The sequence below is a fragment of the Fructobacillus tropaeoli genome, assembly GCF_016860625.1.
Taxonomy (GTDB): domain Bacteria; phylum Bacillota; class Bacilli; order Lactobacillales; family Lactobacillaceae; genus Fructobacillus; species Fructobacillus tropaeoli.
Genome location: NZ_BOJU01000002.1, coordinates 172531 through 230201 on the forward strand (window position 1 = coordinate 172531; position 57671 = coordinate 230201).

General features: G+C 46.4%; 44 protein-coding genes and 1 riboswitch (1 of these 45 running past the window's edge). Of the genes, 4 read left to right on the forward strand and 40 right to left on the reverse strand.

The features are described 5' to 3' along the window. From dnaK to parE, 18 genes are all read right to left on the reverse strand, one after another. Window positions 1-1774 carry the 5' portion of a molecular chaperone DnaK gene (dnaK, locus tag FT12353_RS02890; RefSeq protein WP_203618256.1) on the reverse strand. It extends 74 nt beyond the left edge of the window, so only the first 1774 of its 1848 coding nucleotides appear in the window; its start codon is at window positions 1772-1774; its stop codon lies off the left edge, out of view. Window positions 1775-1873: 99 nt separating this feature from the next. Beyond that, a complete protein-coding gene (gene grpE / locus FT12353_RS02895; RefSeq protein ID WP_203618258.1) occupies window positions 1874-2479 on the reverse strand; it encodes a nucleotide exchange factor GrpE in 606 nt (201 codons plus the stop codon). Window positions 2480-2497: 18 nt separating this feature from the next. Further along, entirely contained in the window at window positions 2498-3529 is a 1032-nt protein-coding gene (gene hrcA, locus FT12353_RS02900) for a heat-inducible transcriptional repressor HrcA (protein ID WP_203618260.1), read from the reverse strand. Between the two features lie 191 nt (window positions 3530-3720). Beyond that, on the reverse strand, window positions 3721-4677 hold the full coding sequence (gene ribF / locus FT12353_RS02905) for a riboflavin biosynthesis protein RibF (protein ID WP_203618262.1): 957 nt from the start codon (window positions 4675-4677) through the stop codon (window positions 3721-3723). Between the two features lie 47 nt (window positions 4678-4724). Beyond that, window positions 4725-5654 (reverse strand): tRNA pseudouridine(55) synthase TruB, encoded by a 930-nt coding sequence (gene truB, locus FT12353_RS02910; protein ID WP_373299312.1) that lies wholly within the window; start codon window positions 5652-5654, stop codon window positions 4725-4727. 109 nt (window positions 5655-5763) lie between these two features. Beyond that, window positions 5764-6951, reverse strand: a complete 1188-nt coding sequence (locus FT12353_RS02915; protein WP_203618273.1) for an aminotransferase class I/II-fold pyridoxal phosphate-dependent enzyme — start codon at window positions 6949-6951, stop codon at window positions 5764-5766. 279 nt (window positions 6952-7230) lie between these two features. After that, on the reverse strand, window positions 7231-8454 hold the full coding sequence (locus FT12353_RS02920; protein WP_203618281.1) for an aminotransferase class I/II-fold pyridoxal phosphate-dependent enzyme: 1224 nt from the start codon (window positions 8452-8454) through the stop codon (window positions 7231-7233). A gap of 314 nt (window positions 8455-8768) precedes the next feature. Then, window positions 8769-9122: a 30S ribosome-binding factor RbfA gene (rbfA, locus tag FT12353_RS02925; RefSeq protein WP_047974837.1), complete on the reverse strand. Its 354-nt coding sequence runs from the start codon at window positions 9120-9122 to the stop codon at window positions 8769-8771. 22 nt (window positions 9123-9144) lie between these two features. After that, window positions 9145-11610: a translation initiation factor IF-2 gene (gene infB / locus FT12353_RS02930; RefSeq protein ID WP_203618283.1), complete on the reverse strand. Its 2466-nt coding sequence runs from the start codon at window positions 11608-11610 to the stop codon at window positions 9145-9147. Further along, entirely contained in the window at window positions 11610-11930 is a 321-nt protein-coding gene (locus tag FT12353_RS02935) for a L7Ae/L30e/S12e/Gadd45 family ribosomal protein (protein ID WP_059393120.1), read from the reverse strand. Before FT12353_RS02935 ends, infB begins: the two co-directional genes overlap by 1 nt. Further along, window positions 11920-12219 carry an RNase P modulator RnpM gene (rnpM, locus tag FT12353_RS02940; protein WP_203618284.1) on the reverse strand — a complete coding sequence of 100 codons (300 nt, stop codon included), beginning with the start codon at window positions 12217-12219 and terminating at the stop codon, window positions 11920-11922. Before rnpM ends, FT12353_RS02935 begins: the two co-directional genes overlap by 11 nt. A gap of 20 nt (window positions 12220-12239) precedes the next feature. After that, window positions 12240-13412: a transcription termination factor NusA gene (gene nusA, locus FT12353_RS02945; protein WP_203618286.1), complete on the reverse strand. Its 1173-nt coding sequence runs from the start codon at window positions 13410-13412 to the stop codon at window positions 12240-12242. Between the two features lie 24 nt (window positions 13413-13436). Further along, window positions 13437-13913, reverse strand: a complete 477-nt coding sequence (gene rimP, locus FT12353_RS02950) for a ribosome maturation factor RimP (RefSeq protein ID WP_203618288.1) — start codon at window positions 13911-13913, stop codon at window positions 13437-13439. Between the two features lie 176 nt (window positions 13914-14089). Further along, window positions 14090-14359 carry a 30S ribosomal protein S14 gene (rpsN, locus tag FT12353_RS02955; protein ID WP_047974832.1) on the reverse strand — a complete coding sequence of 90 codons (270 nt, stop codon included), beginning with the start codon at window positions 14357-14359 and terminating at the stop codon, window positions 14090-14092. Beyond that, window positions 14359-14508, reverse strand: coding sequence for a 50S ribosomal protein L33 (gene rpmG, locus FT12353_RS02960; RefSeq protein ID WP_002815032.1), 150 nt, complete (start codon window positions 14506-14508; stop codon window positions 14359-14361). The genes rpsN and rpmG overlap by 1 nt, the downstream gene beginning before the upstream one ends. Window positions 14509-14636: 128 nt before the next feature. After that, window positions 14637-15542 carry a manganese-dependent inorganic pyrophosphatase gene (locus tag FT12353_RS02965; protein WP_168778437.1) on the reverse strand — a complete coding sequence of 302 codons (906 nt, stop codon included), beginning with the start codon at window positions 15540-15542 and terminating at the stop codon, window positions 14637-14639. A gap of 76 nt (window positions 15543-15618) precedes the next feature. Next, window positions 15619-18051, reverse strand: a complete 2433-nt coding sequence (gene parC / locus FT12353_RS02970; RefSeq protein ID WP_203618290.1) for a DNA topoisomerase IV subunit A — start codon at window positions 18049-18051, stop codon at window positions 15619-15621. Window positions 18052-18082: 31 nt separating this feature from the next. Then, window positions 18083-20200 (reverse strand): DNA topoisomerase IV subunit B, encoded by a 2118-nt coding sequence (gene parE, locus FT12353_RS02975; RefSeq protein ID WP_275403533.1) that lies wholly within the window; start codon window positions 20198-20200, stop codon window positions 18083-18085. 275 nt (window positions 20201-20475) lie between these two features. Here parE and plsY point away from each other — a divergent pair, with 275 nt between their 5' ends. Next, window positions 20476-21090 (forward strand): glycerol-3-phosphate 1-O-acyltransferase PlsY, encoded by a 615-nt coding sequence (gene plsY, locus FT12353_RS02980; RefSeq protein WP_059393125.1) that lies wholly within the window; start codon window positions 20476-20478, stop codon window positions 21088-21090. 167 nt (window positions 21091-21257) lie between these two features. Here plsY and FT12353_RS02985 read toward each other — a convergent pair whose 3' ends face one another. After that, window positions 21258-23504, reverse strand: a complete 2247-nt coding sequence (locus FT12353_RS02985) for a RelA/SpoT family protein (protein WP_203618292.1) — start codon at window positions 23502-23504, stop codon at window positions 21258-21260. A 406-nt stretch (window positions 23505-23910) separates the two neighbouring features. Between FT12353_RS02985 and FT12353_RS02990 the strand changes: the two genes are divergently transcribed. Then, a complete protein-coding gene (locus FT12353_RS02990) occupies window positions 23911-25137 on the forward strand; it encodes an MFS transporter (protein ID WP_203618294.1) in 1227 nt (408 codons plus the stop codon). A 67-nt stretch (window positions 25138-25204) separates the two neighbouring features. Here the strand turns inward: FT12353_RS02990 and FT12353_RS02995 are convergent, their stop codons facing one another. The 6 genes from FT12353_RS02995 to FT12353_RS03020 form a co-directional block, all read right to left on the reverse strand. Further along, window positions 25205-25495 carry a DUF7671 family protein gene (locus FT12353_RS02995; protein WP_168778441.1) on the reverse strand — a complete coding sequence of 97 codons (291 nt, stop codon included), beginning with the start codon at window positions 25493-25495 and terminating at the stop codon, window positions 25205-25207. Then, on the reverse strand, window positions 25482-28016 hold the full coding sequence (locus FT12353_RS03000) for an ATP-binding protein (protein ID WP_203618296.1): 2535 nt from the start codon (window positions 28014-28016) through the stop codon (window positions 25482-25484). The genes FT12353_RS02995 and FT12353_RS03000 overlap by 14 nt, the downstream gene beginning before the upstream one ends. Beyond that, window positions 27997-29076, reverse strand: a complete 1080-nt coding sequence (locus tag FT12353_RS03005) for a carbamoyl phosphate synthase small subunit (protein ID WP_047974824.1) — start codon at window positions 29074-29076, stop codon at window positions 27997-27999. The genes FT12353_RS03000 and FT12353_RS03005 overlap by 20 nt, the downstream gene beginning before the upstream one ends. A gap of 87 nt (window positions 29077-29163) precedes the next feature. Continuing rightward, on the reverse strand, window positions 29164-29691 hold the full coding sequence (pyrR, locus tag FT12353_RS03010) for a bifunctional pyr operon transcriptional regulator/uracil phosphoribosyltransferase PyrR (RefSeq protein ID WP_047974823.1): 528 nt from the start codon (window positions 29689-29691) through the stop codon (window positions 29164-29166). Between the two features lie 52 nt (window positions 29692-29743). Then, on the reverse strand, window positions 29744-30670 hold the full coding sequence (locus FT12353_RS03015; RefSeq protein ID WP_168778444.1) for an RluA family pseudouridine synthase: 927 nt from the start codon (window positions 30668-30670) through the stop codon (window positions 29744-29746). After that, window positions 30671-31048 (reverse strand): EbsA family protein, encoded by a 378-nt coding sequence (locus tag FT12353_RS03020; RefSeq protein ID WP_203618304.1) that lies wholly within the window; start codon window positions 31046-31048, stop codon window positions 30671-30673. A gap of 103 nt (window positions 31049-31151) precedes the next feature. Between FT12353_RS03020 and FT12353_RS03025 the strand changes: the two genes are divergently transcribed. Then, a complete protein-coding gene (locus FT12353_RS03025; RefSeq protein WP_168778446.1) occupies window positions 31152-31541 on the forward strand; it encodes an RNase H family protein in 390 nt (129 codons plus the stop codon). A gap of 85 nt (window positions 31542-31626) precedes the next feature. Here FT12353_RS03025 and FT12353_RS03030 read toward each other — a convergent pair whose 3' ends face one another. The 3 genes from FT12353_RS03030 to FT12353_RS03040 all read right to left on the reverse strand — a co-directional run bounded on the left by FT12353_RS03030 (window position 31627) and on the right by FT12353_RS03040 (window position 43003). Then, window positions 31627-32151: a GNAT family N-acetyltransferase gene (locus FT12353_RS03030; RefSeq protein WP_239061165.1), complete on the reverse strand. Its 525-nt coding sequence runs from the start codon at window positions 32149-32151 to the stop codon at window positions 31627-31629. 416 nt (window positions 32152-32567) lie between these two features. Next, the gene (locus FT12353_RS03035; RefSeq protein WP_203618315.1) at window positions 32568-41588 is read right to left on the reverse strand and encodes a DUF1542 domain-containing protein; all 9021 of its coding nucleotides are present in this window, start codon (window positions 41586-41588) and stop codon (window positions 32568-32570) included. Between the two features lie 275 nt (window positions 41589-41863). Beyond that, a complete protein-coding gene (locus tag FT12353_RS03040) occupies window positions 41864-43003 on the reverse strand; it encodes a THUMP domain-containing class I SAM-dependent RNA methyltransferase (protein WP_203618558.1) in 1140 nt (379 codons plus the stop codon). A 26-nt stretch (window positions 43004-43029) separates the two neighbouring features. On the opposite strand from FT12353_RS03040, the gene FT12353_RS03045 reads away from it, so the two are divergent. Beyond that, on the forward strand, window positions 43030-43326 hold the full coding sequence (locus tag FT12353_RS03045; protein WP_059393150.1) for a hypothetical protein: 297 nt from the start codon (window positions 43030-43032) through the stop codon (window positions 43324-43326). A 42-nt stretch (window positions 43327-43368) separates the two neighbouring features. Here the strand turns inward: FT12353_RS03045 and FT12353_RS03050 are convergent, their stop codons facing one another. The 12 genes from FT12353_RS03050 to FT12353_RS03105 form a co-directional block, all read right to left on the reverse strand. Next, window positions 43369-44070 (reverse strand): DnaD domain-containing protein, encoded by a 702-nt coding sequence (locus FT12353_RS03050; protein ID WP_203618322.1) that lies wholly within the window; start codon window positions 44068-44070, stop codon window positions 43369-43371. A 63-nt stretch (window positions 44071-44133) separates the two neighbouring features. Next, entirely contained in the window at window positions 44134-45444 is a 1311-nt protein-coding gene (gene asnS / locus FT12353_RS03055) for an asparagine--tRNA ligase (RefSeq protein ID WP_203618324.1), read from the reverse strand. A 91-nt stretch (window positions 45445-45535) separates the two neighbouring features. Next, window positions 45536-46723 (reverse strand): pyridoxal phosphate-dependent aminotransferase, encoded by a 1188-nt coding sequence (locus tag FT12353_RS03060; RefSeq protein WP_203618326.1) that lies wholly within the window; start codon window positions 46721-46723, stop codon window positions 45536-45538. A gap of 10 nt (window positions 46724-46733) precedes the next feature. After that, window positions 46734-47261 carry a hypothetical protein gene (locus FT12353_RS03065; RefSeq protein ID WP_203618328.1) on the reverse strand — a complete coding sequence of 176 codons (528 nt, stop codon included), beginning with the start codon at window positions 47259-47261 and terminating at the stop codon, window positions 46734-46736. Window positions 47262-47357: 96 nt separating this feature from the next. Then, complete coding sequence (locus tag FT12353_RS03070) at window positions 47358-48566, reverse strand: aminotransferase class I/II-fold pyridoxal phosphate-dependent enzyme (RefSeq protein WP_203618336.1); 1209 nt, start codon at window positions 48564-48566, stop codon at window positions 47358-47360. Window positions 48567-48643: 77 nt separating this feature from the next. After that, entirely contained in the window at window positions 48644-49408 is a 765-nt protein-coding gene (gene dapB, locus FT12353_RS03075) for a 4-hydroxy-tetrahydrodipicolinate reductase (protein ID WP_203618338.1), read from the reverse strand. After that, window positions 49405-50286, reverse strand: coding sequence for a 4-hydroxy-tetrahydrodipicolinate synthase (gene dapA, locus FT12353_RS03080; RefSeq protein WP_203618347.1), 882 nt, complete (start codon window positions 50284-50286; stop codon window positions 49405-49407). Before dapA ends, dapB begins: the two co-directional genes overlap by 4 nt. Before the next feature lie 99 nt (window positions 50287-50385). Beyond that, window positions 50386-51537 (reverse strand): N-acetyldiaminopimelate deacetylase, encoded by a 1152-nt coding sequence (locus FT12353_RS03085; RefSeq protein ID WP_203618349.1) that lies wholly within the window; start codon window positions 51535-51537, stop codon window positions 50386-50388. Between the two features lie 88 nt (window positions 51538-51625). Further along, entirely contained in the window at window positions 51626-52336 is a 711-nt protein-coding gene (gene dapD / locus FT12353_RS03090) for a 2,3,4,5-tetrahydropyridine-2,6-dicarboxylate N-acetyltransferase (protein ID WP_203618351.1), read from the reverse strand. Window positions 52337-52444: 108 nt separating this feature from the next. Then, the gene (gene lysA, locus FT12353_RS03095) at window positions 52445-53746 is read right to left on the reverse strand and encodes a diaminopimelate decarboxylase (RefSeq protein WP_203618353.1); all 1302 of its coding nucleotides are present in this window, start codon (window positions 53744-53746) and stop codon (window positions 52445-52447) included. 52 nt (window positions 53747-53798) lie between these two features. Further along, window positions 53799-54911, reverse strand: coding sequence for an alanine racemase (gene alr / locus FT12353_RS03100; protein ID WP_203618355.1), 1113 nt, complete (start codon window positions 54909-54911; stop codon window positions 53799-53801). An 88-nt stretch (window positions 54912-54999) separates the two neighbouring features. After that, window positions 55000-55152, reverse strand: a riboswitch (Lysine riboswitch). A 109-nt stretch (window positions 55153-55261) separates the two neighbouring features. Beyond that, window positions 55262-57670, reverse strand: a complete 2409-nt coding sequence (locus FT12353_RS03105) for an exonuclease domain-containing protein (RefSeq protein WP_203618357.1) — start codon at window positions 57668-57670, stop codon at window positions 55262-55264. Window position 57671 lies beyond the last annotated feature (1 nt).

Here is a 57671-nt window from a genome sequence, read left to right on the forward strand (position 1 = left end):
CACCGCCCTGTGCTTCTTGGGCTTGTTGTGCTTGCTGGTACAACTTTGTTGCCAATTCAGTAGCTACCTTTTGCAAGTCGTCTGTCTTAGCCTTCAAATCAGTCAAGTCAGCGTCTTCGGCAGCAGCATCTTCCTTAGCCTTCTTCAAAGCATCCAAGGCATCTTGTGTTGGCTTCTTGTCATCATCTGACAACTTGTCGCCAACTTCTTCCAACGTCTTTTCAGTCTGGAAAATCAATTGGTCGGCGTTGTTGCGCGTTTCAACTGCTTCCTTCTTCTTGTTGTCGGCTTCTTCGTTTGCCTTGGCGTCGTTCATCATCTTTTCGATTTCTTCGTCAGACAAACCACCGGCAGCTTGGATGGTAATCTTTTGTTCCTTTTGCGTTCCCAAATCCTTAGCAGAAACGTTCACGATACCGTTACGGTCGATATCAAACGTCACTTCGATTTGTGGGACACCACGCTTTGCAGCAGGGATGTCAGACAATTGGAAACGACCTAAGGTCTTGTTATCAGCGGCCATTGAACGTTCACCTTGCAAAACGTGAATGTCAACGGCTGGCTGGTTGTCTTCTGCAGTTGAGAAGACTTGTGACTTTGAAGTTGGGATTGTCGTGTTACGATCAATCAACTTCGTGAAGACGCCACCCATGGTTTCGATACCAAGTGACAAAGGCGTAACATCCAACAAGACAACGTCCTTCACATCCCCAGTAATCACACCACCTTGAACAGCGGCACCCAAGGCAACGGCTTCATCAGGGTTGATTGAGTGGTTTGGTTCCTTACCAGTCATCTTCTTCACTGATTCTTGGACAGCAGGGATACGAGTTGAACCACCGTTCAAGATTACTTCATCAATGTCGTTAAATGACAAGCCAGCATCCTTCAAGGCGTTCATCACAGGTGCTTCGGCCTTCTTGACCAAATCAGCTGTCAATTCGTTGAACTTTGCGCGAGTCAAAGAAGTTTGCAAGTGCAAAGGTCCTTGGTCGCCAGAAGCGATAAATGGCAAGTCGATTTGTGCTTCAGTAGCTGAAGACAAAGTCTTCTTAGCAGTTTCAGCGGCATCCTTCAAACGTTGCAAGGCCAACTTGTCTTGCTTCAAGTCGATGCCGTTTTCCTTCTTAAATTCATCAGCCAAGTAGTCGATAATCTTAGCATCAAAGTCATCACCACCAAGGTGAGTATCACCGTTTGTTGACAAAACTTCGAAGACACCGTCGCCTAATTCAAGGACAGAAACATCAAATGTTCCTCCACCAAGGTCATAGACCAAGATCTTTTCATCCTTATCCAACTTGTCCATTCCATAAGCCAATGAAGCGGCCGTTGGTTCGTTGATGATACGTTCTACTTCCAAACCAGCAATCTTACCGGCATCCTTGGTAGCTTGACGTTGAGCATCGTTAAAGTATGCAGGAACCGTAATTACGGCCTTGTCAACCTTTTCACCCAAGTAGTCTTCTGCATAGCCCTTGATGTACTGCAAAATCATGGCTGAAATTTCTTGTGGTGTGTAGTCCTTACCATCAACGGTTACCTTGTAACCTTCTTCGCCCATGTGAGACTTAATTGATGAAATCGTGTCTGGGTTTGTGATTGCTTGGCGCTTTGCAACGTCACCAACCTGGGTCTCCCCATTCTTAAATGACACAACTGAAGGTGTCGTCCGACCACCATCAGGGTTTGTAATAATCTTTGGCTTGCCACCTTCCAAAACGGCAACAGCTGAGTTAGTAGTTCCTAAATCAATTCCGATAATCTTTGACATAGTATATCGACCCTTCCTATTTTTTAAATCATATTCTTAAGCTTTTTAAGGTGTGGTGCCAAAAGGCTGAGTCACCAGATATTTGCTGTTTGACAAATATTATTGTCCAACCGCGACCATCGCTGGACGAATGACGCGATCTTGAAGGACATAGCCCTTTTGCAAGACCGTTGCCACTTGGTCGGCCTTGATTTCGCCTTCTGCCGGCACGGATTGAACACCCTGCATGGTATTGGGATCAAAATCATCACCAACTTGGCCGACCTCTTGAATACCATTGGTTGTCAACGCCTGCTTCAAAGTCTTCAACGTGATTTCAACACCCTTGTGGATTTGTGCCACCTGGTCGTCATCCCCCACTTCAACGGCAAGAGCGCGCTCCAAGTTATCAACCACCGGTAAGATGGCTTCGGCTAATTTCTGGCCGTCATACTTGCGAATATTTTGAATTTCACGAGCATTACGACTTTGGATGTTTTGAATTTCAGCCTGAGCACGAAGTAATTCGTCATCCTTCTTCTCAAGGGCTGCTTGCAAATCAGCTAGTGGATCCACTGCTGGTTCCTCCACTGATTCTGCTTGCGTCTCTTCTGATTTGTCCTTAGCTTCTTCTTGAGTTTGGTCTGCATCAGCAAATTCCTTTGCCTCTGTTTCTTCCTCAATATCAGCTTGCTTCAAATCTTTTTCATCTTCAGACTTCGCCACGGGCGTTCCTCCTTTTGGTTAAACATATTCGAGTAATTTTGTATCTAGTGCTTTGGCAAAGGTTGATAATAATCGGGCAACCTTAGCATATGGCATCCGAATGGGACCCACTAATGCGATCACACCGCCATCATCGCCACCGACCGAAAACAGTGCGGCCAGAATGGCGTAATCCTGCAAAAGCGACGTTGGCAACTCCTGACCCAAGCGAATCGTCACCGACTGTTTTTGTGTCACAGCCAATTGGCGCACCGCCTCAGGCGAGTCAAACAACTCCAAGACCGACCGGGCTTCCTTCAGGTTTAAGTAGGCGTCGTCGGCCACCTCTAAGAGGTTGAGCCGGCCACCAATGTGGACCTGCTCTTCAACCGATCGAGCCAACACTTCACCGAAGAGCTGCAGGAAAGCTGCCGGGCTTTCAACATTGCGTGAAAGCGTGACGGGCAACTCTTCTGAATTCATCAGTGAAAGAACCTCTTGAACCGGTCTGCCAACCATCTGTGCATTGATATAGGCCACCATGTCCGTTAAGGACGAGACGGTCATTTCTTTTGGTAGGCGGAAAGTTTGTGAGGTTACCTTCCCATCAGACGTTGCTAAGACGGCCAAAACCTGTTGCCGTTCCAATTGAATTAATTGAAAGGACGAGATTTTTAGGTTAACGGCCTTTGGTTTTAACACCAATGCCGTTAACCCCGTCATGTCTGCTAATTGCCGGGCCGTTTGGCCAAGCAAATCATCCAATTCATGGAAGTTACCACGAATCCGTTGGGCAATCAGCGCAACATCTTGGTCAGAAACCTGGTCGGCCACCATTAAGTGGTCAAGGTAGTAGCGGTAACCAGCTTTTGAAGGAATTCGACCGGCGGAGGTGTGGAGCTTTTTAATCAGCTCGGCTTCCTCCAAGAAACTCATCTCATTGCGAATCGTTGCCGGTGAAAATTCCAAATTTAACTGGTCATGTAAGGTCTTTGACCCGACCGCTCGGGCGGTCTGGGTATATTCATAAATAATCGCCGCCAAAATTAATTGCTGTCGATCAGTTAGCATCAACCCAAACCCCCTTTAATTTTGTTTAGCACTCAAAACTCTTAACTGCTAACAACTATATTATACAAAAGATTCAGAAAAATGCAAACTATTTTTAGCACTCTTTACAAACGAGTGCTAATTTCATGAAAACCCCCATCTATCAACCTTATCAGCGATTATGTCATGGCAAAGAAAAAAGCAGATTAAAATTAATCTGCTTTTTCTTGAAAGTATTCACGTGTATTTTGTTGGTCAATCAGCAACTGGTCAACCAAGGCTTCTGCGGAGTCGAACTTCACTTCATTGCGTAACTTCGCGTACCACTGAACCTTTACCGGTTCGCCATAAACTTCATCGGCGAAATCAAAAAGGTTGATTTCAACCGTCACCGGTCGGTTCGCTTCAAAAGTCACATTGCGACCAATCGAGGCCATGCCATCAACCCAGCGGCCATCAACATAGGCGCTCACAGCGTAAACGCCGATACCAGGCAGGAATTCAACTTCCGGCGTCCAGATATTAATCGTTGGGAAGCCCAGCGTTCGGCCACGAGCATCCCCATGGACAATCAGCCCAGTAGTTTCGTGAACGCGACCAAGACTTTCCGTTACGGCGACCAAATCACCTGCTGCTAGGTCCTGGCGAATCTGCCTTGAGGCCACCTTGGCAGCTGATTTACCGAGGGTCTTCTTAGCAACCGTCAGGACATCAAAGCGACCAGCAGCATATTCAGGCAGGTGAGCCATGTCAGCTTGGTACTCCTTCTTGCCGTAGCGGTGGTCAAAGCCCGCAACAACGGTATGAACCTGGAGAGGCAAAAGGATTTCCTTAATAAATTCTTCCGGATGCAAGGCCGAAAGGTGTGACGTCAATTGAAGGCAGTACACCCGATCAACGCCCAGCTTCCCTAAGAGCTGAACCTTCTGGTCCAGGGGTGTTAAATCATGCCAGGGCTGGGGCAGTTTTTTAAATACTAGGCCCGGGTAAGGGCTATAAGTCAAAACGGCCAGTGGCAAGCCATTTTCGTGTGCCACCCGCGCCGCTTCCTGGATCACCTTTTGGTGGCCCAGGTGAACCCCGTCAAAAAAGCCCATTGCTAGCACTTGTTTGCTAGTCAACTGGGGCAATTCTTTTAATGGATAATGCAAAGATATTAATTCAGTCATGGGCATATTATAGCAGAGTTTTTACCAATTCAATCACTTAGCTTGTTTCAATTTTGGGCAAAGAAATACCGCGACCGCCAAAGTTGCTGGTCGGTATCAAAGGCGTAGACCGCCAACAACTGGTCTTGGCCATACACCTGATAGTAACCGGCTTCATTTTGTGGCCAGGTGCTAACTGGAATTTTTTGCCCGTTCTTGACCGCAAAAACCTCGTCTTGGGTCAACACCTTCTTCGGCCAAGTCAACACGGACTCAATGGCATGCACGTGCGTTAAAATTTCAGGATAATCCATCGCCAACAAGTCATCGAGTGGGACGGCTTGGTCGATGGTAAAGCCAGAGCCGGCTGTGCGTTTCAAGGCCGTCATCGTCGCAGGCAGTCCTAATTTTTGACCGAGGTCATAGGCCAGGGTTCGAATATAGGTTCCCTTGGAAACTTGGGCCAAGAAGTCCATTTGCTGGTAAGGTTGCCCTTCAACCCAGGTTAATGGACTAGTCTGGTCGAAACGATAAATAGTCGCCTCTCGCTTGGGGAGTTCAACCTCTTCCCCCGCTCGCGCATATTCATAGAGGCGCTTGCCGTTGACCTTGACGGCCGAATAGATTGGTGGAATCTGGATAATGTCACCGGTCAAATCAGCTCGAGCTGCGTCGAGCTGACCCTGGTCAATAGCTGCTGTCAAAGGTTGTTCTTCAACAACCGCCCCATCAGCATCCTGACTTTCCGTTGCATAGCCAAAGGTCACCGTCCCCGTGTAGGTTTTTGGCCGACTCTGCAAGAGGTCAATTAACTTGGTCGCCTTCCCCAAGGCGACGACCAAAACGCCCTCCACGTTTGGATCTAAAGTCCCTGCGTGGCCAATCTTCTTCTGTCCGGTTACCCGCCGTAGTCGTGCAACCACACCAAAGGAAGTCATTTCCTTGGGCTTATTTACGACCAGCAGGCCGGATAGTTCGGGGTGCTTTTCTGTTGCCATCATTGGCCTCCATCTGTGCAATTAAAAAAACCGACCAAAATGCGACATGATTTCAGCCCCCAAATTTCAAGGTTGATAGTCAAAAGCGTCTTTTTGGTCGGTTCTTATTTTACCGATTTGCACGGGCCTTTTCAATGTAGTCCCGCAATTTTGCAAAGCCGATTTCTAATTGGTCTTGAGCAGTTGCATAAGAAATTCGGATATAAGCGTTCGCCTCTTTAAAGTGGGAGAAAGCTGCTCCAGGAATAACTGCAACCTTACCCTCTTCTGCTAATTTTTCAGCAAAAGTCCAGCCATCCGTGCCAAAATCAGCCGGAATCTTGGCAAAGAGGTAAAAGGCCCCTTCAGGATCAACAACGTCAAAGCCAAGGTCTTCTAAGGCCTGCTTAGCAAAGTCACGTCGGTCTTGGTAACTTTCCTTCATGTAGTCCAACTCTGCTCGCGTCATCTGCAAGGCCGTCTCTGCCCCGTCTTCGATAAAGGTTGGTACAGAGTAAGTCAAAGAGCCGTGCACCTTTTGAATATACTGCATCACACTGGCTGGGCCCAAGATAAAGCCGAGGCGGTAACCCGTCATGGCATGAGACTTTGAAAGACCGTTAACAACCAGTGTCTGTTCTGGCAACAGCTTCCCAATTGAATAATGGTCATGGGCATAGGTCAATTCAGAATAAATTTCATCTGAAATTACCCAAATTTGGTGTTTCTTAAAGCAAGCAGCCAACTCTTTCAACTCTTCCTTTGAGTAAGTCACCCCTGTTGGGTTATTTGGATAGTTCAAGAGAATGGCACGAACCGGTACCGTCGCTTGAGCCAGTGCTTCGTCAACGAGAGCCGGGGTCAACTTAAATTTATTCTTCGCCGTATCGATTGGTACCGCAACGCCGTCGGCCAAGCTCAGCGAGGCAAAGTAAGAACCATAAGCAGGTTCTGGAATCAAAAGTCCCTCGCCCTTCGCAATCAAGGTCTTAAAGATTGACTGCATGGCTTCCGTCACACCAACGGTCACAACAACGTTATCAATGCTTGAATAATCAAGGTCGTAACGATCCTTCATATAACCCAAAATTGCCTTGCGGACACCTGGTTCCCCCTGAGAGTTTCCATAATGGGAACGGTTATTATTAATGGCGGCAATCGTCGCCTCCTTGACAACGGCTGGCGTATCAAAGCCCGGCTCCCCAAAGGTCAAAAAGGTTAAGTCCTCAATTCCTGAGACTTGTCGTTGAAAGCCCAACAACTTATCGGGGGCGATTGAAACAACCGCCTGGTTAACTGGTAAAAGTGGTTCTGTCATTTTCCTGGTTCCTTTCGTCTTGCTGGTGAAAGCAGCCATTCTCATGGCATCCATCGCACATTCCAGTCTACACGAAAATGAACTTTTTTGAAAGGATTTATGGCATTTTTATGAGATTTATCCTCATTTATCTTTTACAAATCAGCGCAATAAAAGGAACCCGCTCAATGACATGTCCCAATTTTAGGGCTCATCTCGCAATGGGTTCCTTTTGTTGTGCTTTGTCATGGTCGTTGCAGCCATCCACGGCAAAGCTGATTTTTGAATGAAAGCCAAGGACTAGTCAGCCAGGGCCGTCATATCTTCTGACAGTGCCTCAGCAGTCTCTTGGGCTGCACGTTGTTCGTCTACGTATGTTTTCAAGCGCTTCAGGCCTTCTTGCAATTGCGCCATATCGGCTGCGTAAGAAATCCGGATAAACTTCTTTGCTTCATCGAAGAAGGAGAAGCCGGCTCCAGGAATCACCGACACCTTGGCCTGATGAGCCAAGTCTGTAGCAAATGCCCAGCCATCTTCGCCCAAATCAGCTGGTAATTTGGCAAAAAGGTAAAAGGCACCCTTTGGCGAGACCAGTTCAAAGCCCAAATCTTCCAAAAACTTCTTAGCGTAATCACGGCGCTTTTGGTACTCAACCCTCATGAAGGCTAAGTCTTCCTTTGGAATCTGCAAAGCAGCGACCGCCCCGTCTTGGATAAAGGTTGGCACGGCAAAGACCAAGGGACCATGCACCTTTTGGATTTGCTGAATCAATGCGGTTGGTCCAAGGATAAAGCCGAGGCGGTAACCCGTCATGGCGTGTGATTTTGACAAACCATTAACCACCACCGTTTGATCAGGCAAGAGCTTACCCATTGAATAGTGGTCACCCTCATAAGTCAATTCAGAATAAATTTCGTCTGAAATCACCCAGAGATCATGTCGCTTGAAAGCTTCTGCTAACTCTTCAAGCTCTTCTTTCGTGTAAGTAACACCAGTTGGGTTATTGGGATAGTTAAAGAGAATGGCATGCACGTCTTCTGTCGTTTCGGCCATCGTCTCGTCAATCAAGGCGGGCGTCAGCTTATAAGCGGTCTTTCCCGTATCAATTGGAACAGCCGTGCCTCCGGCCAAACTTAAAGCCGAGAAATAAGAGCCATAGGCTGGGTCTGGGATTAAGAGGCCCTGACCAGGTGCGAGCAAGGTTTTGAAGATTGATTGCATTGCCTCCGTAACCCCAACGGTCACAATCACGTTATCAATACTTGGATAGTGGAGGTCATAACGGTCGGCCATATAGTCTAAGATGGCTGAGCGGAGCTTTGGTTCCCCCTGAGAATCACCATAGTGGGACCGATCTTCCTCGATTGCTTGAATCGTCGCTTTTTTCACCGGCGCGGGCGTCGCAAAACCAGGTTCTCCAAAGGTCAATGAGACCAGCCCTTCAATATTGGCAACGGAGTGTTGGAAGTCTAACAGCTTGTCGGGTGTCAAGCTGACAACTGCATTGTTTAATGGTTTTGGCATGATGAAATCCTTTCGACTGATTCGTTCTGTAAGTGGACCAACAACGGCCCTTCTTCTTAGTTTCTTAGTCTACACAAAGTGCTTGGCTTTTCATAGGTGATAAACATGAAACTATTGTAAGTTATCGTGATTTTTAATCACTTTACTACTATCTATCATAACAAAAAGGGATAAAAGGAAAATAAAAGCGCCGCTATTCGATTGCAATCAACATTATGGCGGTGACTGGATGCCCGGTTGCAGCTGATTTTTCAAGGGAAACAAAAAGGGACCTGCTCATCGCAAGTCCCTTTTTCAGTCAAGTTGCCTTGACCTTAATCCTTCTTGTGCAAACCGCGGATCAATTCTTCAATATGGTCACCATACTGAATTGAATTATCCAAGACGAAATGCAATTCCGGAATCTTATAAACAGTTAACCGTGCTCCTAATTCACGACGAATCAAGCCTGAAGCGGCTTCTAAGCCGGCTTGAGCCTTCTTTCGGTCAGAAGCATAGTCTGACAAAATCGAGTAGTAAATCGTAGCGATTTGCAGGTCACCAGAAACTTCCACAGAAGTCACCGTAACGTCCTGAACTCGCGGATCATTCACTCGCTTTAAAATCAGGTCAGTCACGTCTTTTTGAATTTCCTGGGCCAAACGCCCAGCGCGTTGTGCATTTGCCATCAAGACCTCCCATCAGTAAAGCTTACTTAGGCTTTACTTCTTCCATGATGTAAGCTTCGACTGCATCACCTGGTTGAATATCGTTGAACTTGTTAACGGTGAAACCAAATTCGTAGCCGAACTTCACTTCGTTAACCGCATCCTTACCACGTTGCAAGGAAGCTAATTGACCATCATAAATGACCGTACCATTGCGGATAATACGAACCTTTGAATCCTTGGTAATCTTACCTTCTTCAACGCTGGCACCAGCAATGGTTCCAACCTTAGAGAACTTGAAGAGTTCCTTAACAACGATTTGGCCAATAACCTTTTCTTCATAGACAGGTTCAAGTTGACCCTTCATTGCGGCTGTCACATCATCAATCGCGTCATAGATGACTGAGTAGAAACGCATGTCAATCTTGTCGTTATTAGCTTGTGACTTGGCAAACGGTGTTGGGCGAACGTTAAAGCCTAAGATAATGGCACCAGAAGCTTCCGCCAAAGAAACATCTGATTCGTTAATGGCACCAACAGCAGAGTGAACAACATCTACTCGAACGCCATCAACTTCAATCTTCTTCAATGAACCAGTCAAGGCTTCAACAGAACCCTGAACATCGGCCTTAACAATAACTGGCACTGTCTTCATGGCCTTTTCAGCCATCGTGTTGAACAACGTATCCAATGTGACAACAGAACCGGCGTTACGAACTTCTTCACGAGCACGCTTTGCACGTTCTTCACCAGCCGCACGAGCAGTCTTTTCGTCTGCCATGACGATAAAGCGGTCACCAGCCAAAGGCACTTCGTTCAAACCAGTGATTTGAACAGGTGTAGCTGGCTTAGCTGCATCGATGTCTTGTCCCTTTTCGTTGGTCATCGTCCGGACACGACCATAAGTGTTTCCAACAACGATTGGGTCACCAACATGGAGCGTTCCCTGTTGAATCAAAACAGTTGAGACAGGACCACGGCCCTTATCCAAACGAGCTTCGATAACAGAACCACGAGCAGGTTGTGTTGGGTCAGCCTTCAATTCCAAAACATCAGCTTCCAACAAAATCATTTCCAGCAATTGGTCAACATTTTGACCAAACTTAGCTGAAATTTGAACGAAGATCGTGTCACCACCATACTCTTCAGGAACCAAATCATAGGCCATCAACTCGTTCATGACTTGTTCAGGGTTAGCCCCTTCCTTATCAATCTTGTTAACAGCAACGATGACTGGCGTACCAGCGGCCTTAGCATGGTTAATTGCTTCGATTGTCTGTGGTTGCACACCATCATCGGCAGCAACAACCAAAACCGTGATATCCGTCACGTTGGCACCACGGGCACGCATTTCCGTAAAGGCCGCGTGACCAGGAGTATCCAAGAAAGTAATCAACTTATCGTTCAAACGTGCTTGGTAGGCACCGATATGCTGTGTGATTCCACCAGCTTCGCCAGCAGTCACGTTCGTCTTACGCAAGTAATCCAACAGCGTCGTCTTACCGTGGTCGACGTGTCCCATGATAGTCACAACAGGGGCACGTGGTTCCAAGGCCTCTTCGTTAATCGTTTCATCATCGAAGAAGCGGTCGATATCGGCCACATCTTCTTCTTCTTTTTGCTTTGCTTCAATACCATAATCAGCTGCCAAAACCTCAATGGTATCTTCATCCAATGATTGGTTTTGGTTGGTCACAACACCAAGTAAGAACAACTTCTTAATGATTTCAGTGGCATCACGGTGCAAAAGCTTAGCCAAGTCCTGCACGTTCATGCCGACCTTGTATTCCAAAACTTCTGGCAATGGCTGTTCCTTACGAACTGTCACTGGCTTCTTTGGTGCTTGCTTAGCAGCAATACGACGAGCCTTCTTTGAGCCATGTGGCTTGTCGTTACGGCGTGGTGTTTGCTGACCAGTACCGTTGGTATTGCGCTTGCGAGTGTTATTCCGAGCAGAATTGTTGCCTGAAGCAAGTGAACCACCAAAGCGACCTTGACCAGAATTAGCTTCTGCCTTAGCACCTGAAGCAGCTGGCTTAGCAGCGGCGGCTGCAGGCTTCTTTGCTTCAGCCGGCTTCTTAGCGGCTGGCTTCTTCTTTGCCTGCTGCTTTGCTTCTTGAGCCTTCTTGTTTTCAGAAACGTATTCCTTCAAACTGTCATCTTTTTGAGCAGAATAGTTAATCTGCCCTTCCCGTGGCTTTGTTGACCATGACTTCTTTTCGCGAATCATTGGCCGACCGGCATTGTTACTCCGGTTGTTGTTATTGTTGCGACGGTTACCGCCTTGACCCTGTTGGCCGTTACCTGGGCGGTTGTTATTGTTGTTGCGGCGGTTTTGTTGACCACCTTCTTGTGTCTTTGGACGAGGCCGGTTTGCATTTTGTGGCTTGGCTTCATCTGATAATTTAGCGGCGTGCCGGCGTTGTGAAGCAGGCAATTCTTTTCTTTCTGGTACTGCCTGTTTGCGGGTCGGCCGGTTGGAACCTGAAAACTTTTTTTCTTCTGCCATTAATTCCGCTCCTTTTCTTCGAGTAATTGTTTAATTTTTTTCGCAAAGCCATTATTGGTGATGGCCATAATCGACCGATTTAAACCAATTGCTTGACTTAATTCATCCTTAGTAAAATCTTCAACCAAGGTCACCTGATAAAAGCTGGTTTTGTCCCGAAATTTCTTTTGCTGGCTGGCACCACCATCTTTTGGGAAAAAGGCAACTTTCGCCTTTTGGCCTTGAATAGCAGTTAGCGTGTCGTTGGTCCCGTAAACGAGGCTCTTAGACATGCGTGCCAAACCAAGTAAGTGTAAGATTTGTTCTTCTTCACTTTTCATTTTCAAACAACTCTTTTCGGGCTTGCTGATGGTCAACATAAGCAAAGAGTTCTTCATAAAAAGCCGGATCAATTGGCATTGAAAAGGCCTTTTCAAAGACGCGCTTTTCCTTTGCTTCCTTGGCAATCTCACGGTTTAAGGAAATATAGGCACCGCGACCGTTTTGTTTACCAGAGGGATCTAAGAAGACCTCCCCTTCCTTATTTTTAACGACCCGGACCAGGTCCTTTTTGGCAAACATTTCGCCAGTCACGATATCTTTTCTTAAGGGAACCTTCCGTGTTTTCATGAAAGAACCTCCTCTAATACTTAGTCTTCTTGGTCTGTTGCTGCTTGATTGTCGTCTGCTGGTTCAACAGGTGCCTGAGTTTCCTCAACCACTGCCTGATCACCACCATCAGCCGCTTCGTTTGCTTCTGCCTTTTCAACTGCTAAGTCGCGGGCTTCGCTTTCGGCCTTGATATCAATCTTAAAACCAGTCAAACGGGCTGCTAAACGGGCGTTTTGTCCCTTCTTACCAATTGCCAATGACAATTGGTCGTCCGGTACAATCACAGTGACAGATTGCTCATTGTTGGCATCAAAAATCACGTCCGTTACTTCGGCTGGGTTCAATGCATTGGCGATATACTGGGCTTCATCTTCCACCCATTCCACGATATCCATATGCTCGCCACCCAATTCCGTCACAACGGCTTGAACACGGGCACCACGTTGCCCAACTAAGGCACCAACGGGGTCCAAATCAGCATCGTGCGTGTAAACCGCAATCTTTGATCGGTCACCAGCTTCACGGGCAATGGAAACAATTTCCACTGTACCATCATAAACTTCTGGCACTTCTTGTTCAAACAAACGCTTGACCAAATCAGGAGCTGTCCGGGAAACAAAGATTTGTGGTCCTTTCAAGGAATTGTCAACCTTGTTCACCAAAACCTTGATGCGATCGCGCATGCGGTAGGTCTCATTTGGCATTTGGTCGCCCTGTGTCATGACGGCTTCCTGCTTGCCTGGCAACATCACGTACAAGAAACGGCTGTCCTGACGTTCAACCTCACCAGTGATGATTTCATCTTGGTAATCTTGATACTTGTCATAAATTGCTTGACGAGTTGCTTCGCGCATCTTCTGCACAATCACCTGCTTAGCTGCCTGCGCAGCCATCCGACCGAAGTCCTTTGGTGTGACATCGAAACGAATTTCGTCACCCGGTTCATAGGCCTTGTTAATTTCCAAGGCTTCCGTCAAAGGAATTTCAGTATCGGGGTCAACCAAGTCATCATCCAAGACAACCAGCTTGACCTGCTTAATGGTCATTTGACCCTTTTTATCATCAAAAGTTGCTTCAACATTTTGAGCCGCGTTGTACTGCTTCTTATAAGCGGCCTTCAAAGCATTTTCCAAAGCTTCTACAACAACTTCGCGGTCGATTCCACGTTCTTGCTCTAAGGCATCTAAGGCTTGTACTAATTCTTTACTCATTTGCTTTCTCCACTTTCAATTAGTTTAAAATTGAACGGCCACAATGGCTTTGGCAATTTCATCAAAGGTAACATCCAACTTCTCTTGATCACTTTGCAGTGACAAACCATTTTCATTTAAATCAGTGATTTGACCGGTCCATTGCTTTTGACCATCCTTGGCCGCAAATAAAGCAACGGTCACTGCCAAATCGTCCTCCTTCGCCCAGGCAAAGTGCCAAGGTTCGGCCAGGCTACGATCCATCCCAGGAGAAGCAATGTCTAACATATACTCACCTGGAACCGGATCAACTGCTGCATCATCCAAGGCCTCATTGACCAACTGAGTAAACTCAGTAATCTGCGCCATGGAAATGTTTTGGTGGTCTGGTAAATCAACTAACACTTCGACTGTTTTTTGTCCACCAACCTTCTTGATGTTTAAATCCCAGAGCAAAAGCCCCTGTTTTTCAATGATTGGATTTAAAATCTCAAGCAAGGCTTGATTCTTTGCCTGTGCCATCCAAACTCCTTTTTGGTTTTCTGCCATAAAAAATGAGCCGGTCAAATCCCCCTGACCCGCTCATTTACAACCTCTATGTAAATTAACTTACTTTTATCATAGCTGATTTTACTAGAAAAAGCAAGGCAGGCACAAAAAAACCACAGCAAGGCTGTGGTTTAAAGGGTATTAAATTCTTACCAAGAAGCCTTACGAACACCAGGAATCTGGCCCTTGTGTGCTAATTGACGGAAGTTCAAACGTGACATACCAAATTCACGCATGTAACCGTGTGGGCGACCATCGATTTGGTCACGGTTGTGAAGACGAACAGGTGATGAATCCTTTGGCAAAGCTGCCAATCCGATGTAATCACCAGCAGCCTTCAAAGCGGCACGCTTGTCAGCGTACTTTGCTACCAAAGCTTCACGTTGCTTTGCCTTTGCAATCTTTGATTTCTTAGCCATTACTTGATCTCCTTGAATGTTACCACTTTACGAAGTTTTGGTGAGTACTTCTTCAACTCCAAACGGTCAGGCGTATTACGACGGTTCTTTGACGTCAAGTAAATACGCTCTCCAGTTTCATCATTGCCTAATACGACATGAATACGCATATTCCCTGCTCCTCGAATGTTAGATTTTTTTATAAAAATTATTTGCTTGTCAATACAAAATAATATTATACATAGATTTTAGACGGCTGTAAAGCCCATTTCTCAGATTTATCGAAATAATTCTGAGCTTAGAATTGACCCTGCAATGGTGGGACCACTTGCTTTTTCCGGGAAACAACCCCTGGCAAGTCAATCACATCATTTTCAAGCTTGGCACCAAAGGCAGCTTCGATTGCTTCTGGGGCATCGCCAATATAAAGACCCTTTGAGTTTGAGTTCAAAATGTCTGTAATCACAAACAAGAAGTCCTCATAACCAGCGGCCTTGATTGCCTTTTCCAAGCCTTCCTTACGAGCCAAAACATCATCAATATCAACCGTGTTGACCTGACCAATCCGGAATTCGTGTGAACCCATGGTAAAGGACTTAGCATCCCCTTCCAACAATTCTTCATCCGTCCGCGTTGACAAATCAGTTCCGGCCTTCAACATGGCCAAACCATAGCCATCCAAGTCTTCGATACCAGCAATTTTAGCTAGTTCAGGCAAGGCCTTACGGTCAACATCCGTTGTCGTTGGGCTCTTCAACAACAAAGTATCTGAAATCAAACCAGAAGCCAACATTCCTGCGACCTTAGCAGGAATTGTCAAACCAGCTTGCAAGTATTCATAGTACAAAATTGTTGAGACAGAACCCCATGGCTTCGCCGTGATATACAAAGGGGTTGCATTTTCAAAAGCAAACTTGTGGTGATCGTAGATGCCATAAACTTGGACATCAGCCAAATTATCAACTGACTGTGCGGCTTCGTTGTGGTCAACCAAAACAACTTCTGCTGTTTCGGCCTTGTCAATAATTGGCAAGGCTTCTAAGCCAAAGTGATCCAACGCAAATTGCGTTTCGGCGTTTGGCTTTCCTTGCGCAACGGCTTGGGTTTCCAAACCTTGTTGTGCCAACAAATCAGCGGCACCCATTGCAGAAGCAACGGTGTCAGTATCTGGGTTCTTGTGTCCAAAAACTTGAATCTTTGCCATGTCTTTTCACTCCTCTAGTGCCAATTTTTTGGCAACTGTCAATACTTAGATTGTAACCCGAATGGGTCTACTTTGCCTAGTCATTTTCCGTTAAATTCAACGGGAAAATGGCCGTTGCTTGCCCATCGCTCTTCACATCCAATAGTGCCTGGCCGTTGCTTGTCCGGCTTGCTAATGAATGATCGGCCAACTGGATATCAAAGTCCTTTAAGTGGTCCGTTTCAATCCGCAAAGCACCCTGATTAGGGTCAACGGCTGTCGCGGCAGCAATTTCATAGGAAACGGTCTTGCGTGGACTAAGGACTTGCAAGCCCTTATTAGCTCGGTGACCAAGTGTAATGTCCTCTAATAAACTGTACTTAAAGGTTCCTTGGTTAGTGACCAAGGCCAAGAACTTAGCACTTGGTGCCAAAGCTAATGCCGCAACCACGGTATCGCCCTCGGTCAGCTTAATCGCCTTCACGCCAGCAGTCCGCGCACCAACAACTGGCACATCAGCCAATTCGAAGCGCAAGGCCAAACCGGTCTTCGCCAAAACCAAAACTTCTTCCTGCTTAGTTACCAGCGTTGCCGTGACCACCCGTGAATCCTCTGTCTTGAGCTTCATCACGATTGCTGATTTCTTTTTGTAGGACTTTGGCACAATGTCCTTCAGCAAGCTTTGCTTGATAAAGCCATCATTGGAAGCGAGCAGGAAGGCCTGGTTGCTGTCGGTTTCGGCAACCACGTAAGCCTGAATAATACTTTCCTGGCTATCCCAGTTCGAGAGCGCCTGCGAGAAGTGTTCCCCTGGTTCCTTCCACTTGTACTCCGCCAACTCATAAATTGGCCGGTAAATCAAGTTCCCAAGATTTGTAAACATCAGCAAATGCTGGGTCGTGTTCGCCGTTTGATTCAAGACAACGGCATCATCCTCAGCTAAGCCGTTTTCGGCAGCAGAGGCCTTGTAAGAGCGCAATGATGACCGCTTAGCATAACCATTCTTTGAAACCAAGATACGAACATCTTCGTCTGGTACCGTCACTGCCGTGTCGATTACCAACGATTGGATTTCTTCTTCGATTTCCGTCAAGCGTGGGCTCGCATATTCCTTCGTGATGGCCTTCAATTCGGTCCGAATCACATCATGAAGGGCTTCCTCTTCATTCAGAATTTTCTCGAGCATGGCAATCTTTTCAGCTAATGCCTTGTGTTCCTCTTCCAGCTGCGTCACATCGGTATTGGTCAACCGGTACAGCTGCAAAGCCACGATGGCTTCGGCCTGTTCCTTAGTGAATTGATATTCCTTCACCAAGTTCTCCGTTGCATCCTTGCGGTTCTTTGAGGAACGAATCGTTGCCACCACTTCATCAAGGATGGACAACATCCGAATCAGCCCCTCAACGATGTGTTGGCGAGCTTTCGCCTTCTTTAAGTCATAAGCTGACCGCTTGCGAACAACTTCCTTACGGAAGTCCAAGAAGGCGGTCAAACCGTCCTTCAAGGTAACCAAAACAGGACGTTGGTCATGGATGGCCACCATGTTGAAATTGTATGAAATCTGCAAATCCGTCTTCTTAAAGAGGTAAGTCAAAATCCCATCGGCCGAGGCATCCTTGGCCAATTCAATCACAATCGACATTCCCTCACGGTCGGATTCGTCACGAACTTCAATAATGCCGGCAACTTCTTTGTTGGCCCGAATCGCATCAATCTTAGCAACCAAGTTTGATTTCACGACTTCGTATGGCAACTCCGTCACTTCAATCTTTTTCTTGCCGCCCTTCAGATCAGAAACCGTCGTCTTCGCACGGACAACAACCCGGCCGCGACCGGTCTTGTAGGCCTGCTTAATACCATCGATTCCTTGAATGATGCCACCCGTTGGAAAATCAGGTCCCTTGACGTACTTCATCAAGGCTGACAACGGTGCATCGGGGTGGTCAAGCAGATAAACCAACGCTTGGTTAATTTCCTTTAAGTTATGGGGCGGAATATCAGTGGCATAACCAGCTGAAATCCCGGTTGCCCCGTTAACAAAGAGGTTTGGTACGCGAGATGGGAGCACCGTTGGTTCGTAGGTCGTATCATCGAAATTCAAGACCATTTCAACCGTATCCTGGGCTAAGTCCTTTAAGATTTCCCCGGATAACTTCGTCAACCGCGACTCGGTATACCGCATCGCAGCGGCCGGGTCGTTATCAATTGACCCGTTGTTCCCGTTCATATCAATTAATGGTTCGCGGACCTTCCAATCCTGGGACAAGCGAACCATGGCCTCATAAATTGAGGAATCCCCGTGGGGGTGGAAGTTTCCCATCACGTTCCCGACTGATTTAGCCGACTTACGATATGGGTGGTCATAGGTATTTGAATCCTGGTCCATGGCGTACAAAATCCGCCGTTGAACCGGCTTGAGACCATCACGGATATCCGGAAGGGCACGTTCTTGGATGATATATTTTGAATATCGGCCAAAGCGCTCACCCATCACGGCTTCCAATGAAAGCTCAGTAATGCGGTCTGCCATACTGACAATCCCCACCTTTCTAAATTAATTATTAAAACAAGTCTAAGTTCTCAACATGGTCTGATGCTTTGCCTGCTGGGGCATCGGCCTTTTGCTTAGCTGATTTTCCCTTAGCCACGATCACCTGGGCATCTTGGTCGTCGTCATCATCGGCATTGTGACCTGCCATCGCCTGTTCGAAGACCTGGGCATTGGCTTCGTCACCCCCGGCAACATTATCCAAAATCGAACCGTCTTCCTCCAGGGTAAACTGAACATTGTTTTCAATCCATTGGCGACGAGGATCAACCTTATCACCCATCAACGTTGTTACCCGCTTTTCGGCCAAAACGGCGTCATCAATCTTAACCCGGATTAGTGTCCGCGATTCAGGGTCCATCGTGGTCTCCCAGAGAAGCGGTGCATTCATTTCACCCAAGCCCTTGAACCGCGTTAATTCGTACTTCACCTTAGCCGCTGACGTAATCGTTGCTAGTTCATCATTTGTCCACGCAAAAGAATCTTCCTTCTTGCCACGGTACTTTACCCGGTAAAGTGGTGGTAAGGCAATATAAACACGACCTGCTTCAATCAATGGCCGCATGTACTTATAAAAGAAGGTCAACAACAGGGTTTGAATGTGGGCCCCATCATCATCGGCATCGGTCATGATAATGATCTTATCAAAGGCCGCATTTTTAATATTAAAATCAGGACCAACTCCACCACCAATGGCGTAAATCAAAGTCGAAAGTTCCTCATTTTTTAAGATGTCCGCTAATTTCGCCTTTTGGGTATTTAAGACCTTCCCACGCAACGGCAAAATTGCCTGGAACTTCCGGTCCCGGCCTTGCTTAGCAGAGCCACCGGCCGAATCACCCTCGACGAGGAACAACTCGTTCTTATCGGCGTTCTTCGACTGGGCTGGTGCTAACTTACCAGACAACAAACGGTCGCGCTTGCCCTTTGACTTACCAGTCCGGGATTCCTCACGGGCCTTGCGGGCAGCTTCACGGGCTTCGCGAGCACGAAGTGCCTTACGAACAATCTTTTGCCCAAAGTCACCGTTTTCCAGCAAGAAGCGAGACAGGGTTTCATTGACCACCCCATCCACAGCTGCACGGGCCTCGGTGGTTCCTAATTTATCCTTTGTTTGTCCTTCGAATTGCAGAATTTCTTCTGGGACACGCAAAGAAATCACGGCCGACAAGCCCTCGCGAACGTCTGACCCTTCAAGGTTCTTATCCTTTTCCTTTAAGAGGTTAACCCGGCGAGCGTACTCATTAAAGGCTTTGGTCCAGGCCGACCGGAAGCCAACTTCGTGAGTTCCACCGTCTTGTGTCCGGACGTTGTTAACAAAGGATAGCAAGGTCTCGGAGTAGCCGTCGTTGTATTGGGCAGCGACATCGACCAAAATACCATCGGCCGTTCCCTCAAAGGTCATTACCGGACCCAAGCCTTCTTTTTCTTCATTCAAGAACTGAACAAAGGATTGTAGACCATGGTCATAGTGGTAAACCTCTTCACGAACGGGCGTGACCCGCTTATCCGTCAGGGTAAACTTAACCCCTGACATCAAAAAGGCCGACTCGCGTAAGCGTTCAGCCAAAGTATCAAACTTAAAGACAGTGGTTGAAAAAATGCTTGCATCCGGCTTAAACGTGACCGTTGTCCCGGTATGGTCCTTGGTTGGACCTAAATCGATCAGGGTACCAACTGGGTGGCCCCCATTTTCAAAAGTTTCTTCAAAGCGGTGGCCATCGCGAACGATTGTCACCTTCAGGTGTTCCGACAAGGCGTTGACAACAGATGAACCAACACCGTGCAGACCACCAGAAGTGGCATAACCACCCTGACCGAACTTACCACCGGCATGGAGGACCGTCAAAATGACTTCGGGCGTTGGCTTTCCGGAAGAATGCATTCCAACCGGCATACCACGACCGAAATCACGAACAGTAATGGCATTATTTTCCTCAATTGTCACCGCAATATCATTTCCGAAGTCTCCTAGGGCTTCATCAACGGCGTTGTCGACAATTTCATAAACCAAATGGTGGAGTCCACGTCCATCAGTCGATCCGATATACATCCCGGGTCGTTTTCGAACCGCCTCCAATCCTTCTAAAATTTTAATTGAATCTGAGTCGTAGTGTGTTTGCTTTGCCACGGTCTTCTTCCTTCTCGTCATTTCGTCTAGGATAATGCGCTCTTGTCAGTTAAAACAAGTGGTGCTACTATCTTAGACAATCAATAATTATCATAGATTAAAATTTACAAACTGACAATAGGGAAAAAAGAAAAGTTCTAAGTCGTCAAATCAGTTAGCAGCCCATCTGCCCTCTTTCACCAAGGCTTCTCAGAAAAATTTAACCAGGGAAAATAAAATCCTATGGTAAAATGTACCGTGCTGTTTCTTTTTAGAAAAAAGGAGTTTTAAAAACTATGTTAAAAATCGCTTTCATCCTGGTCTTGGCCTATCTCTTAGGGTCAATGGTCCCAGGATACTGGTTAGGTAAGGTCTTTTATCATAAGGACATCCGGACCGAGGGCTCTGGTAACATTGGGACCACCAATGCCTTTCGCATTTTAGGTCCTGTTCCGGGAACAATTGTTCTTTGTTTGGATATTCTTAAGGGTGCTTTGGCCGCTTCTTTGCCAGCGCTCTTCGGTTGGCACCACGTTAACGTCATGCTTGTTGGCCTCTTTGCTATCCTGGGACACACCTTCTCAATTTGGATTGGCTTCAAGGGGGGCAAGGCCGTGGCAGTATCCGCCGGTGTCTTATCCGTCTATAATACCCCACTCTTTTTGATGGTCTGCGCCATCTTTATTACCTGCCTGATTCTCTTCTCCATGGTGTCAGTGGCCTCAATGGTTGGCTTTACTTTCGCCACTTGCATGTCAGTCTTTTACTACCATGACTGGATTCTATCCATCGTTGCCATTACGTTAACGATTTTTGTCTTTTACCGGCACCGTAAAAATATCGGTCGCATCTTTACGGGAACCGAATCAACGATTCCATTCGGCCTTGTCTACTGGTTAAAGGCCCATTAAAAATCAGCTTGATCAAAGCAACTAAAAAGGACGCCCTGCCCAGTTCAGCAAAACTGGCAGGACGTCCTTTTAATGTCTAGTAATCTAATTGATAAATAGCTGAATCACTGCAGCGGCTAACCGAGAACAAGTGGTCTGGCCAACCAGCCATGACAATCAGCAGCGCTTCAATGAATTGTCCGCTTCACATCATAAACCGAGTGATCCGCCAACAAGGCATCAATAATGCCATTCAATTGGGCTAAGTTGGCTACCCCAATTGAAGCTTGAACCTGGACCATACCACCTTTGGTGACATGGCCGTTAATTTCCTTGATAAAGCGAGTCTTGGCGTTCAATGACCGCAAAATAGCGTTCAAAATACCTGGTTCATTTTCGGCATGGATGGTTAAATCAGCGGTGTAATCTGGTCGTTGACCGTTGACATCCGCCCAAATCACATCCACCAATCGCTGGCCCTTTTGTTGGGCTGCGTGAATGTTTGGGCAATCAAAACGGTGAACAGCAATGCCTCGTCCTTGAGAAATATAGCCCATCACGGGATCACCCGGCACAGGGGTACAACAACCAGACAAACGAACCAACAAGTTATCAACCCCAGCAATCACAACGTCAGATTGCTTATCGCGGTCACGGCTTTTTTGCTTCGGTACCTGAGGTTCCTTCTTAATAGCCTGGCCATCTTCCAGCAAGCTTTTTTGCAACTCTTCGGCATCCGCCGCCTCACGCTCTTCCCGAACGTGGCGGGTTAATTCCTTGGCAACCGCTAATCTTGAAATATCACCGTAGCCAACAGCGGCTAATAAATCCTCGCGAGTGCCGGCCTGCATGGCTTCCGCCACGGCAGTAATTTGTTCATCCGTGAGGAATTCAACCGGGTTAAAATGCATTTCAAAGAGCGCACGTGAGATGGCTTCCAGACCGTTTTCGATGTTATCGGCCCGGTCTTGAGACTTCAAGAAATGCTTAATCTTGTGTCGAGCCTTACGCGTTGAAACCAAATCTAACCAGTCTCTTGAGGGACTCGCATTGGGGCCGGTCAAGATTTCCATAATGTCGCCATTTTGAATCTTATAATCCAGTGGCACAATCCGGCCGTTGGCCTTGGCCCCGGTCGTTTTGGTTCCCAAATTAGAATGGATGGCAAAGGCCATATCCAAAGGACCAGCTCCCTTTGGCAATTCATAAACATCGCCTGCTGGTGAAAAGGCGTAAACCCGGTCAACGAACAGGTCAGCTTGGACCGAATCCATGAAGTCCTGGGCGTCCGTTGCCGATTCCTGCAATTCCAAAATTCCCTGAATCACGTTCAAAGCGCGTTCACTTTGATCCTTGACGTCGGCTGATTGGTTGGACGTGCCACCATGTTGCTTATAGGCCCAGTGGGCCGCAACCCCGAATTCAGCGACTTGGTGCATCGCATGGGTTCTGATTTGCACTTCCAAAGGTCTGCCAGAAGGACCAATCACCGTTGTATGCAGCGATTGATAGCCGTTTGGCTTTGGTAAGGCAATATAATCCTTAAATCGTCCTGGAATTGGTGTCCAGTGTGCATGAATGGCACCCAAAACAGCGTAGGTATCGGGAATCGAATTCGTTAAAACTCGAATAGCCGAAAGGTCATAAATCTCGCCAAAAGACTTATGCTTATCAACCAACTTGCGATAAATGGAATAAATGTGCTTTGGTCGCCCATAAACGACAACATTTTTCAAACCAAGGTCATGAATACTGTCTTCAATCTTATCAACAGCGATTTGGATAGCCTTTAGCCGTTCCTCACGCTTCATGTCCATTTGACCAGCAATTTGGTGGTAGGCATCTGGTTCCAAAACGGCCAAGGAGAGGTCTTCTAGTTCCCACTTAATGGCCGAAATTCCAAGTCGATCCGCCAAGGGCGCATAAATTGAAAGAGTTTCATGGGCAATCCGGCGTTGCTTATCAGGGCGCAGAGCATCAAGCGTGCGCATATTGTGCAACCGGTCCGCTAATTTGACGATAATAACCCGAATATCCTTGGCCATTGCCAAAAGCAACTTACGATGGTTTTCGGCAAGTTGCACCTTGGAATCCTGGTACTTAATTTTTGAAATTTTGGTCACACCGTCAACGATCCGGCCAACAACGGGGTCAAAATGTTCCGTCACGTCTTCCAGACTGACTGGGGTGTCTTCCACAATATCATGCAAAAAGCCAGCAACAATTGTTGCTTCATCCATCTTTAATTCAGCCAAAATGCCAGCGACTTGAATCGGATGAATAATGTAAGGCTCACCCGAGTGACGCCTTTGTTGAGCATGCAAATTCTTAGCCCAATCATAGGCCGCTTGCACTTGGACAACCTGGTCATCAGGCATGTAGGCCTTGACCATTTCCATTACATCATTGGCAGTGTATTCCTTGTACTTGGTCATCGAAAAAGACCTTCCTTTAAATGAAGATTACCCAGCAGCGGCCTGAGTTAGCTAAATGAAAAAAAGAACAATAGCTGTCCTTCTTTTTTGGAAACGTGTTTAGGTATTTCCTATTATAAAATACTTTAACCTGGCAAACAAGCCTTTTCAAAGTCAGGAATCCAAACAGTAAGCCCAATTACTATCACCAATTAAAATCAGCAGCATCATGGTTGCACATAAGGCCCATGAAGACAGGTATTGTCCCTATTCAGCGACCATCAATTCACTGATTTTTTAAAAATTATATATCAGTTTGATTGCATTTTTCACGCAATCGTCATCTTCCTTTCGTGCAAGTCTTTTTAAAAAGGAGTAAACTACTAGATTAGCAGATTATCAATTTTCGCAGTCAAGGAGGTAATTTATGACTGAACCTGATCGAGAAACACCTGATCGAGCGATTAACTGGCAACGAAACGTTTGGATTGTTTGGCTCGCCGTCTTTATGACTGGTGTCGCCTTTTCTGAAATCTTGCCATTTATGCCCCTGTACATCGATACGTTGGGCCACTTTTCCAAATCGGAATTAACCTTTTATTCCGGTGCGGCTTTCGCCATCAACTTTTTAGTGACCGCTGTCGTTTCACCCATTTGGGGAAAGGTGGCTGATAAAAAAGGTCGCAAATTAATGATGATGCGCGCCGCCCTTGGGTTGGCAATTTCCCTCTTTTTGATGGGCTTTGCCCAAAACGTCTTTGAACTACTGGCCTTACGGGCTTTGCAAGGCGCCTTAGGTGGTTTCGTTTCCAATGCCAATGCCCTCATTGCCACCCAGACGCCCAAGGAAAAAGTGGGTCGCTCATTGGGCATTATCGTAACCGGCTTTACCGGTGGCCAGTTAATCGGCCCACTCTTCGGTGGCGCCATGGCTTCAGTCGTTTCTTACCAAACACTCTTCCATATTACTGGTTTAATCCTTCTAATCGTTTTCTTCTTTATTTGGTTCTTGGTCGAGGAACGACCAGTTGCTGCAGGTAAGGAAGAAAATCCTGTCGCCAAGGTGACTTGGAAGACACTGCCAAAGAAATCACTGCTGGTCTCACTTTTTTTGACCACCATGTTGATTCAAACCGTCAATATGTCGATTAACCCAATCGTCTCCCTTTTCGTCCGCGAAGTCTTGCACAACCACGGCAGTGTAACCTTTATCGCTGGGATTGTGGCCGCCATGCCTGGTTTGGCCACAGTGATTTTTGCCCCAGTCTTTGGTCGCCTGGGTGATAAAATCGGTACCAAGTACCTGATTCAAGCTGGATTCGTCATGGCAGTCTTCGCCTTTGTCCCAACAGCTTTCGTTACTTCCGTCGTCGCATTGATTCTCTTACGTTTTGCGGTTGGAATTTCGGATTCGACCATGTTGCCAGCCATCCAAACCTTGCTGACCAAGAATTCACCAGCCGGCATGGTTTCTCGGGTCTTCTCCTATAACCAATCCTTCCAAGCGGTTGGATCCGTGATGGGCCCAATGTTAGGAGCAGCTATCGCCAACGTCTTTGACTACCGCGCCATCTTTATTGTTTCAGCCGGCATCATTGCCCTTAACGGTTTGCTCTTCTTCTTTAACGTCAATCGTAAGTACGACTTAAATTAATTTTTTCAACCAGCAAAAAGGCTGCCGAATCGATTTTGATTCAGCAGCCTTTTGATTGTTCTCCATTTTATTCTTGAAAATCAGCCGGGACAACCATCGTCTCGCTAGTAAACCGGCCCATTGGTTGATAGTCATGGCGGTTTTTAAAAGCTAATGGTGCCGTTTTAATTAACACGACCTTTTGATTTTGTTCGGTCAAAAAGATTTGCCCAGGGCCGACAACCTTGCCCTTTGTGTGTTTACCAATTCGCCAGGGGTGCAGCTTTTGGCCGTCCTTGACCTGATAGTCGCCGGACTTCCCTTCACTGACCATTACCCCGTATAAAATCTCAGTTGGATACTGGTTACTCTTGCCCATCGTTCTTCTCGCTTTCATACGGTACTATCTTGGCCCCCATTTCAAAGCGGGTCAAATCAATGGCTTTATCGGGGTGCAAGTGTAAGTCGAAGTCTGTATTTTTCGCTACCATCGCTAATTTAGCCGTTTCGTGCTGACCTTTAATAGCGGCTAGGTATTGGCGGTCAGCCTCATTTAGCTGACCAACCCAAGCTCGCACAATCATCCGGCCCAACGGAATATCCAAAACCTTGGTTAGGTAAGCAATATGTCCGTATGGCATTGGCCGCAGCCAAGTATCCACGCGTAAATCAGGCAAAGGAATCTTGCTGACCCAGGCGTCCAAATCGACACGCCAGATAATTTGATACAGACCTGGACTGGCCAACGTCAAATCATCCAAAAGAGCTGGGTCAATTGCTTGGTCGAGAATCCGAACTTCACCAGGGCGGTGCTGGGTGACGACCAGCGGATGCTTCTCTTCGCCATCATAGAAGAAGTTCAAGCTAAACTCCGATTGATGTTTTTCGGGTCCACTCGGATGGTGCTTCTCTTTTGGGAAGACAATCACGTGTTGACCCATTTCCTGCAACGCTTCAATCAATTTCTTACGGTTGCCCGGAACTAAAATAGCATGCGGTTGTTCCTTATCGACCACCGACATCACATCCGAAACTTCAAGGGGTTCCAAATACTGTTTATCTGACAGATGTGGCAATAGAGTTGGATCCGCCGCATTGTTGTTCATAATAATCGTTTGATAATCAAGTCGATGTAACTCAGATAGCGTCACGCTCGTCATATAACCAGCTGAAGCCCCGTCCCCCATGCGAAAGGCTCCTGGGCCAATAATCAAAACGGACTGGGCGCAAATTGGTTCCGACTCATTTTCTTCTTCAAAGGTTGCAAAGAATTGTCGAGCATGCTCAGGAAATTCACCAGCCGACGGCTCTAAGGCCTTATAGGTCGGTTGGATATTATTCTGCCGAGCTAAGGTACGAATTGCTTGAAAATCAGTTTGCCAAAAACGGGCAATCAGACCATCCGAAAGACCAAACTTCTTCGCCCGTCGCAGTGCATCTGCATCAATGTTATCCCGGTCAACCGACCGTTCAATTTCAATTAGCCGATTCAATTGATAAAAGTAAAATTCATCGATATTCGTTAATTCAGCTAATTCATCGACTTCATAACCACGGCGCAAAGCTTCAATTAAGAGCAACACTCGGTTATCTTGCGGATGAATCAACTGTTGAATCAGCTCGTCATCTGAAACATCGGCCATATACTTGGGTGAAAACGACCGGTTATTGAAGTGAGCCGAACGAATGGCCTTTTCCATGGCTTCCACAAAGGTTCGACCAAATCCCAAAGCCGACCCAACTGATTTTTGCACGGAATTCAACTGGCGATTAACTTTAATACCCATTGCTTCCAAGTCGCCGAAAGAGAAAACGGGCAACTTGACGACAATGTGGTCCATCACCGGTTCCATAATCGCCGTTTTTTCATGAAAGGCATTTGGCAAGTAAACCTCGGTAATTTTCTTACCCATGGCTAACTGCGCAGCCACCAACATTACTGGATACCCGGTCATCACGGCCATTCGGTTAGCCAAGTGGTCAAGGTATGGTGAAACCTTAATCACGTAAATTTCACCCGTCTTTTCATCAAAGGCAAATTGAACGTGTAAAACACCACGGAGACCAATCAAATCAGCAATCGCAAAAGCCTGAATCCGCATCTGCTGCAAAATCTGATCGGAGACCGTCAAAACCGGCGCTACAGAAAGTGAGTCGGCCGTATGAATGCCAATTGGATCCATATCTTCTGAGGCCCCGACCTGCAGGCAGTTGCCATCACGGTCACGAACAACCAAAACAGAGACTTCCTTCAAGCCATTAATCGCCTTGGCAATCAACACCTCGTTGGTTAATGATTGGCCCATGACCCGATTAACAACGTGGTCAAAGTCATCCAAGCGATCAACAATTTGTCTCGTCGTTCCCTGAACTGGGTTGTGAGCCCGAATGACCAAAGGCAATTCCAAATCGCGCAACATTTCGTTCGCTTCTTCTTGGTTTTGCACCACGGCCGAGGCGGTGACACTTAGGCCAATCTCCTCAATTCGGTCAAAAAGTAAAGTCCCATCATTAACCTCGTGCAGCTCACTAGCCGATAAACCAAGTGTTTGTGGCAAAACGCCATCCGCTTCACGCCACTCCGAAATAACCTGATCCCATAACCGCAACGCCCGCACGCCACCAAAAAGTGGCATCACGCCGTCAATTTTCTGAGACTTAATAATTTTTTTGACGTTTTGAACAGTCAGAGTCCGCAAAAATCCGGTGGCTGCTGGTGATTCCAGGGCCAGTGAATAGGGATTATCATCCAAAACTGTCACTGTATAGCCAAGGCCATTTAAAATTGGCAAAACTTGGTAAATTGCGGCATCACTTTCGCCTTGGAGGCCAAAGTCTGTTTCGCCACCACCGATAAAGAGTACTTTTTTAACCGGCGTTTCAACTATTTTTTTGTACATAATCTGCTACCGTTTCAAAAAAGTCCGCAAAGATTCCGTTTGCTTCAAGAGGACCAGGAGCCCCATCCGGAAAGAATTGCACCGAAAAGGCTGGGTTGTCCCGCAAACGAATTCCCTGTATTGAGCCATCAACCAAGTCGCGGTGGGTTACAAAGAGTTTTTTGCCATCTAGTGAATCTTCATCAATCACATAGCCACGCCCCTGCCGGGCATAAAAAAGCTGTTGTGAAATGATTTCTTGGATTGGATGGTTCATACCATGGTACTCAGCCGGCAGGGCTTGAATTTCAGCCCCATTGGCCAATGCCAATAGCTCGTGCCCAAGTCCAAGGCCTAACAGCGGCATCTTCGTCTGCAACACCCGTATCAAGGTCAAAACCGAATCGGGCAAGTCCTCAGGGTTGCCGGGACCAGTCGACAAAATAATGCCATCGGGGTCCAGGGTCAACACCTCATCCACCGTTGTTGTGTACGGCAGGACCGTCACATTGGCATCATAGTCACCAAGGACTCGCAGAATCCCGTGCTTTAAACCAAAATCAATTACGATAATATGAAAACCGTGACCGGGGTTGGCATAGGCCTTTGGAGTAGCCGTGTTTTGAACCTGTTTATTCGTCAACACGGTGGCCACCAGCTGATCAACTGCGTGATCATCGACAACATCAACGATTGTCGCCTTTTGAGGACCCGTTTCGCGAAGGTGGCGAATTAACTTACGCGTATCCACCTCGTATAGACCCGGAATATTATGATGCTGCAAAAAGCGGTCCAGGTTCATCCGCCGCTGTCGGTTAGTGGAAACTTCCGCTAAATCGTGAACAACCACACCACGAATTTTTGGTGTAGTCGACTCATAGGCCTCCGCATGGATGCCATCGGCGCCAACAACAGGCATCGCAAAGACAATCATCTGCCCATCATAAATTGGATTTGTAATTGTTTCTTGATAGCCGGATGTAGCGGTATCAAAAATAATCTCGCCAAAAGTCGTCGCTGGTGCGCCGAAGCCTTGGCCAGAAAAAACCGTGCCATCCTCTAAAATTAGGTGCCGTTCCATACTTTTTTCTCTCATTATCTACTATTTTCGGAAAAATCAGGTTCTCTCCAGTCCTAATTTTTCCAGGGTAAGACGGATTAACTTGTCCTAGTGGACAATTTCAACCGAGTCTTCACCGTCAAATTCCTTGACCTTGACCTTAATTTTTTCATTTTGAGCCGTTGGAATGTTCTTTCCAACAAAATCTGCTCGAATTGGTAATTCACGGTGACCACGATCAACCAAGACGGCCAAAGCAATCGCCTGAGGCCGACCAATTTGAATCAAAGCATCCAAGGCGGCCCGGGTCGTCCGACCGGTAAACAACACGTCATCAACCAGGACAATGTTTTGGTTGGCAATGTTGAGCTTTTCAGCTGGGTCCAAGCCCAAATCATCACCGCTGTCCAGATGATCGTCACGGTAATTGGTTACATCAATCGCCATCACAGGAATTTGAACCTGTTCGAGCTGTTCCAAACGGTCAGCAATCCGGTGGGCCAAGTACTCGCCACGAGTCTTAATCCCCACCAAAATCAGGTTTTGACCACCCTTATTCCGTTCCAAAATTTCGTAAGTAATTCGAGTCAATGCTCGTTGCATCGAATCTTGGTCTAACACTACTTTATTTGCCATGTTTCGTCCTTTCTGTCGGGCCAGTTGACACGATTAACTGATTTTTCACCGATTATGAACCTTGGTTTTCACGTAGTTCCCGCAATACCTGTTCAAACAGAGGCGGTAATGCTGAATCAAACCGGAGTTCTTCTTGTGTCTTTGGTTGGGTCAGCACAAGCGTTTTTGCATGAAGAAGCTGACCTGGTAATTTAATATTAAAAATTTTGTCTTGGTGACCATAAACGCTATCACCAACGACCGGGTGACCGATATAAGCCAAATGCACCCGAATTTGATGCGTCCGACCGGTTTCTAGTGCTAATTCCAGTAGCGTGTAACCGGCAAAACGCTCAACCACCTTAAAATGAGTCACGGCCTCACGACCATCCCCAACCACCGCTTGCTTCTTGCGGTCCTTAGGGTGACGACCAATTGGTGCGTCAATAGTTCCCTCATTTTCTTCAAAATTGCCCTTCACCAAAGCATAGTAGATTCTCTGGGTTTTATGCGCCTTTAACTCAGCGGCTAAGGCATGATGGGCTTGATCATTTTTTGCCACCATCAACAAACCAGAAGTATCCCGGTCAATGCGGTGGACAATTCCGGGACGGAATTCGCCGTTAATCGTTGACAGAGGAGCATGATAAAGCAAAGCGTTGACTAATGTGCCACCTGAATGGCCAGGTGCGGGATGAACAACCATCCCCTGGGGCTTATTCACAACCAGCAGGTCATCATCTTCGTACACAATATCAAGAGGAATATTTTCAGCCTCGAGTGCCGTTTCCTTGACTTCGGGTGGGTTAATACTAACAACATCACCCTGTTTGACCACATAAGACCGTTTCACTGCTTGATCATTGACTAACACGAGTCCTTCTTTAATCCAGTTAGCCAGTGTTGACCGCGAATAGGGTAATTTTGCCTGTCCTAGAACGGCATCTAACCGTCCCTGTTCTTGGTCAATTGTCATTGTGACCGGTGTTGTTTCAGCCATCTAGGCCATTCCTTTCAGCGCTTGCGCCATTTTCTTTGAAAGGTGGTAGGCCCTTGGCCGACCGCCAATCACAACAATAAGTGCCTTTTGGTCAAAAAACCAATTAACCGCTGAGTCATTCAAGTCAATGACTTGCTGTTTCATCAGCCAGGCACTTTTAATCGTCAAAGTTTGATTTTCAAGCATTATTTTTCGTCCAAAAAAAGTCCACAGACCAATCAAGACCATGATAATGGTATAGGTTGCCCACCACCAATTAATATTATAGAAAAGCTCACTAGCCCAAATAGGACTAATGATTAAGACGGATAGCCACATAATCCAAGCAATATTGGACCAGTCCGCTTTTGGTTGGTAAAAACCGCGAATAACACGCATGAAACGTTCTCCTTGTTCCGTATCTAAACATCTATTATTTTACCATTTACTGGTGCATTCTGGTATTGTTAGAACTGAAGAAAAGTCCAAGAAAGGGAAAAATGTGATTCGTTTAGCAATCGATGCGGCCTACCAAAAAGATAGCCACCATGCCAGCGCTGGTCTTGTTCTTGTTCAAGATGGTCAGCAATACCAAAAAAAAGTTCGCTTAGCGGACTGTGAGGATAACCACAAAGCTGAATTTTTAGCTTTACTTTGGGCTGTAAAATCAGAATTAGCAATCCTGAAAACTAGCCAACTTGTTGAAATCGTTTCGGATTCAAAAATCTTAGTTAGTTCCATGCAAAAGGGCTATGCCAAGCACTACCAAAAGGAAGTTGATTTAATTTTAGCCCTCTTACCCAATCCTGATTTAACCTTTTACACTTGGGTATCCGATCGAAAAAATCAGGGTCCTCATCATCTAGCCATGCAGGCGCTGCAACAAGATTAAGGGTACAATTAGTTTAAAAAAGAGAATTTAAGCCAAGATTATAGCTCAGAAAAAACCGCCAATCTGTTGATTGGCGGTTTCTTCTTTAATCATTAATAATTAGTTGGTAGGCAAAACGCTTGGTTGAGATATGGTCCGCTTCGAGCATATCAACTGAACCACGCTTTTCAAAACCATTATTGGCAATCACCTTTTGCATGGGCATGTTCCCTGGATGGGTATCGATTCGAAAATCGCGTGCACCCCGTGCATAGAAAAATGAAATTAACGCCGTAAAGAAACGTGGCGTTAGCCGCTGGCCGCGGAACTTGTCCGACATCGCTACCCGATGGAGTGAGGCATAGTCATGTGGGTGACCACTATCAGCCCAACTACCCTCTTTGATGTCCGTGTAGAGTGGGTCTTCCCCTTCAAAGGCAGCAGCGTATCCTGCCACCTCATCACCTACAACTAAGACAAAACCCTGTTGCGCATCCAAATCAGCTTGGACGGTCGCTTCGTTTGGGTAATCGGATTGCCACTGGTCAATCCCCTGCTCCTTTAAATAACCTTTGGCGGTCTGCAAAATTGAAACAATTTCAGAGACATCACGAGCCTGTGCTCGTCGCATAAATACTGCTGGCATATGCGTAATATCGCGCACTAATATCAGTACGCTACTCCTTTCCAAATGTCATCAGGCACCAATTATAGCACAACGAATTTGGAAATAAAGTCTCTAAAAACACATTTTTTTAGGAATTTTTGCATGAACATTTCCAAACAAAAAAGCTCGATTAATCTGTGACTAATCGAGCTTTTCTGCCAGGCTGTTAAAGAGGTTTTTTTATTCAAAAACAACAATCTCAACTTAACTTCGTGATTTTTTTAATTTTATTAAGAACAGTTAAAATCAATCAATATCATCATACTTTTTCTTAATCAAACCCAGCCCTGTTAGAACAATTAACCAAGTGGTCAAGATGGTTGCTTTCACTGATGTTTGATTCTTTGTATGACCATAATCCGTCTTTGGCAGAGCACTAATTAAATTGGATTGTTTGAATTGTCACCATTTTGATGGTGCTGACCAGTGCCATTTTGATTAATCGTTGTCTCCTGCTTTTGCTGAATTTGACTATCCTTTGCTGTTGCAGAACTATTTTCCGACAAATGGGTTAACAACTCTTGCACTCCTAGATTTGACTTCGTTATTTCAGCTTGCTGGACTAAGGATTGCGCCAGCTTGTTATCACTAATTTTCACTGATGTGGCCACTTGCTTGTCATCGACGTTCGATGCTGAGGTCTGATTGGCTGGTACTGCTGTTTCCTTCTTATCCGTCTTTGATTCAACAAATGGAGTAACAGGTACCGCTGTTTCCTCCCTATCTGTCTCCGGTGCAACAGCTGGAGTAGCTGGTGTTACTGCTTTCTCCTTATCTGTATTTAATTGCGTAGATGAATTGGCTGGCACGGCTGTTTTCTCTTCCACCTCTGAATTAGTAGATGGTTGAACACCAGACTTAGTATCAGAATCAGTAGGAATAATAACTGACTTGTCATCAGTACCAGACTTAGTATTTGAATCAACTGGCAAAGCAGCTGAATTGGTTAGACTAACAATTGGTTCAGCAATTGTTTCGATTGTCTTCAACGCCGCCTTGACATCCCCATCAAGGCTTTGCAGAGTTTTTGCATGACTAATTGCATGATAAGCCTGTTCAAGCGCCTTTTGTAAATGATTAATAGCCGTTTGATAAGACTGCTTGTCAGCATTGCTTACGGCCTCTATCGCTGTTCGCTTCTTTTCGAAAGCCTGATTTACCTGTTGGTTAGCTGTCTGAATTTCAGCATGGCTAGGCTGAGCTTGGTTAGCGACCGGTACCGTTAGAGTATTAATGGTCTTCAAGAATTTTGTTAATTGATCCGTTAAGTCTTGACCAGTCTTTGCTTCAGAAACTGCTTGGTGCGCTTGGGACATTGCACCTCGTAATTGATTAATGGTAGCCTGATATGCTAATACATCAGGATTTAGTACTTGATCGATTTCTGCCTGCTTTTTAGCACCTGCCCAGTCAATCTGTTGCTTGGCCGCCTGAATAACCGCTTGGTTAGGCTGTTCTTGGTTAGCTTTTGGCACCGTGAGAGCATTAATCGTCTTCACAAATTTTGTTAATTGCTCTGTTAAATCTTGACCAGTTTTTGCTTGGTCAACTGCTTGGTGCGCCTGGTCCATTGCTTCTCGTAATTGATTAATAGTCGCTTGATAGATTGACAAATCATAATTTGGTACCTGATCAATTTCCGCTTGTTTCTTAGCACCAGCCCAGTCGATTGCCCGATGCGCTTGGGTCCGTTCTTCGCGCTTAGGCGTCAAAGTACTTGGTGCTGGAACCATGGCAAAATCATCCAAAGTCTCTTCTTGAACCTGGTCAACATCGGCATTCGTATTGGCATCATTAATCCGTTTATTTGCAGCTACCATTAACTGATCAATCCGTTCCACTTGTTGGTGGAGGCTACCTGGATCAACATTTTCAATCGCATTAAACCGCTGCTTCAGCTCATCTCCTGCGGTTTGAATCGCACCCTTGGCACGGTTAGCTTCATCAATATCAACTGGCTGGAAAGAACGCATCATATCTGGCTGACCAACCGCTTCGATGGCATCTATTGCTTCTTGTTCAATGGCTAATAGGCTGGCATTCACTGTGGCTTCGTCAAGTTTTTGATTGGACCGCTGAACGATCTGATCAATAGTGGCTTCTTGCTTTGCTAATGATTCAGTATCAACCCCTGGTTCTTTTTCGAAAATTTTCTTTTGCTCAATTGCCTTTTGTTGAACTTCCCCCTTGGCTTTTTGCCGATCTGCATCAGTCGGTAGTCGGAAAATCCATTGAATTTGCGGTGATTGAACCGCCTGAATGGCTTCCTTAATTTTAATAACCGCAGTCTTTAATTGGCCATGATTCTTGGCCAAACTAATCGTAGCCAGTCCTTCCTTGACGACTTTATTCACGGCTTGCTGTTGCTGTGTCAGCTCATCAGGGTCAACTCCTGTAATTTGCCCAAAGTCTTGGATTCGATTTTGACCCGCTGACGTTACATCCTGGATAGCAGCTTGCATTTCTTCTTTGTTAACCGCTTGATCCTGCCAATTTTGCTTTGGCTGTGCAACTTGGTTAATATCTTGCAAGCCCTTATTGACAAGCTCATGCACATCGTGAACAGTTTCTGCCTGATCAATCAAAGCAGAATAGTGCTTCATAACACCTGTCAACAGTGTCTTCTGTTCCAACAAACTGGCGCGATTAACACCATCAAGGGCTTCAAAACGTCCTATCTTTTCTTTAACAGCCACCGATAACGTCTGCTGACCATCTGCCCTCTGGTCGGCTGTCGCTTGGCGATATTCGGGTGCTAGATTTGGCTTCGCCACTGCCTGTACATCAGCTAAGCTTTGCTTAATTGCTGAATCAAGTTCATGGTGAACCGTTGCCTTTTTAATTGAATGATGGCCGGTTTGCAAAACATATGCCAGCTGGGCCAACTGATTTTTCAAACTTTGCTGATCTACATGGTCAATGACCAAGAAAGTGGCCTTCTTTGCCTGGCCAGCAGCGCTAAGCTGTTGTGCTGCCTTCGCTTTTTCTTGGTCGGTAACTGCTTGATAAGCAAAAATCAGAACCGGATCAGCCACTAAGTCAATCTTTGCCACTGCCTGCTTTTGGACAGCGGTTAATTCTTGATTCAACTTTACTTGATCCAGCGCCTCCTTAGCTTGTTTCAGAATTTGATCAATTTGTTGCTGTTGCTGTTTGAGGCTCTCCAAGTCAACATGAGTAATCTTAGAAAATCGCTCTTGCTTAGCATGACCGTACTGGGTCAATATCTTTTCGATGCTGATTTTATCAGCTGGAGCCACTGGTCGATAAGCCAACTGTACTTCTGGGTCGACCACTTGGTTCAAGCTGCTTAGCCCTGCTTGCAAGGCGGTCCGCAACTGTCCTTGGTTTTCAGCAGCTGAAAGAATCGCAATTGCTGTTTTTCGAGCAGCCTTCAGGGCAGCAACTTGCGCCTTTAAACTTTGATCATCCACATGTTTAATGTCGGCAAAATGCTCCTGTTTTTTCAAAAAGGCCTGGTTAAGAATTTCCAGCGCTTGATTACGATCATCCTTGGTAACTGAACGGTATTGCGTTTGAACGACCGGTTCGACAACATCCTGAATACCCTGCAAACCAGCTGCTAATGCCTGGTTCAAATCCTGCTTGGTTTTGGACTTAGCAACTAAATCGCGTGCCTGTGCCAACGCTTGATCAACGGCCTGTTTTTGTTGGTTGAGGCTTCCAGAGTCAACATGGGCAACTGCATCAAATTGCTCCTTTTTCAGGTTGGCCTGCCGTTCCAATAGGTCATCGACAACTGATTTTTCCTCCTGGCCGGCCGGCCGGAACAACGGAAGCAGGGTTGGCTGACTAATACTAGTTACCGCCTGCTCAGCCTGTGTGACAGATTGGTTCAAATCCCCCTTAGTTGCCGTTCGGTCAATGGCTTCTTGTCCCTGCGCCAGAGCTTGGTTCAATAACTGTAATTGCTGAGTCAAACTAGCCTGATCCACATGACTGATTTGCCGGAAAGATTCCTGGCGCTGTGCCACAACCTGACTAAGATAATCCTTAGCCATTTTTTTATCAGCTATCGTTGCTGGCTTCAGTTCTTCCAAAACAACAGGTGCGGCAATTTGACGAATCGCTGTCAGTCCCTGTTGGCAAGCAGTGACTAGCTCCCCATTTGTTTGTGCCTGGTCAACAGCCTGACTTGCAGTATCTGCTGCTTGGTCAACTAAAAGCTGTTGTTTGGCCAAGCTTTCAGGATCAACGCCTACCAAAGATGCAAACTTTTGTTTTTGAGCCTCACCGGCTGTCTTCAACTGCTCCTTGGCATCTACTTGATTGCTCGCTTCGACTTGACGATAACCAATTTCCTTGATTGGATCAGCCACATGGTCAACTTGCGTTAAAGCATCCGCCAAACTTTGGCGAAGGTCTTTCTTGGTTTTGGCAGCCAATAGCAGCTGCTGGCCATTCACTCGGTTTTTTTCAATCAAACCTGACTGTAAGGACAGACTAACCGAATCAACATGATCAATGGCGGCAAAAGTGGCTTTTTTATCATCTGCTGCTTGATTCAAGGCCACAAGCGCCTGATTTTGATCAGCCTTGGTGCTTGGTTGGTACTCCACTTCCAGTGCTGGTCCGGCAATTTTAGCAATCGAATCAAAACCAGCTTGAACAGCCCGCTTTAATTCACCTTGAACTGCCGCTTGAGCAACATCCTGCTGTGCCCGTGTAATCGCTTGCTGCACCGCTTTAACTTGCTGCTGGACGCTCTTTTTCTCGCCATGTTCGACAGCAAGAATGGCTTGCTTTTTGGCCTCACCAGCATGGTTAATTGCCTGCCGTGCTAAGTAACGGTCCATATCGGTTACCGGCTGATAATCCTTTTGAATTGAAGGTTCTTCGATTCGTTGAATGCGATCAAGGTTGTCGGCTACAGCTTTTCGAAAGGCACCAGCAGCTTTTGCTTTTTGCAATGCCTGTAATCCAGTTGCTAAAACTGAATCAACAACTGATTGCTGAGCCCGTAAACTATCTTGCTCAACATGACTAATAGCTGCAAAATCAGCCTTTTTTGCCTCACCGGCATTTCGCAAGGTCTGTTCACCCAGGTGGCGTTCCTCTGCCGTGACCGGTTGGTATTCGCTTAAAATTTTTGGCGCTGCAACCAAATTAATAGCCTGTACTCCCTTGTCGTAGGCTACCTGAATGTCTTTTTGAATCATCGATTGATTCAGTTCGATCGTCGTGGATTTTTTAATCAAGTCTAAAAGTTGGAGTTGCTTCGACAAACTAATTGGATCAACGTGCAAGATTGCTGCAAACTGCTTGCGCTTGGCCGAAAGAATATTTACAAGTTTGCCATAGGCCACACCAACATCGTAAGCGGTCGCCTCTTGGTAAGCAAATTCCACCTCAGGCTTCGCTACCGCCCTAATCTGAATTAGTGCCTGGTCGCTGACCTTGGCGAGTTCTCCCCTCGTCTTTGCTTGGTTAATTGCTTGTGTTCCAGCTTTGAGGGCTTTTTCTAAAATTGACAGTTGCTGCGCCAAGCTCTGTTGGTCAGCGTGTGCAACATTTTGGAAAAGGTCACGTTGGTCTTGGGCAGCTTGTTCTAAGAACCTAATCGACAAGGCCTTATCATCTGCCGTTGGTTCCTTCAATATTTCTTGAATCGTTGGATTTTCAACAGCACGAATAGCTTGGGACGTCTTTTGGAAGCTTTGCTCAAATTCACGGTTCGTTTCCGCTCGATTTAATTTCTCAATACCATTAGAAATTATCAGATTCAATTTAGCTTGCTGATTAGCCAAGCTCATTGGATCGACACCGATAATTTGATTGAAGGAATCACTTTTTTCTTGCCCGATTTGCTGCAAAATCGCCACTGCACGGTCAATATCATGTTGACTAACCGGCTGATAAGCAACCATCTTAGTTGGATTAGCAACCGCATTGATATCTTTAACCGCCTTTGCCGTGATACCGTTTAAGTCGCCGTTGGTTTTGGCCTTTTGAAGAGCCGTAGTTGCTTTTTGAACTAACTGATTTACAAGGTCTTCTTGCTGGTTGAGACTATCGGATTCAACATGCGCCACTTTCTTAAATTGCTGCTTTTTTTGTCGACCGGCAGCCGCTACTTGATCCATCGCTTGTTTACGATCAGCTGCCGAAACTGGTTGAAATTCTTTGATTAACTGTGGTTCGGCAACGCCATTGATTGCTACTAGTGCCTGTTCTAATGCCACTTTCAGTTCTTGCTTCGTTTTGGCATCGTGAATAGCCGTTAATCCTTGATTAACCGCTTCGGTTACCAATTTTTCTTGACTCAACAGGCTTGCTGGTTCTGTATGGTCAATTTCTTCAAAACGCTTTTTAGTCGACCGTCCCCTTTCTTCAAGGGCAACCACCGCAACCTTCACTTCATCGAGACTGACCGGTTGATAATCAATTTGCAAATCAGGATTAGCAACGTCATTGATGGCATGTAAGCCATCCGCCAATGTCCGAGCCAGTTCAACCGTCGTCTTAGCTTGGCCAACTCGTTTCTGGTAAAAGTCGACTTCATGGTCCACCACTTTTTCTTGTTTGTGTAAACTTTGGTGGTCGACATGGGCAATTTTAGCAAAGTCTTGTTTCTTTTCTTGCCCAGCTCGTGCTAAAGCCACCTTAGCCTCTTCTTTGCCGGCCTTACCTAAGAATATTGCTCGTAATGCTTCGATAATCCGATCCAAGACACGACGAGCTGATTCAACATCTGGCGCCAGACCAACATCATTTTTCCCAGTTTGGACAATCGTTTCGACTTGGTCAATTAACCCTTGTTTTTGTTCCTGAGTCAATTCCGCAGCATTATTAATCGTTACCTTGGTTGTGAGCGCTTCTTGATCGATTTGTTGGTAAGCTAAGTCGCGATTTGTATTTAGTACCGCTGGTGTTATTTGGTGCTTTGCCGTTGCCTGATTTTGAATGGCCAGCAATTGATCAAGCTGGTCTTTTTGTACCAAACGAACATCGTCCGTTGTTTGACTTTGGTTTAATTTTTGATTTGCTTCACTAACAATCGTTTGAATTTTTTGACCATAGTCTGCAACTACTTGATCCAATAATTTTGGCGTCAAATGCTTAATCAAACTAAAAAGATACTCAGCTTGCTTGTTAATCGTTTCAAAAGCGGAATTCCGCTGACCATCAAGCGCTGATTGCAGAGCCTGATTTTCCTGGAAGACCGTTAATTTTGTTGGTCGCAATGGTACAACCTCACCGTTTTTCAGCGTCATTTCACCGCTATAGTAAACCGTAAATGGCCGATTATAGATGGCAAAATCCTCCCGACTAGTCCTTTGACCAGCCGGGTCCACGGACCGTGCTAAGCGCAGTGATTGAACGTTTTGGCTTGGATGGAAACCTTGTTCATCGAGCAGTACCTGGTGGTCAAAATAATCAATTACTCGGTCAAACCGCGATGCTTGATCATAAAAATTCTGCCCATCAGCTAATGTCACAACACGATGGTCAAGGTCCTGACCCGGCAAAACCCGCTCTTGGTGATTAACTTCTTCCCACTCTTCAGAATGACCAGCCACTTCCTTTGTATTTAAAACTTTCTTTTGGTCAAAAAGCGAAATGTAGGCCCGCCATGTGGGCACTTTTGATAATGGTAATGGGTGAACTTCTTTTTGGTCGGCTCGCTTCAGTGCAATGTCACGACCCAAATCCCCTTCTTTACCATAATCATGGCTTGACCGTGAAAGCATATCGTTGCTATCCATCAGGTTCAACGACAAAAAAGCGTGACCAAATTTTTGCGGAGGCAGCTGGTGGCGAGTCAGAATTTTATACGGACTATTGTCAGCATAAACCTCCAGGTCTGCCAGCCGTTGTTGGTGTTCCCCATCGGCATTATAATGTTTTTCCATTTCTTGACTACTCATATTACCTGGGTAACGGTTTAAATCAAAGTTCAGGTAACCATAGGCACCACCCTTGATGTTGCCAGCCCAAGACAGCGTCTCCATAAAGAACTTCGTCAGGATAATTTTGGCCTCAGTCACTGCACCACTATAGCGATTCAATTCATCGCCACGAACCAACAAATAGACAGCAACAGGGTCATCCTGATTGCTAACCTTCGTTGCTTTTGGATAAATGGTGATTGGATAAAACGGGCTGTCTGAATTTTTGAAGGACAAATTAGTGCCATACTTTTCGTTTAACTGAGCAACTGTCTTACCTAATACGGCATCAACGAGGGAACCAACATTACCACTAAATGGCACACCCAAGCTTTGAGACAAAATTTGATTCAGGCCAGGCACCATATTGGTCAGTCGGTCTAAGCCAAGTGTGGCATTAAAGTTCATTTCAGCCGCAAAGCGAGTACTATCCAAATTGAGTGTTTTGACAAATTCGTTTGGATCGACACCTCGTGGCACCGCGACGCGCAGGTAAACCCCATATTGGCCACGGTCATAGTTGCTTGTTAGCTTATCATCCACCATGCCAGCACTCAGCACATTCGCAACAGAACTCAAGGTCGCCTGTAACATCTTGTAATAGCGTCCGGGACTTAAAACCGGATCATTTGAAGGATAAATATTTGCCGTCAACGGCATGCCTCCGCCCAACACAAGGGAATTTTGAATGGGGAAGTAGCTCGTTTTTGTCGTCTTCTGATTTTCACCAAAAATTTCTTTGACGTGTTCTGTTATTTTTTGAGTGAACGAGTCATCAACCATTAAGTGCATTTCGGAAACGTTGGAATAATCATTTTTAATGCCGGTCAAGCCGAGTAACGACTTATCTGGTTCACCAAAAATCATCTGTCCAGCTTGGGCGATATGACTCTGATCACTGTCTAACACAGCATCACCACCGCCGTTTAAATTCGGTTCGCTTGTTTTTAAGGCAGTGACTAATTTTTCGTAAGCATCGGTTGTTTGCTCATACAGCGAAGGCAATGGCTGTTGTGCTACATCAGTCTCTCCTGGAGTTTTTTGCTGGTCACCCTTGTCAACTGGCTTTTGATTCTGCTTTGACTGTGAATCCTCTTTATCCGGTTCCTTTTGCTTATCTGCACTGTCCTTTGGATTTTCTGGTACGACCACAACCGTTCCTGGTCCCTGGTGGCGGCGCTCAGGGCGCGGATTATCAACAGTGAAATCGTCATCTGCCTCATTTTCCCTCTTGTCGTTATCCTCGGTGTCGACATCAACACCAAAATCAGCTTGGTCCAAGTTCACCCTGGCAGCCAATTGGCCGTCATTTTGTTCTTGACCGTCATTAGCTCGAACATTTTCTGTCTTCTGAACTTGAGCAGCATGACCGCTAATCTGCTGGTCGCCATCCACTAAAGTCAAACCACTTGAAACTAAGACGCTCGATGCAACCAGCCAAGCGCGGCGTGATTGGTAAATCGTATACTTTTTCCTGATATTTGTATCCATTATTTTTACATTCCTTTACTTTGTTTTCGTTTGTTGCAATTTGATTATAAAGGCTGCTTTATAAAAAGACAAATTTAAAAAGAAAACGGTTTCTTTTACTATTTTAAAACCAACACTTTTGCAACAATAGCGCTTTCAATCTTCTTCAAGAAAAGAGCACTATCATTTTTTAATTTTTATTAATTTTAAGAAAATAAATTGAAAAAATAAACACAAAAAAAAGATTGTCAAATGACAATCTTTTTTGCTGATTTTTTATTCTGATTTGGAATATTTTACTTTTTTTCGGCTTTTTTAGCCCAAAACTGGAAATAATCGACTCGTAACTGCCCGTTAAACAGTTTGCGTTTTTTCGTCGCTTTTTGACCAAAAACTTTTTCAAATGATAGGTCAGATGTTAGGATGTACTTCGACCAATAAGGCAGACGACTATAAACCGCTCCCATCTGTTTATAAAGCCCCTCGGCTTCTTCAAGTTCACCGAGTCGTTGACCGTATGGTGGGTTCGCCACTAAGACGCCACGCTCTTCTTCCGGTTGCCAATCACCAGCAGCCAGCGCCTCAAAGGTAATGTCTTGAGACAAACCCGCATGCTTAGCGTTTTCTTGGGCAATTTTGACCATTTTCGGATCAATATCATAACCGCGAATATTCAATGGCGTGTCGTAATCAGCTTGATCTTCGGCCTCATCACGAATCGTATCTGAAAGGGTGTGGTCAAACCAATCCATCTTTTCGATATCAAAGTCACGGGTCAAACCTGGTGCTAAATTACGACCAATCAAAGCAGCTTCAATTGGAATTGTACCAGAACCACAGGTTGGATCGACAAAGGGTAAGTCTTTCTTCCAATTAGTTAACAGCACTAAGGCCGCCGCAAAGTTTTCCTTCAATGGCGCTGGCCCCTTTTCAACTCGGTAACCACGCTTAAAGAGCGATGGCCCAGTTGTATCCAAAGTCAACATGACTTCATCCTTGGTCACCATCACTTCTAATTGTGCAAAAAAGCCGGTTTCTGGTAGGCGAGTCCGAACGTGAAAGGCTTCCTGCAAACGGGAGACAATTGCTTTTTTCGTGATTGACTGAACGTCTGGCACCGAGTGCAAGGCTGATTTTTGAGAACGACCGGCAACTGGGAATTCCGAATCGTAATTAAGGTAATCCTCCATTGGCAAAGCCTTGATGCCCTCAAAAAGCTCATCAAAGGTTGTGGCATGAAAGGAGCCAATCACAATTTTCAATCGGTCGGCAGTCCGGAGCCACAAATTAGCCCGTAAAATATCGGCCTGAGTCCCTTCAAAGAAGACTCGGTAGTTTTCAACCTGAACATCAAAGCCCAGGTCCTTTAATTCTTGGCCTAAGACGGACTCCAAGCCCGCCGCAACTGTTGCCATTAAACGATATTTCTTTTCCATCATTTTCCTTTTATAATATAAATACTATGATACTCAGTGAATTCTTTGCCCTGACAACTTACCTACCAAATCAAACCGAAGTGTTTGGCCAAGTCAAAGACGACCGCGACCAAATCAGGCCCCTGGCCCAATTACGCTTTTTCAACCAACAAAGCGAAATCGCCTTTGTCGCTGGGAAAAAGCCATTGACACTTGGCCAACTGCAAACGCGACTCAGCCAGGTCAGCCCAAAAACGAAACTGGCTTGTCTGGTCGACCAGACTGGTCCCAAACCTCTACTAGGTTTTCACCAGGATAACCTCGGTCGCTTAATTTTACAATAAAACCAAGCGATTCTCAGTCTTTAAATAAGTTTTCAATTCTTTTTATAGGTCATCTAACTTAAAAGTTGGCACAATTGGCTGATTCTTTTCGGGTTGCTGTTGACTCTGACCGTTAGTAGGTCGTGCTTGATAAACGACACCACGGCGTTTTTCTTTGGCGATTTGAACCGCCTGGGGTGAGGTCAAATTATCACGTTGCCAGTTCACTAGGATGGCCTCAATGTAACGCAGACTCCGAGCATTATTGGCGACTGCTTCTTGAATCGCCAAGACCATCATGTTTGGATCAAAGTGGTCTTGGTCAAACCACTGAGCCACCGTTTGCATTTCCAGCGGTGATAGGTTGCGACCAAACTCGCCTTGTAAAATTCGGACCACTTCTTGACGGCTTTTTTCACCAGCCGAAACAACATTATTAGCCGGCCTAAGACCCTGGCCGTGTAGCAAGCGGTCGTAAAGTGGTAAAAAATCATAGATTTCACCCTGGCGGCCTTGACCGGCAACCTTCATTAACCCGCGATCAACCATCGACATCAGTCGGCTAACAACCGTTTTTTCCGTGACTTTCATTATCCGAGCAACGACCTTCGGGTCGGCTTGGTCGCCCTGGTCTTGGAGGCGTTTCACCTGCAAGAAAAGGACCAAATCATCATTGTCAAAACCCAAATCCTGGTAATGCACCAGTAAAGCGTTTTCCAGGCTGGTACTGCCGGCCTGCAAGAAGGCCTGTAATTTATCGTCCATCAAACCCTCCTTATCAATCGTTACAAAAGCGCCCAAGGTACCCTTGGGCGCTTTTTATCTGCTTTATGGACGCAAACGATGCGTCATCCGTGGGAATGGAATGGCTTCGCGAATATGTTCTTCGCCAGTCACGAAAGTTACCATTCGTTCCAAACCAAGGCCAAAGCCTGAGTGTGGCACAGAACCATACTTACGCAAGTCCAAGTACCAACCGTACTCGTCCATGTCCAAACCTTCTTTTTCAATCTGAGCCTTCAAATAATCGTAATCCGTATCACGTTCGGATCCACCAATGATTTCGCCGTAGCCTTCCGGTGCCAACAAATCAGCCGAAATAACGACGTCATCACGGTCTGGATGGCGCTTCATGTAAAAGGCCTTGATGGCCTTCGGGAAGTTAACAATAAAGACAGGCTTGTGAAAATGGTTGGCCAAGAACGTTTCCTCAGGCGAACCAAAGTCAACACCCCATTCAACGTCGAAATCGTTTTCTTGCAACAACTTGATGGCATCATCATAAGAAACACGTGGGAATGGTAACTGTGTATAAGAGCGCAACAAATCCTTGTCACGGTTTAACAAGTCCAATTCCTGGTCATTTCTTTCCAAAACCTTTTCAATCAAGAAAGCAACATAGCGTTCCTGCAATTCCAAAGATTCTTCCTGGTGCATAAAGGCCATTTCCGGCTCAATCATCCAGAATTCTGTTAGGTGACGACGCGTCTTTGACTTTTCAGCACGAAAGGCCGGTCCAAAAGTAAAGACCCTTGAAAAGGCCATAGCACCCGCTTCGGCGTACAATTGTCCTGTTTGTGACAAGTAAGCTGATTGACCAAAGTAATCGGTCTCAAACAAGTCGGTTGTTCCTTCGGGGGCAGAACCAGTCAACAAGGGGGCATCCAACTTGATGAAACCTTCCTGGTTGAAGAATTCGTATGTGGCTGCAATCAAGGTGTTGCGAATCTTCAATGTGGCAAATGGCTTGATGTGACGCAAGTAGAGGTGGCGCTCATCAAACAAAAATTCTGTACCGTGTTCCTTGGGCGTGATTGGGTAATCATGGCTTTCACCAATGACTTCTAATCCGGTAATGCTGATTTCGTAGCCAAATGATGACCGATCATCTGCATGAATTTCGCCGGTCACATACAATGATGTTTCCTGCTTCAAATCCTTGGCCAAATTAAACAATTCCCCTGAAACGTCAGCTTTGGCGACCACGCCCTGGAAAAAAGCAGTTCCGTCACGCAATTGCAAGAAGGCCATCTTTCCGGACCCACGCTTTTGCCGTAACCAGGCACCAATTTTTACCGTTTGGCCGACGTACTTTGGTGCATCGACAATTTGGATTGTTGGAATCGTTGTTTCACTCATAAATTATTCGGGCTAACGCCCTACTCCTCACATTTTACTTATTAACTTTATTATGATAAAAATTTTGGCAGTCGTCAACTAGGACTAAAACTTACTGAACAAAAGCCAAAATACGGTCAAGGGCCTCATTAATGGTTGCTTGGTCCTTGGCGTAAGATAGACGCAAATAGCCTGGCATTCCAAAACCTTCACCGGCCGGAATGGCAACATGGGCCTGCTCCAAGAGCGCAGTGGCAAAGTCAATCGTTGACTTTAGGCCCATCTTGTCCAAAAGATCTTGATCAACCTTAAAGAAGAGGTAAAAGGCCCCTTCTGGCTTTTGCGCGACAGACAAGCCCGGAATGGCTGTTAACTTATCGTAGGTTGCATTCAACCGACTCTCAAAGGTAGTCCGCATATCCTCGACCATCTGTTGGTCAACCGTTAAGGCGGCCAAGGCGGCATATTGGCTAACGGCGGCCGGATTCGAAGTCATATGACCCAAAAGTTTATTCATTTCGGCAATGATTTTTTCATCAGCAATCGTCCAACCAAGGCGCCAACCGGTCATCGAATAGGACTTTGAAACCCCATCGACAATAATCAAGCGGGAGTCCTTGATTTCCTTCAAAGACAAAGCTGACGTAAACGTTTGCCCGTTATAAACCAATTGGCCATAAATTTCATCAGACAAAAGGAAACTATCATGGGCATCGGCCCAGTCCAAAAGCGCCTGCACTTCAGCCCGGCTATAAACCTGGCCAGTTGGGTTGGAAGGATTATTAAGGATAATCAACTTCACAGGTCCGGCAACTTCATCGAGGTCAGCTGGCGTCAACTTCATCGCTGCCGTCTTGGGCTTAACGGTTGTGGCAACCCCGCCCGCCAAGCGAACCTGTTCAACATATGAAACCCAATAGGGTTCGGGCATTACAACTTGGTCACCAGGGTTTAGGAGTACCTGCATAATCGTGTACAAAGACAACTTGGCACCGGAAGTGACCGTCACTTGGTCAGCCGACAAAACCTGACCCGTTTTCTTGGTCGTTTGTTCAGCGATGGCTTCTCTTAATGGTAAAATCCCACCGACGGGCGTGTAGAAAGAAGTTTGACCGCCTTCGATGGCTTCAATAGCTGCTTCACTAATAGCCTTGGGCGTCGTAAAATCAGGTTCCCCAACGCCAAGGTTAATCACATCAATCCCTTCAGCCGCCATCTGCTTGGCTTTTTTAGAAACTGCGAGTGTGGCTGAGGGTTGAACGGCTTGGGCCCGCTTTGAAAAATCACTTGCTTGCAACATCATCTTCTCCCTAAATTCCATTAATTGCCCGGTAAACGGCACCGGTCTTGTAATCCATTGTCAAATAGTTCATGTCGCCATTTTGACTCTCGTAGCTGATTTCCCAGACCAAAGTTTTTTGGTAGAGCGACAAATTGGCCGAATAAACCTTCTTTGGATTGTACTTGGCTTTGATTTGCTTTAATAAATCAGCCCGTGACAGGCCATTGCCAAAGTCAAAGGTCGTCACAGCCCCATGCTGCCCCTTGACCAAGGCTACTTTTTGCTGGCCATCACTATCTTTACCAAGCACGGCATAAATAGTGTCGTTGCGATCATCTTCTGTGACACCGTGTAGGTTCGTCAAAGATGTTTTTTGACTGACCGTTTTTTGCACGTTTGATTCCGCTCTAGCCATCGGCTGTAATGCCATGTAGGCATAAGCATAAATAGCGCCGGCTACAATCAGGAAAATCGCCACCAAGATGATAAAAAATTTAACCCAAGAAAAGCGCTTGGGCCGGGCCATTCTGACTCGTAAGTTGTCGTGAACTTCCATAAAAATTCTTTCTCCGATTTGTCATAACTATTGTTCATTATAGCAAAAAAATAGCCAAGAAATTGGATAATCTCCAAGCTCATGGCTATTTAATCGTTATTCTGCTGTTGAAAGTTCAGTTGCTTCCTTAGCAGCCTTGGCGTAGGCAATCACTCGCTTCATGGCCTCTTCTAATTTTTCAGTCGAAGTGGCGTAAGAAATGCGAATGTGGCCTTCACCTCCGGTCCCAAAGACAGAACCAGGAATTGTTCCCACCTTGGCCTTTTCACCTAATTCATAGACAAAGGCTTCATCGTCTTGTGGCAAGAAATCAGGAATCTTAGCGAAGATGTAAAAGGCACCCTTTGGTGTTGGAGCCGTAAAGCCAGCTTCCTGCAAGCCAGCTAAGACAATGTCGCGGCGCTTTTGATAGATGTCACGCATTTCCTTGGGGGCATCTCTGGCAACCGTTAGGGCTGCCAAAGCCCCGGCCATCATTGGACCTGGTGCTGTTGTGACAACACCAGAGTGGGCCAAACCAACCATCTTCATCAAGGCCTTTGGACCGGCAATAAAGCCCACCCGGTACCCGGTCATCGCATGTGACTTTGACAGTCCACCAATCAAGATGGTTTGTTCTGGAATATAGTTCGTAATCGACTTATGCGTTTGACCGTAAGTCAACTCCGCATAAATTTCATCTGATATGACCAAAACATCCGTTTTCTTGATAGCCGTGGCAAGTTCCTTGAGCTCTTCTTCATCATAGGTAACACCAGTTGGGTTACCAGGAAAGTTCAACACCAAGCCTTTTGCTTCAGGGTGCTCTTGGATTGCCTTTTCAAACATTTCCGCCGTAAACAGGTATGATGGCGCCGTGTTAATTTCGACCACCTTCAAACCGAGACGTAAAGCTTCCGCCTGGTAAAAACAAAATGTTGGTGTTGGTACCAAAATTGTTTCACCACGGTTAAACAGTGCAGACAATGAATCGTAAATGGCTTCTGAAGCCCCGATTGTCACCGAAATTTCACTTTCCGGATCATAGACTGGACCAGACAAACGTTCATGAACATAGTCGGAAATAGCCTGACGCAAAGCCAAAGTTCCCTGTGAAGGCGCATAATGTGAGTCATTATCATCAACCGCTTTTTTAACGGCCTCCTTGACTACATCTGGAACCGCAAAATCAGGTTCACCAAGGGTGAGCTTGATGATATCCGGAACTGCGGACAACTTGATGTCAACTGCTCGGATGGCCGCTGGCGGCACGATCTCGAACAATTGGTTATACTGCTTCGACAAACTTTCTTTGACTTGAACCATGAAAACCACTCCTATTCTATTCTAAACAAATCCTTTTACATTGCTTTGCACCATTCTACCATATTATTAAAAATAAATTAGAGAATTTTATCTAATCCAATCTCTAATCCATCAATTTCATCGACTTTTCGAATTGAACGAGCAACCCCGGTCATGAAAGACGAACGATTATTTGTTGATTGTTTGATTGTTAATGTTTCTCCAGCCGAACCAAAGACAACCGTTTCTTCGGCCAAGATACCCGGCAAACGCATGGCATGCACCGGTACTCCCTGACTTTGGTCGCCACGGGCCAAAGCGTTTGAATGTGGAATAGCAGGTTCTTCTTGACGAGCAGCAACAATCAAATCAGCGGTGGCCTTTGCCGTCCCAGATGGTGCATCGACCTTGTCCTCATGGTGAGCCTCGATGATTTCGGCTGCAGGCAAGTATTTAGCTGCTTGACCGGCAAACTGCATCAACAAAACCGCTGTAATTGAAAAGTTAGGAACAACCAAGGCCGATTGGTCGTTTTCGAGGGCCAAGGCCCTTAATTTTTCCAGATCATCAGCTTGTAAGCCAGACGTTCCCATCACCAAGTCAAAACCATGGGTCAAGGCGTATTGGCCATTTTCAAAGGCAACAGCCGGATTAGTGACATCAACCCAAACACCAGCACTGACGTTAATGTCTGCTAAGTCGGTAAAGGTTGAAACAGTGCCTTCTTGATCATCTGACTGTTGGTCGAGCGCCCTTTTAGTCGTTAAGCGGCCAGCTAATGAAAAATCAGCTTGGTCCTCAATCAACTTTTCAATCGACTGCCCCATTTTCCCTTGGGCGCCTGCGAGAAAGACGGTTTTCATGCAACAACTCCTTGCCGGCCTAATACGGCCTCTACTTCTGCTGTTTGCTGCTCAGTCAATGGCAGCAATGGTAAACGTAACTGATTTTCAATCAAGCCCTGCTTAGCTAAGATGGCCTTTACGGGACTTGGTGATGGATGAGAGAACAAAACGTTCATCCGTGGTGTCAAGAAGCGTTGATACTGGCCCGCCAAGGCCACATCACCAGCTTCAAGAGCGGCAAAGAGCGCTTGCATCTCACGACCATAGAGGTGTGACGCAACTGAAATCGTGCCCGCACAACCAATGGCCTTTGCTGCCAATGTTTGGCTATCTTCACCAGTATAAACGGCAAAGCCTTCTGGCGCTTGATCAACCAAAACGGCCAAGTCATCAATTGAAGTCACTTGCTTAACCGCATTAATATTTGGATGGTGAGCCAAGAACAAGACAGAATCATTCGTCAACGAAACGCTTGAACGACCAGGAATGTTATACAACATCAATGGTACTTGGCTGGCATTGGCGATTGCCGTGAAGTGGGCAATCATGCCGTCCTGATCGGGCTTATTGTAGTAAGGCGTGACAGCCAAAATGCCAGTCACACCCTCGATTTGGCTGGCAGTCTCAGCCAAGGCCACGGATTCTGCCGTGTTGTTTGTCCCAACGTTAGCAATAACCGGTCCCCGGCCGTTTACATACTGGGCAAAGTGGCGGTACAAGGACAGGCGTTCTTCCTCCGTCAACGTAGGTGATTCACCGGTTGTACCACCGATGACAAAGCCCTGCGTTCCTTCACTCAATAACTTATCCGTTAAACGGTCCAAGGCATCATAGTCAATTTCGTCCTGGCTGGTAAATGGGGTAATTAATGCGGTAATCAAATTTGCTGTCATCATCAAAAGCCATCCTCTCTCATCTTTAGCTATAGCGATTTCTTAGTTTTTTCAATACATCTTAACTGGCAAGCGGCAAAATCAGTTTCCCTGGATGCCAGCTTATTGGGCCATTCGTTGTTTAAAATAGGCCACCATTGCCTGAACACCGGCGTTTAAGGCTCGCTCATCGGGGTTCAACCGGGCATCGTGAAGGCTATGTTTGGGGTCACCAACCCCAAGCCAAAACATTGTGCCTGGGAACTTATTTAGTAGGAAGCCGAAGTCTTCGCCGGTCATTGCCGGCTGTGCTTCTACAAAGTCAACTTCCGGATTTTCTTCCATAAAGGCCATAAAGGCTGCCGTAGTTTTTGGATCATTTTCAACCGGGTAATAACCACCCTGAATGAGCTCCAAGTTCATTTGAACATCAAAGGCAACGGCAATCCCATCCGCAATGGCGCGGACCCGTTTTTGCATCATCTCCAAGTCCGTTTGGGTAAAGGCCCGAATCGTCCCGGCTAACTTGGCCTCACCGGCAATCACGTTACCGATTGTGCCGGCGTGAAAGGAGCCAATCGTCACGACTCCACCATGAATGGGGTCAACATTGCGGGAAACAACGGTTTGCACCTGGCTGACAAAGGCAGAAGCGGCAACCAAAGCATCCTTGGCTTGATGGGGATAAGCCGCGTGACCACCCTGGCCAACAACTTGAAGATGAATCTCCGTTGTCCCGGCAAAGAGTGTGCCCATTTTGGTTGCAATCTGACCGGCCGGCAAGGCTGGCTGGTCATGCAAGGCGTAGAGTTCATCCGGTTTAAAATCACCCGTAAGCGCACCGGCCTCATACAAACGTTTGCCCCCGGCCTCGGATTCTTCTGCCGGTTGAAAGATAAAAATCAGATTATCTTTCGGCTGATTTTTCGCAAAGTAAGCCAAGATTCCCAAGGCAACCGTCATATGAATATCATGACCACAGGCATGCATCACACCGGGGTGTTTCGAAGCAAAGGGCAGGCCTGTTTCTTCCTCAATTGGTAAGGCGTCAATATCAGCTCGGTAGCCAATTGTTTTCTTTGGGTTTGACCCTGCCAAGCGGACCAGCAAGGCCGTTTCAACTTCTGGCACCTCTTTGATTGTTAAGAAATCGCTCGCAAAGGCGGCAATTGTTTTTTTCAAATATTGTTTTGTTTGCACTTCATGCAAAGCCAACTCTGGAATGGCATGTAAGTCGCGCCGAACCTGCGCTAAATTAATGGTTAAATCGGACATCAAAGCCTCCCTTTCATGGACCATGAAAACTTCTCTCTAATCAGCTAGGTCGCGCGGCCATCTTCCAGTCGTTTGCTAGCAAACTTTTTTACAAATCACGCAAGGCAGCAACCAAGGCCGTCTTTTGCTCTGTTTGAGCATCGATTTGCTTAATGACCTTAGCCGGTACTCCAGCCACAACCGTTCTTTCAGGAACATCTTCTGTCACGATGGCACCAGCGGCAACAACCGCTCCGGCACCAACTTGAACCCCTTCGATGACAACGGCGTTGGCACCAACCAAAGCACCATCACCAACACGAACAGGTTCTGCTGAAGCAGGTTCAATCACACCGGCCAAGACGGCACCGGCACCAATGTGGCAGTTCTTACCAACTTCAGCTCGGCCACCCAGAACAGCGCCCATATCAATCATCGATCCAGCACCAATTTTGGCACCAATGTTAATCACAGCCCCCATCATAACCACAACCTGGTCGTCGATTTGAACTCGGTCACGAATCAAGGCTCCTGGTTCAATGCGGGCATTCAAGTGCTGGGTGTTCAACAATGGCACCCCGGAGTTACGGGCAATTAGTTCAACGTGGTAGTCGGTAATGGCTGCCTGGTTGTCATCCAAAATTGGTTGGATCACTTGCATATCGCCAAAAACAGTCCCAGTTTTTTCTCCAATAAAGGCTTGCACATCATTTGGCCAAGTAATTTGAGCCAAATCACCAGCTAAGGTCACCTTTGCTGGTGTCTTCTTCTTAGAAGTTGCCAAGTAATTAATGATCGCCGCTGTATCCATTTCAGTCATGTTTTTGTTTTCCTTTTCGAGTTGTTTTCTTCTTATTTAAATCCAATTGTTTCTTTCAGCCTGGCAAGACAGGCTGATGAAATCAAGCAAGTCTCGCCAAAGCTGATTTTACCACTTACCAGGTAATTGGTAAGCACGGTCGTGGCTGGTCAAATCAGCTAAGCTTTCACCTTCGACCACCAGTTGTGAGAGGCCGTTTTCAACGAAGACCACGGCTGGCACAGGATTGCGGTTGTAGCGGGAGGCCATTGAGTACCCGTAAGCACCGGTATTCAAAACGGCAACCAAGTCGCCCGGCTCTGTTGCTGGCAATTCTTGGTCTTGAATCAAGACATCACCCGATTCACAATACTTACCCACTAAGCGGACATGCTCGGCTGGCGCTCCATGAACGTTGTTGGCCAAGACCGCCTGATAATCAGCCTGGTAAAGGGCTGGACGAATGTTATCACCCATTCCACCGTCAACGGCCAAGTAAGTCCGCACACCCGGTATATCCTTACGAGAACCAACAGTGTACAAGCTGTAACCGGCTGGGCCAGCGATTGAGCGCCCCGGCTCAATCCAGATATCCGGTTGGGTCATGCCCTTCTTAGCCGTTTGTTCCTGGACGCTTTTCAGTAAGGCCAAAACGAGGTCTTCTGGTAAGCGTGGCTTATCAGCGTCCGTGTAGGCAATTCCAAAGCCACCGCCAAGGTCCAATACTTCTGGTTGGTAATCCCATGAAGCACACAAGTCAACTAATTTTTGGCCGGCTAATTCAAAGCCATCTTCCTCAAAAATTTGAGAACCGATGTGGGCTGACAAACCAAGCAGGTGCAAGCTTTCATCGCCTTCAGCAATTTCATAAGCTCGCTTAGCTTGACCAAATTCCAAATCAAAGCCAAACTTAGAGTCGACTTGACCAGTCTGAATGTAATCATGGGTGTGGGCTGACACGCCAGGAACCACACGCAAAATCACATTTTGCTGTCCCTCTCGACCGGCCATAACCCGGTGCAAAAGGTCAAGTTCCAAGAAATTATCAACGATAATCGTGCCAACCCCGGATTCAACGGCAAAGGTCAAATCAGCCAGTGACTTGTTGTTTCCGTTATAAGAAACATTGGCCATCGGGAAGTCCGCAGCCACCGCCGTGTAGATTTCACCGGCGGAAACGAGGTCTAAGTGCAAGCCTTCTTCAGCAACCACCTGGTACATTGCCTGGCAGGCAAATGCCTTTGAAGCATAAGCAACGGCCCCTTTTTGACCGGCTTGTTCAAAGGCCTTCTTGAAGGCACGCATCTGCTTACGCATAGTCAAAACGTCATAGACGTACAATGGCGTTTGGTATTCCTTGGCCAAATCAGTGGCTAACACGCCACCAATCATGAGCTGGTCTTGGTCATTTACTTGCAAGTGGTTTGACATAAGAATCTTTCCTTCTTCTCTCTTTTTCAATCAAAATATTATTAGGTGGGGCTTAATCAACCAAGTACCGTGCTAAGCGGTCTTGGAAACGAATGGTGATTTCCCATGGATCAATTTCGCAATAGTGGGAAAAGTCAATTAGTGTGTTTTCCTGGTCCTGATTTTTACCAATGAAAGTCACCTTAGTTCCAACCGGAACGGGTTCTTCCAAAGCAATCATCAGTTGGTCCATGGCTAACTTGCCAACAATTGGCGCCTTTTGGCCATTAACCAAAACTTCATAGCCAACTGTTTCTCGTGGTAGGCCATCCCCGTAGCCGATTGGCAAAGTCGCAATCCATTGGGGCTTGGTGGTTTGGTAAGTGGCACCATAGGAAACGGAGGCACCTGTTGGCAGCTGTTTGATCATGACCACCTCGGATTCGAGTGTCAAGACCGGTTCCAGGTAGTTGTCAGGCTTTAATACCCCTTCGGATGGCTCAATACCATAGACCGAAGTTCCTGCTCGAATGACATCCATTGGCATCTGATCAACCCGGTATAAAGCTGCGGCCGAGTTAGCCAAGTGAACCATCGGTGGCATTGGCAAACCATCGGTTAACTCATGCCAGGTTGCTAGCTGGCCTTCAAAGTATGTCGTATCAACATCATCGGCCGTAGCAAAGTGAGTCATAATGCCTTGGTAAAGTAAGAAATCAGCATCTTGAACGTCGTCGATTGCCGCACTCAACTCTTCTCGGTTACGAAAACCGATTCGGCCCATACCCGTGTCGACCGCCAAGTTAACTTGGAGCTTAGGACCGCCGAGACGCAAATTGGCTTCAGCCTGCTTCAAGGTTTCACGATCAGCAACCGTGGCAATGATTTGGTAATCAGCCATTAATTGAGCAAATTCAGGAGACGTGAGGCCCAAAACCAAGATCGGTTGGCAAAAGCCGGCTTTTCGTAAGGCAATTGCCTCATCCATCACAGCAACGGCCAAGCCATCAGCACCACCTTCAACAGCAGCCTGACTCATTTCCAACAAACCAAAGCCGTAGGCATTGGCCTTCACCGTCATGAAAATAAAGTTGGCGTGGCTACTCTCACGCATAACTTTTAAATTTTTGGCCACCGCTGCCTTTGAAATCAATAAACGACTTGGACGGTGATTAGCGACAACCATGTGAGCCTCCTTAGGCAATAAAAAAATCCAAACAACGGGGGTTTATCCCTGTCGTTTGGATTATTGTCTAAAAATAGTCACAAAAAAACAGTTGAATAGCTCCCCGCTGCATTTGCAGCGACAGTCCAATAGCTCTTAACTATTGGCCCAGCAAAATGGCTCTGACCCCATCAGCTTCGGCAACCGCCCCTTTCGCGAACAATGTTCGGTACTCTTGTTGGTTGCGACCTCTATTACTTATTAAGTTGCCATTAATATACATGAGATTTTTTCTCATGTCAACACTCCTGACAAAATAAATTATCTTTTTAACAAAAAAGGCAGCCGATATTGGCTGTCTTTTCTTAATTTTATGAAAGCTTTTTTTGATAAAAGTTCGCTTTTACCCGTTTGTACCGACTATTAACAGTTGCCAATCGATCCGAAAGCGCTTTAACCTGTCCCTGGTTAAAGGAAGCAAGTAAAACGGACTTTTCTTGTTTTTGAAGGGCAATCAATAGCGGTGTGAGCGTCGTCACATCAACCCAGCGATGGGCCTGTGAGATGACGGCCACTTCTGGCACTTGTAGACTTTGCTGCCAAATCGCCGACAAGTATTCTGGTAGGACAATCAAAATTGACTGTTCTTCCTGGCTGCTTTGGCGGGCGGCCTTAATGAGGGGCGCCGAAATGTCCTGCGCATAGACAACATAGTCATCACCATAGCGGTCCGATAACTTGTAGTACCAATGCTTCAAGGCGGCGTGGTCCTCCACAATCAGAACAAAGTGCTGAACCTTGGCCAAAACCAGCTGTTCAATCTGCTGGTCTTCATTACGGCTCGTGGTCAGTACCGTTGTCAACTGATTATCCGTTGTCCCCTCGAATTCACTTTTCTCCGGCAACAGGGCGCCTGGCGTCTGGGCTAGAAATGTTGCTAAATCATCCGGTAAATAAGACGAAACGACTAGGACTTTATCCACCTGTTTCAAGAAGTACTTTTGGTACAGCAAATCAGCCTTGACCTCAAAAATTAGGTTTTGGACGGCCGGCTCCTTTTGGATGTGCCAGGAGATGTTGGCTAAGTATTCCTGGTGCGCTGATAGCCACGAAAGCTTAGCTAATTTAGCCGTCAAATCCGCTTGCGTCAATTTGTGGTTAAAATCAGCCTTAGCGGCCAAATCAACCAAGTCCAACAAGCGATTCAATACCGCCTTACCGGTCTTTACCAGACCAATATCTTCGGCTTGGGCGTCAATCTTATTGCTGGCCTCTTCCCAGTTATGAAGCGCCACCTTCCACTGCCCCTGTGTCTTCTTCGGCAAGCTAGCTGCCAAATCAGCTAAGCGGGCTACCTGGTCTTGGTAAAAGCTCAAAGGCAATGTCAGGCCAAAGCCCTCTTGAATGGCGGTCAAAAGCGCAATCGGCTTTTCCAAAATGGCCACGGGCCGGTCTTGGTACTTGCTTGCCTTTTCCAGCCCCTCCGAAATAGCAAAGAAGGCCGCAAAGGTCAGAAGAACCACATCGGCCTGAGCCGCCTTGTCAAAAGCTTTGACAAAGGCCGGACCCGTTTCATCAGAACGGACTGCTGCCAAGCCAGGCTGATTTTGCACACCTTTTGGCAAATCAATGAGGGCTAAATCAGGACTTTCGGCTAACCAAACCAGGACACGCGCTTGCCAAAAGGCGCCACCTTGGCTTCTAGCTACCGCCAGAACCTTTTGAAACTTCTTCTCATCCAGGTAATCGCGCGGCGCATAGAGTTTCGCCACCGATAAGTTAGCCCCGGGCAGTCGCTCCTGTAATTCCGCTAGGATAACATCCTGATGGTTCAAGAGCGTAATGTCATGGGCCAGCAGGTATGTCGCCTGTTGGCGGTTTTGATAAAAGAGTGGCAATAAATACGACAACGTCTTCTTAACTTCCGGCGGTGTCGTTAACTGCCAGACCGCTCTTTTCCGTTGTTGCAAAAAGCGCTGCACCTGGTCCATCACCTGACCCTGGTCTTCTTCGACTGCAAATCCGGGCCCTAAGGCTGCATCTTTATCGGCCAGCGTCTTCGGATAAGGCAAATCGTCGCCCTTTTTGTTCCGGTTTGAAGCTTTGTTTTTGCTGGGCTGGCGCCCTAACGCCTCTTCACGTTCGGCCAAAAATGTCGGAGCTGGAGACCGGTCCTTCATCGCCATCGCCAAGAAGTCCTGGCTTTGACGCAACAGGCCCCAATCCACACTCAAAAGTTCCTTCTTCGTCTTTTCAGGTAGGCCCTGGGCTTTGTGCCAAAGCGACAACATCAGATAAGCCGTTGCCTCCGCATCAGCGTTGGCCCGGTGCGCCTGAACCAGGGGCAAGTCGAGATACTTTGTCAAATCAGACAAGCGGTAGCCTGGTGCCGTTGGGTAAAGAATCTGGGCCAGTTGCACGGTATCGATTGCCAATAGGTCCAGCTCAGGCAAACCAACCCGGGCAAATTCGGCATTTAAATACGGGTAATCAAAGTTCACGTTATGGGCAACAAAAACCTGGTCCTTTAACAACCCGCGCAACGAGGGGGCCAGTTCTTCAAAGAACGGCGCATCCCGCACATCTTTTTGGCTAATATGGGTTAATTGTTGAATTTTTTTATCGATTGTTTGCCCCGGATTCACGAATGAATCGAAGTGTTCCACAATCTTTTTATTTTTTACAAAGGTCATCCCGATTTGAATAATTCGCCCTCCCTTTTCAACGGAGGGGTTGGTGGTTTCCAAATCGACAATCACAAAGGCGGCTGATTTTTTCATC

Excerpts from the sequence above, each read along its gene's own strand:
- pyrR (WP_047974823.1), bottom strand. The coding sequence starts at position 29,691 with ATGGCAAATAAAGTAGTGTTAGACCAAGATTCGATGCAACGAGCATTG.
- rnpM (WP_203618284.1), bottom strand. The coding sequence starts at position 12,219 with ATGAAAACACGGAAGGTTCCCTTAAGAAAAGATATCGTGACTGGCGAA.
- dapD (WP_203618351.1), bottom strand. The coding sequence starts at position 52,336 with ATGACTGAAATGGATACAGCGGCGATCATTAATTACTTGGCAACTTCT.
- FT12353_RS03085 (WP_203618349.1), bottom strand. The coding sequence starts at position 51,537 with ATGTCCGATTTAACCATTAATTTAGCGCAGGTTCGGCGCGACTTACAT.
- FT12353_RS03065 (WP_203618328.1), bottom strand. The coding sequence starts at position 47,261 with ATGGAAGTTCACGACAACTTACGAGTCAGAATGGCCCGGCCCAAGCGC.
- FT12353_RS03015 (WP_168778444.1), bottom strand. The coding sequence starts at position 30,670 with ATGGCTGAAACAACACCGGTCACAATGACAATTGACCAAGAACAGGGA.
- FT12353_RS02995 (WP_168778441.1), bottom strand. The coding sequence starts at position 25,495 with ATGGGCAAGAGTAACCAGTATCCAACTGAGATTTTATACGGGGTAATG.
- FT12353_RS03000 (WP_203618296.1), bottom strand. The coding sequence starts at position 28,016 with ATGTACAAAAAAATAGTTGAAACGCCGGTTAAAAAAGTACTCTTTATC.
- nusA (WP_203618286.1), bottom strand. The coding sequence starts at position 13,412 with ATGAGTAAAGAATTAGTACAAGCCTTAGATGCCTTAGAGCAAGAACGT.
- FT12353_RS03045 (WP_059393150.1), top strand. The coding sequence starts at position 43,030 with ATGATACTCAGTGAATTCTTTGCCCTGACAACTTACCTACCAAATCAA.
- rbfA (WP_047974837.1), bottom strand. The coding sequence starts at position 9,122 with ATGGCAAATGCACAACGCGCTGGGCGTTTGGCCCAGGAAATTCAAAAA.
- plsY (WP_059393125.1), top strand. The coding sequence starts at position 20,476 with ATGTTAAAAATCGCTTTCATCCTGGTCTTGGCCTATCTCTTAGGGTCA.
- FT12353_RS03070 (WP_203618336.1), bottom strand. The coding sequence starts at position 48,566 with ATGGTTCAAGTCAAAGAAAGTTTGTCGAAGCAGTATAACCAATTGTTC.
- infB (WP_203618283.1), bottom strand. The coding sequence starts at position 11,610 with ATGGCAGAAGAAAAAAAGTTTTCAGGTTCCAACCGGCCGACCCGCAAA.
- FT12353_RS02985 (WP_203618292.1), bottom strand. The coding sequence starts at position 23,504 with ATGACCAAGTACAAGGAATACACTGCCAATGATGTAATGGAAATGGTC.
- FT12353_RS03060 (WP_203618326.1), bottom strand. The coding sequence starts at position 46,723 with ATGTTGCAAGCAAGTGATTTTTCAAAGCGGGCCCAAGCCGTTCAACCC.
- FT12353_RS02920 (WP_203618281.1), bottom strand. The coding sequence starts at position 8,454 with ATGCCAAAACCATTAAACAATGCAGTTGTCAGCTTGACACCCGACAAG.
- truB (WP_373299312.1), bottom strand. The coding sequence starts at position 5,654 with ATGGCAACAGAAAAGCACCCCGAACTATCCGGCCTGCTGGTCGTAAAT.
- hrcA (WP_203618260.1), bottom strand. The coding sequence starts at position 3,529 with ATGCTAACTGATCGACAGCAATTAATTTTGGCGGCGATTATTTATGAA.
- FT12353_RS02915 (WP_203618273.1), bottom strand. The coding sequence starts at position 6,951 with ATGACAGAACCACTTTTACCAGTTAACCAGGCGGTTGTTTCAATCGCC.
- FT12353_RS03040 (WP_203618558.1), bottom strand. The coding sequence starts at position 43,003 with ATGGAAAAGAAATATCGTTTAATGGCAACAGTTGCGGCGGGCTTGGAG.
- dapA (WP_203618347.1), bottom strand. The coding sequence starts at position 50,286 with ATGATGACAGCAAATTTGATTACCGCATTAATTACCCCATTTACCAGC.
- FT12353_RS03105 (WP_203618357.1), bottom strand. The coding sequence starts at position 57,670 with ATGAAAAAATCAGCCGCCTTTGTGATTGTCGATTTGGAAACCACCAAC.
- FT12353_RS03030 (WP_239061165.1), bottom strand. The coding sequence starts at position 32,151 with ATGCGACGAGCACAGGCTCGTGATGTCTCTGAAATTGTTTCAATTTTG.
- asnS (WP_203618324.1), bottom strand. The coding sequence starts at position 45,444 with ATGAGTGAAACAACGATTCCAACAATCCAAATTGTCGATGCACCAAAG.
- FT12353_RS03035 (WP_203618315.1), bottom strand. The coding sequence starts at position 41,588 with ATGGATACAAATATCAGGAAAAAGTATACGATTTACCAATCACGCCGC.
- FT12353_RS03020 (WP_203618304.1), bottom strand. The coding sequence starts at position 31,048 with ATGCGTGTTATTCGCGGTTTTTACCAACCAAAAGCGGACTGGTCCAAT.
- FT12353_RS02965 (WP_168778437.1), bottom strand. The coding sequence starts at position 15,542 with ATGGCAAAGATTCAAGTTTTTGGACACAAGAACCCAGATACTGACACC.
- FT12353_RS03050 (WP_203618322.1), bottom strand. The coding sequence starts at position 44,070 with ATGGACGATAAATTACAGGCCTTCTTGCAGGCCGGCAGTACCAGCCTG.
- ribF (WP_203618262.1), bottom strand. The coding sequence starts at position 4,677 with ATGACTGAATTAATATCTTTGCATTATCCATTAAAAGAATTGCCCCAG.
- rimP (WP_203618288.1), bottom strand. The coding sequence starts at position 13,913 with ATGGCACAGGCAAAGAATCAAGCCTTGCTTGAGATTTTAAATCCAATC.
- FT12353_RS02990 (WP_203618294.1), top strand. The coding sequence starts at position 23,911 with ATGACTGAACCTGATCGAGAAACACCTGATCGAGCGATTAACTGGCAA.
- alr (WP_203618355.1), bottom strand. The coding sequence starts at position 54,911 with ATGGTTGTCGCTAATCACCGTCCAAGTCGTTTATTGATTTCAAAGGCA.
- lysA (WP_203618353.1), bottom strand. The coding sequence starts at position 53,746 with ATGTCAAACCACTTGCAAGTAAATGACCAAGACCAGCTCATGATTGGT.
- FT12353_RS03005 (WP_047974824.1), bottom strand. The coding sequence starts at position 29,076 with ATGGAACGGCACCTAATTTTAGAGGATGGCACGGTTTTTTCTGGCCAA.
- parC (WP_203618290.1), bottom strand. The coding sequence starts at position 18,051 with ATGGCAGACCGCATTACTGAGCTTTCATTGGAAGCCGTGATGGGTGAG.
- rpmG (WP_002815032.1), bottom strand. The coding sequence starts at position 14,508 with ATGCGTATTCATGTCGTATTAGGCAATGATGAAACTGGAGAGCGTATT.
- rpsN (WP_047974832.1), bottom strand. The coding sequence starts at position 14,359 with ATGGCTAAGAAATCAAAGATTGCAAAGGCAAAGCAACGTGAAGCTTTG.
- dapB (WP_203618338.1), bottom strand. The coding sequence starts at position 49,408 with ATGAAAACCGTCTTTCTCGCAGGCGCCCAAGGGAAAATGGGGCAGTCG.
- FT12353_RS02935 (WP_059393120.1), bottom strand. The coding sequence starts at position 11,930 with ATGAAAAGTGAAGAAGAACAAATCTTACACTTACTTGGTTTGGCACGC.